Consider the following 57671-nt stretch of genomic DNA (forward strand, 5'->3'; position numbering starts at 1 on the left):
GCCTGCAGTTCGACGTCCAGACCTGGATCGGCGCCGGCGGCGGCGCCTACGCACCGAACGCCAGCCTGGCAACCAAGGCGCAGCAGATCGACATTGCCAACCGCGTCTACGCGCAGCGCGGCCTGTCGCCGTGGGGCTGCGGCTGGGCCGCCAGCCGCTGATCCGTCAGCCATGGACGCAGGTATCGCCGATGGCCGCCCCCGGTACTCCGGGGCCGGCCATCGCCGTTAAACCGGAAGGGCCCACGTGCCGCGCGGGATAGGATACCTAGGTGACTGAACCGATCCCCGCCGTTCCCGCACCGTTGTTCGGTGCTTCCGACATACGCCGGATGGCAGAGGAAATCGGAGTCAGGCCCACCAAGACCCTGGGCCAGAACTTTGTCATTGACGGCAATACCATCCGCCGGATTGTCGCCGCCGCGGCCGTGGGCCCGGATGAAACGGTGCTTGAAGTCGGTCCCGGGCTGGGCTCCCTCACGCTGGGACTGCTCGACGCAGCAGCGGCGGTCGTCGCCGTCGAAATCGATCCCGTCCTTGCCGCCAAGCTCCCCGAAACCGTGAAGGAATGGCGGCCGGCAGCCGCCAGCGCGTTCCACCTGGTGCAGGCCGATGCCATGAAGGTCACGGAACTTCCGGTGGAACCCACGGCGCTCGTAGCCAACCTGCCCTACAATGTGGCAGTTCCCGTGGTGCTGCACCTGCTGCAGCATTTCCCAAGCCTGCAGCACGGCCTGGTGATGGTGCAGGACGAGGTGGCAGACCGTTTGGCAGCAGGACCGGGGTCCAAGACCTACGGTGTCCCTTCCGTTAAAGCCGCCTGGTACAGCCAGATGCGCAAGGCCGGCGTCATCGGCATGAACGTCTTCTGGCCGGCCCCGAAAATCCATTCCGGGCTTGTGGCCTTCACCCGGCGCGAACCCCCCGCCACCACCGCCACCCGCGAACAAGTGTTTGCCGTGGTGGATGCCGCGTTTGCGCAGCGGCGCAAGACGCTCCGGGCCGCCCTTGCGGGCTGGGCCGGGGGAGCGCCGGAAGCTGAGCGCTGCCTGCTGGCGGCCGGCGTCGACCCCACCGCACGCGGTGAAGTCATTGACATTGCCGCGTTCGCCAGGATTGCCGAAGCCAGGGAAAACCGCCCGTGAGCGCAGGACTTGAGAGGGCAGGCAGAGGGCGGTTCGCGGCCCGGACAGTGCGCGTCAAGGCGCCCGGCAAAGTCAACGTGTCCCTCGCCGTGGGGCCACTGCGGCCGGATGGTTACCACTCGGTGGCCAGCGTCTACCTCGCCGTGTCCCTCTACGAGGAAGTGGCGGCCACCAGCACCGCCGCCCCCGGCATCACCATCAGCCTCAGCCCCGAAAGCACCCTGGACCTCGACGCCGTTGATATCCCCCTGGACAGCAGCAACCTGGCCTACAAGGCGGCCGCCATCATGGCCGACGTCTCTGAACACGCCACCGGCGTGCACCTCGACATCACCAAGCGGGTTCCGGTGGCCGGAGGAATGGGCGGCGGCTCCGCCGACGCAGCTGCCACGCTCCTGGCCTGCGACGCGCTCTGGAACAGCGGCCTCTCCCGCGAGGAGCTGGCACACCTGGCGGCGGAACTGGGCGCGGACGTCCCCTTCTCGCTCCTGGGTGGAACCGCCGTCGGCCTCGGCCTGGGGGACGAACTGTCTCCGGCCCTGGCCAAGGCGCAGACCCACTGGGTGCTGGTGGTGGCCGACTATGGCCTTTCCACTCCCGAGGTGTACCGGACCCTGGACCGGCTGCGCCATGCGGAGGGAATCGATGCCGGGGAACCCACCGGTGTGGACCCGAACATCCTTGCGGCGCTGCGCGGCGGCGATGCCGAATCCCTGAGCCGCGTGCTGGTCAACGACCTGCAAAGGGCCTCCATTGAACTCTCGCCCGCGCTGCGCGATACGCTGGGAATCGGCGAGTCCCATGGCGCTATCGCAGGCATGGTCTCCGGATCCGGCCCCACCGTGGCGTTGCTGGTGGAGGATTCCGTTGCGGCCGCTGCCCTTGCAGAGGACCTGCAGCACTACGGCCTGACAGCCCTGGCCGTCCACGGCCCGGTCCCGGGCGCGCGCATCATCTCCGACACCCTCCTTTAATACTTCAAGTCCGGCAGCAGAAAGCAGTTCCCTTTGGCACACCTTCTTGGCGGCGAGAACCTCACGGTTTCCTACGCAACCCGCACCGTCCTGGACGGCATCACCCTGGGACTGGAGGAGGGGGACCGGATCGGCATGGTGGGCCGCAACGGTGACGGCAAGTCCACCCTGATGCGCCTGCTCGCCCTGCGCTCCACCCCGGACTCCGGCCGCGTCACCAAGCGCGGTGACGTCAACGTGGGGTACCTGGACCAGAGCGACGTGCTCGACGGCGACCTGACAGTGGGTGCCGCGATCGTGGGGGACCAGGCGGATTACGAGTGGGCACGGAACCCGCAGATCCGGGAGATCATGGGCGGCCTGGTGTCCGACGTCGACTGGCATGCCAACGTCCACGCCCTCTCCGGCGGCCAGAAGCGGCGCGTGGCCCTGGCCAAGCTGCTCATCGAGGACCACGACGTCATCATGCTGGACGAACCCACCAACCACCTCGACGTCGAGGGCGTTGCCTGGCTGGCCCGGCACCTGAAGACGCGCTGGCGGCCCAACCAGGGCGCCTTCCTGGTGGTTACCCACGACCGCTGGTTCCTTGACGAAGTCTGCACCAAGACCTGGGAGGTGCACGACGGGATCGTGGACCCCTTCGAGGGCGGTTACGCCGCCTATGTGCTGGCCCGTGCGGAACGGGACCGGATGGCATCCGTGGTGGAAGGCAAGCGTCAGCAGCTGGTGAAGAAGGAGCTCGCCTGGCTGCGGCGGGGCGCCCCGGCCCGCACCGCAAAGCCGAAGTTCAGGATCGAGGCAGCCAACGCGCTCATCGCCGATGTACCGGCTCCGCGTGACTCCATGGCGCTGAGCAAGATGGCCACAGCGCGCCAGGGCAAGGATGTCCTGGACCTTGAAAACATATCCCTGAACTTCCAGGGCAGCGACGATGGCAGGAAGCTCTTCGACAACATCACCCTCCGCCTGGCCCCGGGGGAGCGGCTGGGCCTGGTGGGCGTCAACGGCGCCGGGAAGACTACCCTCCTCAAGCTGCTCAACGGCGAGATCACGCCCGACGCCGGCCGGCTGAAGCGGGGTAAGACCGTGGTCACCGCAGTCCTCACCCAGGAAGTCAAGGAGCTCGACGACGTCGCGGACCTCCGCGTGATCGAGGTCATCGAGCGGGAAAAGCGTTCCTTCAACGTCGGCGGCAAGGAATTCACGGCCGGCCAGCTGGTGGAACAGCTCGGGTTCACCAACCAGAAGCAGTGGACGCCGGTAAAGGACCTGTCCGGCGGTGAGCGGCGCCGCCTGCAGCTCCTCCGGCTGCTCGTGGGCGAACCCAACGTGCTGATGCTCGACGAACCCACCAACGACCTCGACACCGATACCCTCGCCGCCGTCGAGGACGTCCTGGACGGCTGGCCCGGCACCCTGGTGGTGGTCAGCCACGACCGCTACCTGCTGGAGCGCGTGACCGACCACCAGATGGCGCTGCTCGGCGACGGCAAGCTCCGCGGCCTGCCCGGCGGCGTAGACCAATACCTTGAGCTGCGCGAAGCCGCCCTGGCCGGCTCAACCGTGACCGGCGGTGGAAACCCGGTCACCAGCGCCGGGCAGGCGCAGACTGCCGGGGCGACCGGCGCAGGCCCCTCCGAGGCCGAGAAGCGCGAAGCCCGCAAGGCCCTCAACAGGATCGAGCGGCAGCTCAAGAAGCTCGACCAGCAGGAAAAGAAACTCCACGACGACATGGTGAAAACCACCGAGGTGGGGGACTTCGACAAGCTCGCCGACCAGAACAAACAGCTCAAGGACCTGGCAGACGAAAAGGACACCCTGGAACTGGAGTGGCTGGAGTCCTCAGAACTCCTGGGCGACTGACAAAGGCGACGCGGGCACAAGCGGTGCAGGAGGCCTTCGCGTAGGAGCGCATCGCGGCGCATCGGGCGCCGTAGGTCGCCCAGCGACCGCAGGTGCCCCTATGCGTTGTGTCTAAGCGACGGCGAAGGGCTCCTGTGCCGCGGACGGAACCACGCCGACGCCTAGAGTTCAGACTGCAGCTCAGGGTCCTTCTTGAGGCCGGTGAGCCCGTTCCAGGCGAGGTTGACCAGGTGCGCGGCGACGGTTTGCTTGTCGGGCTGGCGGCTGTCCTGCCACCATTGACCCGTCATGGCCACCATGCCCACGAGCATCTGGGCGTACATGGCCCCGTCCTCGCCGCTGAGGCCGCGGCGGGAGAACTCGTCGGAGAGGATGTGCTCCACGCGTGCGGTGACATGGGACAGCAAGGTGGAGAAGGCGCCCTCGGGCTGGGAGGGGGGAGCGTCGCGCATCAGGATGCGGAAGCCCTCCGTGCGTTCCTCGATGTAGGTGAGCAGGGCGAGGGCGGCGCGTTCCACGAGGACGCGGGGCTTGGCTTCCTCCGTCAGCGCGGCGTTGACGGCGTCGAGCAGGATGTGGAACTCGCAGTCCACCACCTCGGTGTACAGCCCCTCCTTGGAGCCGAAGTGCTCGTAGATGACCGGCTTGGACACTCCGGCGCAGGCGGCGATTTCCTCGATGGTGGTCCCGTCCAGCCCTCGGACGGCAAAAAGGCCCCGGCCGACGTCGATCAGCTGGCTTCGGCGCTGCAGGCCAGTCATCCGCATCCGCGGAAGGTTGTTGCTCACCTCCCCATCATGCCTCACCTCCGGCGGCGTGATTCAGGGGTACCGGAAGGGGCAGGGGGCCCTGTGTCGCGCGGCGCCCTGAACCCGTGGCAAAATAAGGACTTGTGCCCGGGCCTTGAGTCCATCGGCACGGTCCGCTCTGGTGTAACGGCAGCACCCCGGCCTTTGGAGCCGTGGAGTATAGGTTCGAATCCTATGGGCGGAACTGCTGCGCGGGGCGCGATCACGAGGATGGCACCCGGTGCCTGGCGGCCTTGACCGCCGGACGCCGCAAAACGCCAGCACAACCGAAGCAAGGAGAGCCCGTACGTGATCCCCGAGAATGCCGGCCCGGCCGCTGTAATCGTTCTGGCAGCAGGCGCCGGTACCCGGATGAAATCGCGTACCCCCAAGATCCTGCATGAAATCGGCGGCCTGTCCATGGTGGGCCACGCCCTCCGTGCAGCCCGCAGCATCAACCCCCAGCGGTTGGCCATTGTGGTCCGCCACGAGCGGGACCTGGTGGAAAGCCACGTGGCCGCCCTGGATCCGCAGGCCGTGATCGTGGACCAGGATGATGTCCCGGGCACCGGCCGCGCCGTTGAAGCTGCACTCGAGGCGCTGCACGCTGACCAGGACCTGGCAGGCACGGTTGTGGTTACCTATGGCGATGTGCCGCTGCTGTCCGGCGACCTGCTGACCGAACTTGTCGCCACCCACGAGCGCGACGGCAATGCCGTCACCGTGCTGACGGCGGTCCTGGACGACGCCTCCGGTTACGGCCGCATCCTCCGTGGTGACGACGGCTCCGTCACCGGCATCCGCGAACACAAGGACGCTTCCGAGGCCGAACGGCTGGTCCGCGAGGTCAATTCCGGGATCTACGCCTTCGATGCCGCGGTGCTTCGCGATGCGCTGGGCAAGGTCACCACCGACAACGCGCAGGGCGAAAAGTACCTCACCGACGTGCTGGGACTGGCCCGCCAGGCAGGCGGCCGGGTTGCCGCCGTCGTCACCGCCGACCGCTGGCAGGTGGAGGGCGCCAACGACCGCGTCCAGCTCGCAGCACTCGGTGCCGAGCTGAACCGCCGCACGGTGGAAGCCTGGATGCGTGCCGGCGTGACTGTCGTGGACCCCGCCACCACGTGGATCGATTCGTCCGTCACGCTGGACGAGGACGTCCGACTGCTGCCCAACACCCAGCTGCACGGCGCCACCACCGTGGCGAGGGACGCCGTCGTGGGCCCCGACACCACCCTGACCGATGTCGAGGTGGGCGAGGGTGCCACGGTGGTCCGCACCCACGGCTCCGGCTCGGTGATCGGCCCACGCGCCGCCGTCGGCCCCTTCACCTACCTGCGCCCCGGCACGGTGCTGGGCGAAAAGGGCAAGATCGGCGCCTTCTACGAAACCAAGAACGTGACCATCGGCCGTGGCTCCAAGCTGTCCCACTTGGGCTACGCCGGAGATGCCGAGATCGGCGAGGACACCAACATCGGCTGTGGCAACATCACGGCCAATTACGACGGCGAGAAGAAGCACCGCACGGTGATCGGCTCAGGCGTCCGGACAGGCTCCAACACCGTCTTTGTTGCCCCGGTCACCGTGGGGGACGGCGCCTACAGCGGCGCCGGCGCGGTGATCCGCAAAGACGTTCCGGCCGGTGCCCTTGCGCTGAGCATCGCTGCCCAGCGCAACACCGAAGGCTGGGTTTCCGCGCACCGCCCGGGAACCCGTTCCGCCGAACTGGCCCAGGCGGCCACCAATGACTCCTCCAGTACCCCGGCATCTACAGAAGAGGGCAAGTAACCATGAGCGAAATTACGGCGCACGGCGAGAAGAAGCTGGTGCTTGCCTCCGGGCGGGCCCATCCGGAGCTGGCCCGGGAAATCGCCAAGGAGCTGGGCACCGAACTCCTGCCCCTGGATGCCTACGACTTCGCGAACGGGGAGATCTATGTCCGGGCCGGTGAAAGCGTCCGCGGCACCGATGCTTTCGTGATCCAGGCACACCCCGCCCCGCTGAACAACCACCTTATGGAACAGCTGATCATGATCGATTCGCTGAAGCGGGCCTCCGCCAAGCGGATCACGGTGGTTTCGCCGTTCTACCCTTACGCGCGCCAGGACAAGAAGGGCCGCGGCCGCGAGCCTATCTCCGCCCGGCTGGTTGCCGACCTCTACAAGACCGCCGGTGCGGACCGCATCATGAGCGTGGACCTGCACACCTCCCAGATCCAGGGCTTCTTCGACGGCCCGGTTGACCACCTGATGGCCATCCCGCTGCTGGCCGACTACATCCGCACCCGGGTGGGTTCGGACAACATCACCGTTGTGTCGCCGGACACCGGCCGCGTCCGCGTTGCCGAACAGTGGGCCGAACGGCTGGGCGGCGCGCCCCTGGCCTTCGTCCACAAGAGCCGGGACCTTACCGTCCCCAACCAGGCCGTCTCCAAGACTGTGGTGGGCCAGATCGAGGGCCGCACCTGCGTCCTGATCGACGACATGATCGATACCGGCGGAACCATCTCCGGCGCCGTCACCGTCCTGAAGAACGCCGGCGCCAAGGATGTCATCATCGCGGCCACCCACGCCGTCTTCTCCGATCCCGCCGCCCGGCGCCTCTCGGAGTCCGGCGCGCGTGAAGTGGTGGTCACCAACACGCTGCCGCTGAATTCGTCCCAGCGCTTCCCGCAGCTCACGGTGCTTTCGATCGCGCCTTTGATTGCCAGGGCCATCCGTGAAGTGTTCGACGACGGTTCGGTCACCAGCCTCTTCGACGGCAAGGCCTAAGACAGTACTTGACGAAACCCCGCCGGCAGGAGCCGGCGGGGTTTGGGCCCACGGCGGCAGGGTTCCCTGGGCGAGCTTGCGAGCTCAGGGGGCCGGTGGGGATTAAAGGAAATGGTCTCCGCACTGGTAGGCTTTTAGGCGATACCTTGGCGAGGGAGAGCAAACCGGAACTCCGGCTTGCAGGTCTCCGTTATCGACTGGGTCTGCTGGCCCCTCCCGCGAGGGGCCGCCTTCTTGAAGGGCCGCCTCCGGGGTGCCCGGCGTTGAAGGTCACACCAGACCTCCGCCCTTGCTGAACACCGTTTAGTCTTCAAGGAGATTTCCATGTCTGAGCAGAAGCTCGCAGCAGAACTGCGCACCGAATTCGGCAAGGGCTACGCCCGCCGCGCCCGGATGGCCAACCTGATCCCCGCCGTCATTTACGGCCACGGCGCAGAGCCCATCCACGTCACCCTGCCGGCCAAGGCCACCACCCTGGCCGTCCGCACCGCCAACGCCCTGCTGTCCCTGGACATCAACGGCGAGGGCCACCTTGCCCTGGTCAAGGACATCCAGCGCGATCCCGTAAAGCAGATCATCGAGCACATCGACCTCCTGACCGTCCGCCAGGGCGAGAAGGTCACGGTTGACGTTCCGGTCCACGTTGAGGGTGAGACCGCTCCCGGAACCGTCCACAACCTGGAACTGACGGTTGTGTCACTCGAGGCTGAGGCCACCCACCTGCCCACCGCCGTGGTGGTCAACGTCGAGGGCCGCGCCGCAGGCGAGCACATCCACGCTTCCGACCTGGTCCTGCCCAAGGGCAGCATCCTCCTGACGGACGCCGAGTCCCTCGTGGTGAACATCTCCGAGGCCGTCGAAATCGCCGAGGAAGGCGAAGCAGCCGCCGAGGGCGCAGCAGAGCAGGCTCCCGCAGCTGAAGCAGAAGCAGCCGAGTAACCACTCCGCAGTTTCCCGCAGTGGCCGGGCCCCCGGGGGCCCGGCCACTGCCATGTCCGCGGGCCGGCGTCCTTGTGCGCCCGGTTCCATCCCTTCCCACGCCGCCCCCATAGGATTGATTCCATGACAGACACCTGGCTGATCGTTGGCCTCGGCAACCCCGGAGCGCAGTACCAAGGCAACAGGCACAACGTAGGCCAAATGGTGCTCGATGAACTCGCGGGCCGCATCGGGGCTGCTTTCAAGACCCACAAGGCACGCGCCCAGGTGCTCGAAGGCCGGCTCGGTATCGGTGGGCCCAGGGTTGTCCTCGCGAAGCCGGCGAGCTACATGAACGTTTCCGGTGGCCCGGTCTCCGCCCTCGCCAACTTCTACGGCATCCCGGCGGACCATGTGGTTGCGGTACATGACGAGATCGACATCCCGTTCAACACGGTCAAACTCAAGCTGGGCGGCGGCGAAGGCGGCCACAACGGGCTGCGGGACATCTCCAAGGCGCTCGGCACCAAGGACTACCTGAGGGTCCGGGTGGGGGTGGGTCGCCCGCCCGGCAGGATGGACACCGCCGACTATGTCCTGCGCGATTTCGGCACCGCGGAGCATAAGGAACTGCCCTTCCTGCTGGACGATGCCGCCGATGCCGTGGAGTCCCTGATCCGTGACGGGCTCACGGCCGCACAGCAGAGATTCCACCCCGCCAAAGCGGAATCACGCCAGCCGGAATCGTAAAAGTTCCTTCCGGCCCTGTTTCCCTGTCTGTGGCACAGGGTACTCTTCTTCCTATGCGGGGGAGCAAAGGGGCTACATCCCGCTAATGCAGGATGTAGGGGAAAAGTTCATGTCAATCGAGCCACTCAGCTGGGGACGTGGGTCAACGCCGCAAGGTGACGGGCTGCCCACGCCAACCTCCGGGGCGCCGGAGGGCCAGCAATGGTCCATGCCTGCACGAAGCGCCAACCTCGACGCCGTCCGCACCGCGCTGACCAGCGAAAACTCGCTGGGCGTTGTCATTACCGGTGCCAGGGGAGTGGGTAAGTCCTCCCTGGCCCGCGCAGCAGTGGCAGACCTTGGCCCTGATATTTGGTCGCTGCAGCTCCGCAGCGGTCCCGCGGGCTCCACCACCCCGTATGGTTGCCTGTCGTTCCTGCTGGCCCGGCTGCCGCAGGCCTACATGGGGTCCCCCACGGCCATCCTGCGCGGCATCACCTCGCTCATCCGCAGCGATGCGGCCGGAAGGCCGTCCATCATTACGCTGGATACCTCCACCGGCATCGACGACATGAGCGCGGGCGTCCTGCTGAACGTCCTGCTGACCGGTACGGCGAAGATTGTTGCCGTCGCCCCCAACTCAAGCGACCTGCCGGCGGATTTCCACTGGCTGCTGACGGACCGGAAGCTGACCGAAGTGCGGCTCAGCAACCTCAACGAGCTGCAAACCAGGCAGGTCCTGCTGTCCCTCCTGGGCCACCGCGTTGCTTCCTCCCTGGTCAGCACGTACCACCAGATGGTTGGTGGAAATCCGTTGCTGCTCAAAGCCCTGGTCACCGAACAGCAGCTCTCCGGAAACCTGGTCCTGTCTGATTCGGTCTGGACGCTGCGGGACAAAGTGGTGCTCGACGGCGCTGCCAGCCTTGATGACATCGTCCGCTCCCGCTGGTCACGGGAAACACCGGAAACCCGGGAAGTCGTGGAGATGCTCTCCTGTGCCCGGCGGGTGGAGCTGTCCAGCCTCACTGCCATTTACGGCGCGGAGGTGGTCGCGGACATGGAGGACGGCGGGCTGCTGGAGATCGACGACTCCGAGCACCGCTGGGTGTCGCTCCGGGAGAAATATATCGGGGACGTCGTCAGGACATGGCTGAGCATTTCCCGGCGGAGGGAGCTTCGCAACGTGCTGATGGGCGGCCTGGAGCCGGATCCGGCCACCATGACGGTGGACGAACTGATGTCCTTTGCCGCCTGGACCCACGAGTGCGAAGCCGAGCTTGCCCCGGCGTTGGCGTTGGCCGCGGCCCAGGCCGCGGTCCAGCTCTTCGACCCACGTTTTGCTTTGACTTATGCGGAGATGCTGAAGAGAACCGACGCCGGGTGGGCGTCGGCGCAACGGCAGAAGGCCGCGGCGTACCTCCAGTTGGATATGCCGGCCCAGGCCCTTTCCGCCTTGGACGATATTTCCCATCCCGAGCTTGAGGCCCTGGACCCGGAGGAGTATGCCCAGGTAGTCGCCGCCAAAGCCCGGGTCATGCGCTTCATTCCGGAGCAGGCAGGCAAAGTCCCGGAACTGCTCGCCTCGGCCCGGGAACGGCTGGACCGGACTGCCGGGCACTCCTCCTGGCCCGCGGCCGGCGCAGTGGCAGCAAACCGCATCTCTTTGAGCGAATTCGAATACCAGGCCCACACCGGCGACTACGCTGCCATGATTCCCGCGCTGCAACGGGCGGCCGATCCTGACAGTAACCCGGATACCGCGTTCCGGCTCCAGTCCGCCATCATCCTCATGAGCGCCCTCGCGCTGACCGGGCGGGAGATGGACGCACTGGGCCTTATGCGCCAACTCGGCGGCCAGCTTACCGACGCCTCGCACATTGTCGGCCTCCGTGAGCGCTACGCCAGGGAGGCCTACTTCGTCCTGCTGGTGGCGGGGCAGTGGCGGCGCTGCATCGACCTCCTCAGCCCCTTCAGTACGGGCCAGCCCCACCGGCTGCCGTACCGCAGTGCCGCCACCGAACTGGCTGCCGGGGTGGCTTTTGCTTTCTCCGGCCGCGGCGAGGCCGCCCTGGAGCCCTTGATCTCCGCCACTGCGCAGCTGGAGCTGCAGCCGGTCCAGGCAGCGCTGCGGACCGCGTACGCGGCTACGGCTTTGGCTTATGCCCAGACCGGCAACGCCGCATTCGCCCGCAAATACCTCGCCAAGCTGCAAAGGACCTCCGGCAGGGCAGGGTTTGCCACGGAGAGCATCATCGAGTTCTGTGCGCTGGTCGCCGGGCGCTGGCTGGGCGATTCGGAGGCGGTAGCCAGCCTGAAGCAGGGGGCCCGCCGGAACGTGGAGGCGGGCAGGCACACTGTCGCGGGCATGCAGCTGCTGGCAGCAACCGTAAACGGCAGCGACGCCGACTTCCGACTCCTGGAAGATATCGCCGGCCACCGGCAGGGCCCGCTGGCCGAGGTCTCACGGCTGATCGCCCTTGGAAGCAGGACAAAGGACGCCAAGGCCCTCCTTGCCGGCGGCGAACTCGCGGCAACACTTGAACTCGACGCCGTGGAAGCCCGGTGCATGGCCTTGGCGGTGGATTTCGCCCGCCAGGAGGGGGACGCCCTTTCTGCGAGGACGGCGCAGGCACGGCTGGACATCCTGGCCGCCACAGTGTCGAACCTGCCCATCGTGCCCAGCAGCGGGAGCCCGCTGCTGACCAGCCGGGAACGCCAAATTGCCCGGATGGCCGGCCGCGGTGCCTCAAACCGGGACATCGCCATGGAAATGGGGGTGTCAGTCCGCACCGTGGAGGGCCACCTGTACCAGGTCTTCACCAAGCTGGGCGTGACTTCAAGGGGTGATCTGACTGGACTCGTCTAATGGCCACAAGGCAGGGGCTGCGCACCGGCTCCTTACCGGCCGCCGGGAGCCGGTGGACCGGATTTGCAACCTGGTCCGGAACGGCACCCACCAGGCCGTCTTCATCATGGCGGGCCCGGGCATTGGAAAGTCGGCCGTGACCGATGCCGTGACGGAGCGCCTCGCCGGGAGCATGAAGATTCTGCGCATCCATGCCAGCTCGGCCTTGGCAGGGGTGCCCTTTGGGGTCCTGACTCCTTATACGGGGGAGCTCACCGCTGAGGAGTCCGTCTCGCCCGTGGCAGTGCTCCGTTCCATGTGGTCATACTTCGAGAAGCTGAAGGGCGGCCACGGCGCTGCTGTCCTGCTTGCCGTGGACGATGCCCACCACCTGGATGACGCATCCGCAGGCGTGCTGGCCGAAGTGATTTCGGCCGGGTGGGCAACAGTGTTGGCCGCGGCCCGTCCCCGGCCCGGGCTGCCGCAGCCGCTGGACCAGCTCTGGTACGACGGTCTTGCCGAGCGCGTGGACCTGCGGCCCCTCAACCGTGAACAGGTCGAGGAGGTCCTTGCCCACGTTCTTGACGGGACAGTCCCAGGGGCAACAGTGGACGCCATCTGGAATGCATCAGGAGGCAATCCCCGGATACTTGATGCCCTGCTCCACGACTCCGCTGAAACCGGCGTCCTCGCCAAGCGCAACGGCATCTGGATGCTGCTGGGCGCCCTGCCCGCCGATGGGGCACGGCTTGCAGGAGTGGTAGCCAAAGACCACCTCCGCCGGGGCCCGGAAGAACAGGAAGCCCTGAAGCTCATCGCCCTCGCCGGCCCGGTGGGCCGAAAAGTCATCGAAGACATCAGCGGCGCAGCAGTGGTCCGGTCCCTGCTGGACCAGCAGATGATCGTGGAAGCCCCCGGCGTACCATCCGAGCTTTCCATCTGGAACGGGATCTTTGCCGGTGCCATCCGCAACACCGTCTCCGTATCCCGCAGCCTCCAGCTGCTGGAGACGGTCAAGGCCCACCAGAACCCCACCCAGCTGCAGGGGGAGGGCCGGCTGCGGTCCGTTGAGTGGGCCCTGGAATGCGGCGTCCGGGTGGGTGATGACGAGATGCTGGCGGCGGCGAAAGAGGCCCTGCTCAGGTTCCGCAACCACAGTGCGCGTTCCATTGCGGCACGCATCCACCATCCCCCGCTGGTTCCGATGGCCCAGGCCATCCAGGCGCGGGCGCTGTACAACGAAGGTTCATATACGGAGGCGGCGGCACTCCTGGACGCATGCTGGCTCCCCCTGGCAGAGGACGCCGAGGGGCTGGCGGTCCTACTGCTCCGGGTCTCGGCCCACCAGGCCATCGGCCACCCGCTTGGCGTCGTAGCCGAAGACGTCGAAAAGCATGCAGCACCTGGCGGCGAAAGGAGCTGGCAGGAAGAGCTCCTGCACCTCCTGCAGCTGGGTGCGGAGGTAAACGTCCAAGCCTTGAGCGAGGCAGTGGAGGTCATGCGGAAGCGCCGTACGGGCACCGGCGGAGAACCGCTCCGTGCCTTGGCCGAGGGTCTCCAGGCCCACGCACTCGCTTCCGCTGGGCGTCCCGTCCAGGGCCTGGAGGCTGCCCTGCTGGCAGCCTCGGAACTTCCCCCGCTGGAAGGCAGCCTTTTTTTCTTCCCCGAGTTCGTGCTGGGGCGGCTGGTTTCCGACTACCTGGCCATGGGTGAATGGGAGTCGGCAGAGCGGGAGATCAACCACTATGCCACCGGAAATGCGCCCGGCGCCGCCACCTTCAACGGGAGTCTTCAGCTGCTCCATGGCTACTCGCTGCTGCGGCAGGGAAGGATGGAGCGGGCGTACCAGGTGCTGCTGCCCGCCGTCGAGGCGCTCAGCCTCAATGATCCGCTGCAGCTGTACCGTTTTGGCACTGCCCTGGGCTTCTACGCGGCAGCCAGGCTTGGGGACACGGAACAGGCAAGGCGCCTGGAACAGGACCACAAAGACGCCGACGCCGGCTGGCCGGCGCACGATCTCCTTGCCGAGGCTTACGTGGCCGCAGCCGCTGAATACCAGGCGCGCGACGGCAAGGGGCTGGCCGCCCTGCAGACGCTCATGACCACCCCGGAGGCTTCCGCCCGCACGGGAAACCTCCTTGAGATTTTCGCCATGTGCTGGGACCTGGGGGACCCGTCGGTGGTCCCCATGGTGCAGACAGCCGCGGGCGGGGTGGAGGGACGCTGGGCGGAAGCGCTGATGACCCTGGCGACGGACTGGGAAAACGCCGACGGCGATGCCCTGATGACAACGGCTGCCTCGCTGGAGGAGGCAGGCTTTGTGAATCTGGCCCGCGAAGCCTACGCCCGTGCCAGCACGGTGCTGGAACAGGCCGGCGAACGCCGCCGGTCGCGGCAGGCCGTTGCCCAGCGTGAGAAGTGCGACCACGAGCTGGGTGAACGGTTCCGTGAAGGCCGCTTTATTGCTGCTGCGCCCGCCGTCCGGCTTACCCGGCGCGAACAGGACATCGTTGAGCTGGCAGTGCAGGGCTTGACCGACCGGGAGATCGCCCAACGGCTGATGGTGTCCGTGCGGACGGTGGAAGGCCACCTGTACCGCACCTACGTCAAGCTCGGGGTCCGCAGCCGCGATGAGCTGGAGTCGGCCCTGCCCAAGTAGGTCCCGCGGGAAGCCCCGCCCGATGCCTGTTCCCCGCGCCTGTCCGTTGCCGCGCAGGTGCCCGTCCGCCGTCGGCCGCCTGGGATGGACCAGTGCTGCCCTGGTAAGCGCCGCACCTGCCCTTCCCACCCGTGCGCCCGAACCATCTGGCGGGTAGGAGCACCGCGCCCCGGTAGTACTCCCCGGGGGATTCGAGTACTCCCTACTCGTGTACAGGAGGGCGCCACGGGATTTACTTAAGGAGGCAAAGCGAAGCGGCCGGCTGGACGCCGCGGAGCACGCCGAACAGGACATTGAGGCCCTCTCAACTTCCGGTCCGCAGGGACCGGGCCTAGACGGGGCCGGCGGCGTCAGAGTCTTCTGAGACCGAGACTCTCCCCCCAGCCGTCGCCGGCCCTCTGCTCCCTCGGCTGAAGCCCGGGGCAGCTGTGGCGGCCGCCCCTCCCGGGCGGCCGCCACAGCCGTGTGTGGGACAATTGGGATGTCAGACATTGGCAGCCCCAAGGAGTTCGTTTTGGCCGTAGTATCAACGCCAGCCACACTGGAACGCGCCGTACCTGTCATGGATAACGCCGAGGTCCTGCGCATCCGCAACGACTTCCCAGTCCTCAACCAGCTGGTTAATGGACAGCCGCTGGTCTACCTCGACTCCGGGGCCACGTCGCAGAACCCCATGAGCGTCATCGAGGCCGAGCAGGAATTCTACGAACAGCGCAACGCCGCCGTTCACCGGGGCGCCCACCATCTTGCGGTGGAGGCCACCGAGGTCTTCGAAGATGCCCGGCAGACCATTGCCGACTTCATCGGTGCGGACTATGCCGAGACTATCTGGACGTCGAACGCCACGGAGGGATTGAATCTCCTGACGTACGCGCTGTCCAATGCCGGGCTGTGGGCTGCCCAGGGGCGCGGCGACCAGGCGCTCAGGGGACTGGCACTGGGCCCGGGTGACGAAATCGTGGTCACGGAAATGGAGCACCACGCCAACCTGATTCCATGGCAGGAACTGGCATTCCGCACCGGGGCCACGCTCCGCTACATCCCCATTGCCGACGATGGCAGCCTGCGCATGGAGCAGGCCGGGACGATCATCGGCCCGCGCACCAAGGTCCTTGCCTTCACCCACGCTTCCAACGTCCTGGGAATCATCAACCCTGTGCAGGAACTGGCGGCCCTGGGGCATGCTGCGGGCGCCCTGGTGGTCCTGGATGCCTGCCAGTCCGCGCCGCACCTGCCCTTGGACGTCAAGGAGCTTGACGTGGACTTCGCGGTCTTCTCCGGCCACAAGATGCTTGCCCCCACGGGAATCGGAGTGCTGTACGGGCGCCAGGAGCTCCTGGACATCCTGCCGCCGTTCCTGACGGGCGGATCGATGATCACCACGGTCACCATGGAACGGGCCGAATACCTTCCGGCGCCCCAGCGTTTCGAGGCAGGTACCCAGCGCATCTCCCAGGCGGTAGCCCTGGCCGCCGCCGCCAACTACCTGACCGAAACCGGGCTGGACCGCATCCACCGGTGGGAGGCAGACCTTGGCCAGCGCATGGTGGCGGGACTGGAGGGCATTCCCGGTATCAGGGTCCTGGGCCCGGCCGCCGGACAGGAAAGGATCGGCCTTGCCGCGTTCGACGTCGAAGGTGTCCACGCCCATGATGTGGGGCAGTTCCTGGACTCCCGGGGAATTGCCGTGCGCGTGGGGCACCACTGCGCCCAGCCGCTGCACCGCAGGCTTGGCCTGACCGCCACCACCCGCGCCAGCGCCTACCTCTACAACACCACTGACGACGTGGACCGCTTCCTCGATGCCGTCGCCGGCGTCCGGGCCTACTTCCGCGCCTAGCGGAGCAGACGAAAGCTGACATCATGAGCCTTGACCAGCTGTACCAGCAGATCATCCTGGACCATTCCAAAGCCCGCCACGGCAGCGGGCTCGCCGCCACGGAAGCCCCGGATGGCACGTCCACGGGGCAGTCGCACCAGCTGAACCCGGTGTGCGGTGACGAAGTGACGCTCCGGCTTGCGGTCCAGGAGGGAAAGGTGGCCCAGATTGCATGGGACGGTGCCGGCTGCTCCATCTCCATGGCCTCGGCGTCAGTGCTGTCCGACCTCGCCCAGGGCATGACGGTGGCCGAACTGCATGAGGTCATCGACAGCTTCCGCGAGGTGCTGCGGTCCCGGGGCAAGGTCCATGCCGATCCTGAACTGCTGGGGGACGCCGCGGCGTTCGAGGGAGTGGCCCGCTACGCAGCGCGGGTCAAATGCGCCATGATTTCCTGGGTGGCGGCCGAGGACGCGCTCAACCAGGCGGCCTGAGCCGGACAGCAAACAGCCCGGGCCTTCCCCTCCTGGAGGAGAGAAGGCCCGGGCTGTTTCGTGCGGAAAACGCCTGGCTCAGCCTGGCAGCTCAGCCAAGCAGGCCGAGGACGCCGATCACGGCGGTGGCCAGTCCCAGCACCATGGAGATGCTCACCAGCACCACGTGCACGGTCAGGAACTTCGTTGCCTTGCCGGCGGCATCACGGGCCCGTGGATCCTTCATCACCCGGCGCAGGAACTGCGGCCAGACGGCCAGTGACCAGACGCCGGCGATGATCAGGACCAGCGCGGCGAGGACGGGAAGCTGCATGGGCTAGTGGCTTTCCAGCCAGGCCTGCGCCTGGGCGGCCTGCAGGTTCAGTGCCTTGGCCACCATGGGCTCGGCGGCGTCGGCGATCTTTCCGCCGAGGAACGGTACGGAGGACTTCACGGCGCCCTCCAGTTCAACGCGGGTTCCGCCGCCGTCTGCCACCAGCCGCTGGACGGCGGTCACATCCACTGGGGCGCCGGCGATCTTCAGCGAGATGTTGCTCTGGCGGGAGCCGTCTGCCGCGGGCGCCTCCCAGTTCTCCACCTGGGTCACCTTGAGGTGCTCACCAACGAACTTACGGGCAATCTCGGGCAGCCGGGTGGTGGGAAGGGTGCGCACCGAGGTGGTGTTGAAGGCCCCTGCAATGTCGCCGTCAAGGGTGAAGGACTCCAGGCTGCCGCCCACCAGCTGGCTGACGTGGCGCTGGAAGTCCTCGTTCACCAGCACAGCGGCAACACTGTCAACGGAATGCGGAAGGGTGGTGGTTGCGCTCAGCGCCATGGGTCCTCCTGGGACGTGGGAGATGAATTAAGCCTCCAACATCCTACGGGGTCAGCTCGGCACGGTCCGCATCCGCCAGTTTCTGGGCAGCCGTGGTGATGTTGCGGGCCATGGCCGGGAAGATCAGGCTGTGGAAGGGAAGGACGGCGAGCCAGTACAGCCGGCCGCTGAGTCCTTTGGGAAAGAAAATGGCGCGCTGCCGGTAGCGGCTGCCGCCGCCGTCAGGCGCCACGGACAGCTCCAGCCAGGCCCGTCCCGGCGCCCGCATCTCCGCCCGAAGCCGCAGCAGGCTGCCGTGCTCGATCTTCTCCACGCGCCACCAGTCCACGACTTCCCCCGCAACCAGCGTGTGCGGGTGCCGGCGGCCGCGCAGCAGGCCTGCGCCGCCGGTGAGTTTGTCCAGCCAGCCCCGCACCTGCCAGGCCAGCGGCAGCGAGTACCAGCCGTTGCGGCCGCCGATGCCTTCGATAATGGTCCAGACGTGGGCGGGATCCACGTCGCCGTGGAACGTCCGCTCGTCGATGTACACCTTATGCCCGGCCCAGTCCGGGTCGCTGGGCAGCGGATCGGAGTCGGCGCCGGCATTGGCCCACGTGGTTTCCACCTGGCCGTCCCGCTCCTTGCCCAGTGCCAGGGCCACCGCCGTCCGGTAAGGGGTCAGGCCGCCGTCGGGCTGTGGAATGTACTGGTCGATATCGTGCTCGTTGGACACGGCGTCGTGCTGCAGCGACTGGACCAGGGGCACGGCCATGGAGAGCGGGATGGGGGTGGTGAGGGCCACCCACATGCCTGCCAGTTTTGGTGCGGGCACGGGCAGCGCCAGTACCACCCGGTACGGCAGCCCTGCCTCAGCCGCATACTCCTTCATCATTCCCGCGTAGGTCAGCACCTGCCGGCAGCCGACGTCGAAGGTCCGGTTGATGGCGCCTTCCAGCGACGCAGCGGCCACCAGGTAGTACAGGACATCGCGCACGGCGATGGCCTCGATCCTGTTGCGAACCCAGCTGGGCGCCGGCATCAGCGGCAGCGTTTCGGAGAGGTGCCGGATCATTTCGAAGGACGCGGAACCGGATCCAATGACCACGCCGGCCTGGAACACTACCGCGTCCACCGGGCTGTCCAGGAACACCTTGCCCACCGCCTCGCGGGAGCGCATGTGGGTGGACAGTTCCACATCCTGCGGGTGCAGGCCGCCCAGGTAGACGATCCGGTGGACTCCCGCGGCGGCAGCAGCGTCCGCGGCGGTCCTGGCCATGGCCTTTTCCTTCGCTTCAAACCCGGCCCCTGCCGCCATGGAATGGACCAGATAGTAGAAGATGTCGACGCCGGCCAGGGCTGCGCGGAGGGCTTCGCCGTCGTCAAGGCTGCTTTGCACCACGTCCACTTTGTCCCGCCACGGGACACCGGCGATCTTCTCGGGGGAGCGGACCAGCACCTTCACGGCGTGGCCGGCCTCCAGCAGCCTGGGCACCAGCCGGCCGCCGATGTAGCCGGTGGCACCGGTCACGAGGACGGTCTTCGGTGTTCGCTGGGCACTCATTGCGGTCATGCGGGCTCCTGTTCGTCCCTTGCAATTCGCAGCGGCGGCCGGTGAGGACGGTTGCCGCGGCGAAAAAAGCTTCGGAAAATGGCTCGGCGGTGCCAGCCTAGGCCTATTCCCACCGAGATAGTGCCGCGCCGCCATGTCGTTCCTGCGCGGTAGGCTGGGAGTACCCGGGATTCGCAGCGAATTTCGGGTTTTCGCGTTGCCTGCTTGTTTTCGCTGAACACCACAGGAGCTTCTGCCATGAGTCTTCCCGGCCAGTCCGCCGCCGGCACATCCAGCACGGGCAAGTCCGCCGCGCTCCCGACGCTGGACGGACTCCGCCGCGCCCTGGAACCCGACCAGACGTTCGCCCGCGTCCGGGCCGAGGCAGCCCGGGGCTTTGCCGTCCGCGGCCAGGATTACCAGATCAGTGCCCCCGCGGGCCTGCGCCCGGTGCTGCTGGCAGAGATGGCGGACGGGCTTGCCGCGGCCGCAGCAGGACAGTCCGCTGAGCCGGGCGTCGTGCTTGCCGTCACCGCCACCGGCCGCGAGGCGGAGGACCTGTCCGCAGCCCTGCGCGCTTACCTGCCCGCGGATTCGGTGGCAGAGTTTCCCAGCTGGGAGACCCTTCCGCACGAGCGGCTTTCGCCGCGTTCGGACACCGTGGGCCGCCGGCTGTCCGTGCTGCGCCGCCTGGCACATCCGGAAAGTTCGACGGCGGGCCGGCTGCGCGTCGTCGTCGCGCCCGTCCGCGCCGTGGTCCAGCCCGTCGTGGCCGGCCTTGGCGACCTGGTCCCCGTCACGCTGAAGGTGGGCCAGGACGTTCCGTTCTCCAGCGTGGTCAAGAGCCTCGCGGACGCGGCGTACGCCAGGGTGGACATGGTCACGCACCGCGGTGAGTTCGCTGTCCGCGGCGGCATTATCGACGTCTTCCCGCCCACGGAGGACCATCCCATCCGCGTGGAGTTCTTCGGGGACGAGGTGGACCAGATGCGCTGGTTCGCCGTGGCTGATCAGCGCTCGCTGTCCGCGCCGGGCATCCACCACCCGGCAGAGCTGCACGCCCCGCCCTGCCGTGAAATCCTCATTACGCCGTCCGTGATGTCCCGTGCGGCCACGTTGAAATCCCAGCTCCCGGCCGCAGCCGACATGCTGGAGAAGATCGCCGGCGGCATCGCTGTGGAAGGCATGGAATCGCTGGCCCCGGTCCTGGTGGACGCGATGGTTCCGTTCGTGGACCAGCTGCCGGCCGATTCCATCGCCGTGGTGATCGAGCCGGAGAAGGTGCGCACCCGCGCCCACGACCTCGCTGCCACCAATGAGGAGTTCCTCGAGGCGGCGTGGTCCACCGCGTCCGACGGCGGGGCGGCACCTTTGGACCTCAGCTCCCAGGCGTCCGCAGCGCTTCATTCGGCGAGCTTCCGCTCACTCGCCGAAACCCGCGGCTCCGCCCTGTCGCACGGGGCGTCCTGGTGGTCCATCACGTCACTGGCCCAGGACGCGGAACTGTTGCCCGAGATCGACGTCCTGAACCTGCACGCCCGCGAACCCCGCGGCTACCAGGGCGACGTTGCGGAGATGATGGACTTCATCGGCTCGCATGTCCGGGACCAGTGGCGGATCGTGGTGGCCACCGAAGGCCCGGGGCCCGCACAGCGCCTGGCGGAACTCTTCCACGAAAACGACATCCCCTGCGCCCGGGTGGACAGCCTGGACCACGAGCCGCAGGCGGGCATCATCGAAGTGACCACAGCCGCCGTCGGCCGCGGCTTCGTCCTGGACGGCCTCAAACTTGGCCTGCTCACCGAGGCGGACCTGCTGGGCCGTACCTCTGCCGGGTCCACCAAGGACATGCGGCGGATGCCCTCCAAACGGCGCAACGCCGTCGACCCCCTGCAGCTGGTGGCAGGCGACCATGTGGTCCACGAACAGCACGGCATCGGCCGGTTCGTGGAACTCATCCAGCGCAAGGTCGCCGGCGGCGGCGACGGCGTGCGCGAATACCTGGTGCTGGAATACGCGCCCGCCAAGCGCGGCGCCCCCGGCGACCGCCTGTTCGTGCCCACTGACCAGCTGGACCAGGTGACCCGCTACGTGGGCGGGGACACGCCGGTCCTGAGCAAGATGGGCGGCGCTGACTGGGCCAGCACCAAGTCAAAGGCGCGCAAGGCCGTCAAGGAGATCGCCGGCGAGCTGATCCGGCTGTACTCGGCCCGGATGGCCTCGCGTGGCCACGCCTTCGGCCCCGACACCCCCTGGCAGCGCGAGCTCGAGGAAGCCTTCCCCTACGTGGAGACGCCGGACCAGCTGACCACAATCAACGAGGTCAAGGCGGACATGGAACGCGAAATCCCCATGGACCGCCTGGTGTCCGGCGACGTGGGCTACGGCAAGACCGAGATCGCGGTGCGCGCTGCGTTCAAGGCCGTGCAGGACGGCAAGCAGGTGGCGGTGCTGGTGCCCACCACCCTGCTGGCCCAGCAGCACTACGAGACCTTCACCGAGCGGTTCTCCGGCTTCCCCCTGCGCGTCAAGCCGCTGTCCCGGTTCCAGTCCGCCAAGGAGTCCAAGGAAACCGCCGAGGGCGTCAAGAGCGGCGCCGTGGACGTGGTGATCGGCACCCACCGGCTGCTGTCCAAGGACTTCGAGTTCAAGGACCTCGGTTTGGTGATCGTGGATGAGGAACAGCGGTTCGGCGTGGAACACAAGGAAGCGCTCAAGAAAATGCGCACCAACGTGGACGTCCTGGCCATGAGCGCCACCCCGATCCCGCGCACCCTGGAGATGTCCCTCACCGGCATCCGGGAGACCTCCACCCTGGCCACCCCGCCGGAGGAGCGGCACCCGGTGCTGACCTATGTTGGCCCGTACACGGATAAGCAGACCTCTGCCGCCATCCGCCGCGAGCTGATGCGCGAGGGGCAGGTGTTCCTGGTCCACAACCGGGTGTCCACCATCGAACGGACCGCGGCGAAGATCCGCGAACTCGTGCCCGAGGCCCGGGTGGAGGTGGCGCACGGCAAGATGTCCGAAAGCCGCCTGGAGCAGATTATCGTGGACTTCTGGGAACGGCGCTTCGACGTCCTGGTGTGCACCACCATCATCGAGACCGGCCTGGACATCTCCAACGCCAACACCCTGATCGTGGACGGGGCGGATAAATACGGTCTGTCCCAGCTGCACCAGCTCCGCGGCCGTGTTGGCCGTGGCCGCGAACGTGCCTACGCGTACTTCCTGTACCCCTCCGAGAAACCCCTGGGTGAGGTGGCGCTGGAACGGCTCAAGGCGGTCGCTGCGCACAACGAGCTCGGTGCCGGCATGCAGCTGGCCATGAAGGACCTGGAGATCCGTGGCGCCGGCAACCTGCTGGGCGGTGAACAGTCCGGCCACATCCAGGGGGTGGGCTTCGACCTGTACATCCGCCTGGTGGGCGAGGCCGTGGCGGACTTCCGCGGCGAAGCCGAAGAGAAGGCCGCGGAGATGAAAATCGAGCTGCCGGTCAACGCCCACCTGCCGCACGACTACGTTCCCGGCGAACGGCTGCGCCTGGAGGCCTACCGCAAGCTCGCGGCCGCCCTCACCAACGAGGCCATCGATGAGGTCCAGGCCGAGCTGGTGGACCGCTACGGCGAACTGCCGCTGCCCGCCCGGAACCTGGTGGAGGTGGCACGGTTCCGTGTTTCCGCCCGCGAGGCCGGCCTGTCCGATGTGGCACTGCAGGGCAACTTCATCAAGTTCTCCCCGGCCTCGCTCCCGGAGTCCAAGACCATGCGGCTGAACCGGATGTACCCGGGATCGCAGTCCAAGCCGGCCATGGACGCCATCCTCATTCCCAAGCCCAAGACGGCACGGATCGGCGGCCGGGACCTCCAGGACGCCGAGATCCTGGAATGGGCCAACGGCGTCATCCGGAACATCTTCTCCGACGCCCCGCTGGCGGTGAGTTAGCACTTGATGGGAGGACACCACGCCGCGTCGGGAGCCGCGGCGTGGGTAGCTGTTGCGTCCACCGGCCCGTACACCCTGGGCTGGTACCCGCTGGATCCCGCCGGTATCCTCATTGGCGGCATGGCGACGGCCGGCACCGCGCTGGTGTGCGACTGGGACCACCGGTCCAGCACGGTGGCCCATTCGCTGCCGCCGCTGTCCAACGTGATCGCCCGCGGCATTGAGAATGCCAGCGGCGGCCACCGCCAGGGCACGCACTCCATCCTCGGGGCGGCGTTCTTCGTCTTCCTGGCCGGTCTGGCATCGCAGGTCCACATGGACACAGGGTGGGGCCGCCTGTCCGTCGGCGCCGGGCTGTTGTGCATGTTCCTGATCAACATCGCGGCGAAGGCACTGAAACTCTTTCCCAAGGGCGGCTTCATCTCCAACTGGATCTTCGCGCTGGTAATGGCGGGCCTGGTCACTGCCTACGCGCCGGAACAGTGGACCTGGCTGCCCACGTCGATGCTGATCGGTGTGGTGGTGCACATTGTCGGAGACCTCATCACCACCGGGGGAGTGCCGCTGCTGTGGCCGCTGGTGGTCCGGCCGCCGAAAATGCTGCGCCGCCTGCCCCTGCTGCGGAATGTGTGGCGCGCCAACGGCGCCCTGTCCGTACCCCTCCTGGGCCGGGCCGGCTCCAAGCGGGAATGGCTGGTGCTGATCCCGGTGAGTGCCTATGCCATGGTGGGCATGACCATGGCCGGCTGGGCCATCGCCCAGCACCATTGGGGCCGCGTGGCGGCAGCCGCAGGGGCATGGATCAGGCTCTGGTTCCAGCTGTGAACAGCTGATACGGCAACGGACCCCGGACGATGCGTCCGGGGTCCGTTGCTGTCTTAAGCGTTTGCGGGAAGCTTAGTGCTCGCCGGCGGAGTCCGAGCGGCCAAAGATGGTCTGCGGAAGCCAGAACGCCAGGGCGAAGAGGCCCAGGCAGACTGCCATGGGCCACGGGTTGCCCAGGGTGAGGAAGGACAGCGAGTAGATGGCACCCAGGAACAGGGCGAAGCAGATCACGAACAGGACCACGCTGGTGGCGAGGTTGTTTTCGTTCTGCGGGGTCCGGACGGATTCCTGGTTGGACGCCGTGTCCTTGCTGGACGCGTTGATCTGGCTGGACATGTGTTCCTCCTCGGCCCCGCGGGGCTTTCTCTGTGGCGGCTTCCGGCCAAGGTCAGTAAGCGGCTGAACCCTGTTCACCCTTGACGATGGCAATTCCGGAGCTGGCACCAATTCGTGTTGCACCTGCTGCAATCATAGCCTGCGCATCGGCCAGCGACCGTACGCCGCCGGAGGCCTTGACCCCCACGTCCGGGCCCACGGTCCGGCGCATCAGGGCCACGTCCTCGACGGTGGCGCCCCCGCCGTTGAATCCCGTGGAGGTCTTGACGAAGTCAGCCCCGGCCTCCACGGCGGCCTGGCATGCCAGGACCTTCTGCTCATCCGTCAGGAGGGCTGTTTCGATGATGACTTTCAGGATGGCACCGCCCGCGTGGACGGTCTCGGCCACGGCGGCGATGTCCTCCGTCAGGGCGCCCTTGTCGGCGGCCCTTGCCGCTGCAATGTTGATCACCATGTCCACCTCTTCCGCGCCGTCCAAGACTGCGCCGCGGGCTTCGAACGACTTCACGTCCGTGGGGGTCGCCCCCAGGGGGAAGCCCACCACGGAGCAGGTGAGGACGCCCGAGCCCCTCAGCGCAGTGGTGACGGTCTTGACCCAGATCGGGTTGACGCAGACCGACTTGAACCCGTACTCGGCTGCCTCGGCGCAGACCTTCAGGACGTCAGCTTCCTCGGCCTCGGGCTTGAGCAGCGTGTGGTCGATGTAGGAGGCGATGTTCGCGGGCCCGGCCGGGTGGGCGGTGCCTGCGTGAACGGTGGCTTCGTTGCTCATGATGGTCCTCTCGAAGGGCCTTGTGGGCCCGGCGTTGACTCGGTTTCGGGAACCATCTTGTCACAGGGGGCCGCGCCGCAGCAGGCCCCACGCGGAGCGCCGGGAGCGCCCCAGCGGGGCACCGCCGCTCAGGCCGCCTGCAGGGCCGGCGCTTCCGCTGCCGCGGTCAGCAGCTGGCTGGCGCAGGCGCCTGCCGCCGAAGCGGCTGCCACTAGCAGGCCCAGCCGGACGCCGTCGAACGCTGCGGCGTCCCCAATCGCCCAGATTCCCGGAACGGAGGTGCGGTAGTCCCGGCTGATCACGATGCCGCCCCCGGCTGCCGTCTCCAGGCCCGCCCCGGCGGCCAGGCCGTCGCGGGAGACCCGCTCCTCGGCCAGGACCACCAGGTCGCCAGTCATGGTGCTGCCATCCTCGAAGACCACGGCGGAAGCGGCCTGCCGGGCGGGCGCACCGGAAACGGCTGCACCGGAAGCGCCTGCACCTGAAGCGACTGCAGGGATGACGGCAGCCGGGCGGGCAGTGGTGCGGATGGGCCGCACGCCCTTGGCCCGCAGAACCGCCTCGGCCTGCCCGGCAGCGGCCCCGGTGCCCACCAGGATTCCCACGGGGCGGCGCCCCAGCTCCCGGGCCACCTTCTGCACGCCCTTGGCGATGCGCGGCGCGTCGTCGATGGTGGTATAGCTCAGGCACTGCGCGGCACCATCCACCGGGCTGGCCACGGGGGCGGAGCCGGTGGCGATGACCAGCTGGTCATAGGCGAATTCCATGCCGTCAGCCGTTGCCACCGTGCGGTTGACGGGGTCGATGTGGCTGGCAGGCTGGCCAAAGCGTACGGAAACCTGGGGCAGCATGGCCAGCTCCAGCAGTTCTCCAGGGGTGTCGTCCCGATTGCTCAGCACGGTGATGGTGCCGGTGAAACGGGCCCGGTCCAGCTGCGCCACCAGGGCCTGGGCAGCGGGGCCGGCGCCGGCAATGACAATGCGGGTTGCGGCGGAGGTGGACGGTGAGGGTGCCGGAGCGGACATGTGCTGGCCCTTTCGCTGGCGGCCGGTAAGCGGCCGGAACTTCGTGATGGAATACAGCGTAGGCCCGCGTTTTTTCCGGGGTGTTTCCCTCCAGTTGCTGGTTATCGTGCCCCTGTTCGCCAGTATTTACCGGCCGGTAACAGAACCCGTGACGCACCTCTCATTCGTCCACCCGCCGACACAAAAGCGCGGACGCTGGGCACTGTGCGGCCGGCCGACCGTAGCTAGACGCGGATCCGGTACCCGCGCTTGACCACGGTTTCAATAAGCTTGCCGTCCGGCAGCGAGGACCGGAGGCGGCTCACGGTCATGTCCAGCGCGTGCACGGAGCCGCGCAGTTCCAGCAGGTCGGACAGCGATTCGCGGGACAGGACAGCGCCGTCGGCGCCGAGCAGGGCGCGCAAGAGCAGCAGGGGGGCGGGCGCCAGCTCCACCTGCTGGCCGTCGATGCGCAGGCTGCGGCCGCGAAGCTCGATGCTGCCGGAGCGCGTCTCCAGCCGGCGCACATGGTTCAGCGCCAGGTGCTCGCACACCAGCCTGATGAGCGCGCCCATCCGGAACCGCTCCGGGATGAGGGGCGTGATCCCGGCGTCCAGCAGCGGCTGGGCCGTCACAGGGCCCACCACAGCGGTGGTGACGTTCAGTTTCAGGCTCTCCACCAGCTGCTTGTAGAGCCCCATCTCATGGGCTGTGCTCCACATAGCGTCCACGGCGGGGGCGCTGGTGAAGGTCAGGACGTCCAGGTTTCCCGTGCAGGCAGCCTCGATCAGCCGGGGGAGCTTATCCTCGCCGTCGGGCTTGACCCAGCGGTAGGGCGTCACGGTCAGGACGGTGGCGCCTGACATCCGCAGGCGCTCCAACTGGCGGACGTCGGTGTATCCGTGCAGCTGCATGGCCACGGTCTTGCCCCGGACGCCTTCCGCCAGCAGCATGTCTACCAGGGTGGAGGTGGTTTCGTCACTGCTGATTCCGACGTCGGCAAGGCCTGCCGCGCGCACGGCACCACGGGCCTTCGGTCCCCGGACGAACATGCGGCAATTGCCCAGCGTTTCCAGCAGTTCGTCACCGATCCCGAACGAATCCGCTGCCTCGCACCACCGGCGCATGCCGTAGGCGGTGGTGGCGATGCAGAGGTCCGGTTTGGCGGCGATGATGGCCCGCGTGTCCTCGATGAGGCGCATGTCCTCCTGGACGGGGGCAATCTTCAGCGCGGGGGCGTGCAGCACTTCGGCGCCACGCCGTTCCAGTGCTTCGATCAGGTCGCGGGACCGCCGGTCCGAAGTGACGCCGATGCGGAATCCCTCCAGCGGCGACCCCGCAGCGTCGGTGGATTCTTCAGCCTGGGTTGGTTCGGCCGGTGCAAGTGCGGTCATGGGGGTTAATCCTTTCATGATCCCAGCAGCGAGGCCGCCAGCCTGTCCAGGTCGGCGGCGGCCCCGGCGTGCTGCTGGTTGGCTTCAGCCACCCGGACCACCTCGCCGATAACCAGCACGGCCGGGTTGCTGCAGCCGGCCGCGGCGGAGGTGATGGTGCCCAGGTCGGCGATCGTGGTGCGCTGGCCGGGCCGGTAGCCGCGTTCCACCACGGCCATGGGCATGTCCGGGCGCATCCCGGCGCGGCGGAGGCCGGCAGCGAGCTGGTGAAGGGTGCCGATCCCCATAAGCACCACAATGGTGCCGCCCAGGCCGGCCAGGTGGTGGTGCTCCTTCTCGGTGAGCGGTGCATGCCCGGAGACCACGGTGAACATGTGGCTGACTTCCCGGTGGGTGACCGGGATGCCTGCAGCGGCGGGCACCGAGATGGCGCTGGTCACGCCGGACACCACCTGGACCTTGATGCCTGCGGCCACGCACGCGGCTACTTCCTCGCCGCCGCGGCCAAAGACGTAGGGGTCCCCGCCCTTGAGGCGGACCACGTTGTTGCCGGCGAGGGCGCTTTCCACCATCAGCTTCTCGATGTCCGACTGGCTGACCTTGTGGTGCCCGGGCTTCTTTCCAACGTCCACGAGCTCCGCGGACGTCAGCAGCGGCAGTTCCTGGTACGGCGCCAGGCGGTCATAAAACACGACGTCGGCATCCCGCAGCGCCTTGACGGCCGCCACGGTGAGCAGGTCGCCGGTGCCCGGGCCGCCACCCACCAGGGTGACATGCCCGGCGGGGCCGGCGGCAGGCTCGGCGGCGACCGGGATTCCTGCCTCCCGGCAGCGGTCCAGGAAAGGGGCCCAGCCAGGCTGGCCGTCGTCGACGGCGGCAACCAGGAAAGGCTGCTCCGGCACCCGGGCGCCTTCGCTGCCATGGCGGAGGCCGCCGTCGTGGGGGCTGGTGCGGCGGTGGACGACGGCGCCCGCGGCCTGGTACCGCCGCACTGCCTGCCGTGCGGCAGTGTCGGTGCCGGTGACCAGGATGTCCCGGCCAGTGAGGTCGATGCTGAGCTGCATGGCTATGCCTCGTTCCCGTTGGGTGCCTGCGTGGTGGAGCGGACCGGGATGGAGGAACCGATCAGGACCTTTCCCTTTTCTTCCGGTGTGGCGGGGCGCATCTGGCCGCGCTCGTCCGGGACGAAGGTGATGGAGTCATCCTTCTGGTCCGGGGCGTTGACGAAGGAGCGGAACCGGCGCAGCCGCTCGGGGTCCTTCAGGGTGTCGGCCCACTCGTCGATATAGGTGTCCACGTGCTTGGCCATGGCGGCCTCAAGGTCGGCCGCGATGCCCAGGGTGTCCTTGACCACCACGTCCTCCACATGCTTGATGCCGCCGACGAGCTCTTCCTGCCAGCGGGCCGTGCGCTGCAGGCGGTCGGCGGTGCGGATGTAGTACATGAAGTAGCGGTCGATGTACTTGATCAGCGTCTCGTCGTCCAGGTCCTTGGCCAGCAGCTGGGCGTGGGCCGGGGTGGCTCCGCCGTTGCCGCCCACGTAGAGGTTCCAGCCGTCCGCCGTGGCGATCACGCCGACGTCCTTGCCGCGGGCCTCGGCGCACTCGCGGGCGCAGCCGGAGACGCCCATCTTGAGCTTGTGCGGGCTCCGCAGGCCGCGGTACCGCAGCTCGAGCTGGATGGCCATGGCGACGGAGTCCTGGACACCGAACCGGCACCAGGTGGACCCGACGCAGGACTTCACGGTGCGCAGGCTCTTGCCGTACGCCTGCCCGGACTCGAAGCCGGCGTCCACCAGTTCCTTCCAGATTTCGGGGAGCTGTTCCAGCCGGGCACCGAACATGTCGATCCGCTGGCCGCCGGTGATCTTGGTGTAGAGGTTGTACTTCTCGGCGACGGCCGCGATCACGCCGAGCTTCCTGGGGGTGATTTCACCGCCGGCGATGCGCGGGACAACCGAGTAGGTGCCGTCCTTCTGCATGTTGGCCAGGGCGCGGTCGTTGGTGTCCTGCAGCGTGCCGCGGCCCGCATCCAGGACGTAGGCGCTGTTCTGGCTGGCCAGGATGTTGGCGATGGTGGGCTTGCAGATGTCGCAGCCAGCGCCAGTGCCGTACTTGGCCATGATCTCCTCGAAGGAGGCCAATTCCAGGACGCGGATGGCGTCGAACAGTTCCTGGCGGGACAGCTCGATGTGCTCGCACAGGGCCTTGGAGACCTCGACGCCGGACTTGGTGAGTTCGGTTTCCAGCAGTTTCTTCAGCATGGGCACGCAGGAACCGCACTGGGTGCCGGCCCGGGTGCAGCCCTTCAGCTCGCCCAGCTCCTGGACGGGTGCGTTGCCCTCGCAGGCGCCGCAGCCGTTAATGGTGTCCCGGATGGTTCCCGCGGTGACGTTGTTGCAGGAGCACAGGGTGGCGTCGTCGGGGAGCTCGGTTTCCGGAGCGTCGCCGCCGCCCGCCGCGCTGAGGAACGCGCCGGGCTCGGCCGGCAGTTCCCGGCCCAGGAGCGGACGCAGGCTCATGTAGGGGGAGGCGTCGCCCACGAAGATGCCGCCGAGGAGCGTCTTGGCGTCGTCGGTGGTCACGATCTTCTGGTACACGCCCCGCGCGGGGTCGGCGTAGACGATCTCCAGGGCATGTTCGGTCCTGGCGAAGGCGTCGCCGAAACTGGCAACGTCCACGCCGGAGAGTTTCAGCTTGGTGGCGGTGTCGAAGCCGGGGAAGGTGGCGTCCCCGCCGTGCAGCCGGTCGGCCACGATCTCGGCCATGGTGTTGGCGGGGGCCACCAGGCCCAGGCACATGCCGCCGAAGTTGGCTACTTCGCCGATGGCCCAGATGCCAGGTACTTCGGTGGCGCAGTAGTCGTTGATGACCACGCCGCCGCGGGGGCCCAGGCTGAAGACCTGCTCTTCGCCCTCGGCGGCCCGGAAAAGTTCATCGCGGGGCTTGACGCCGATGGCGACAATCACCAGGTCGGCCGGAATGATGCGTTCGTCGGCCATGAGCACCCCGGTGACCTGGCCGTCGTCGTCCGCCAAAATCTCTGAAGGGAACACGCCGCCGTGGACTTCGAAGCCCTTCGCCTCGATGAGGCGGCCCAGGGCCTGGCCGGCGCCCTCGTCCAGCTGGGTGTTCATCAGCCAGGGTGCCCCGTTGATGACGACCGGCGTGGCGCCGAGCTGCTCGGTGCCCGCTGCAGACTCCAGGCCCAGGAGTCCGCCGCCGATGGTCACGGCGTTGACCTTGCGGCCAAGCTTTTCCGTGAGCTCCGCAATGGCCTTGTTGATGGCCCACACGTCCTCGAGGGTGCGGTACACGTGGGCGTGCTGTGCGCCGGGAATGGGCAGTCGCATGGCATCGGAGCCTGTGGCCACCACCAGCTGGTCATATTCATAGCTGTGGCCGGCGGCGGTTTCCACACTCTTTGCTTCCGCATTGATCCGGAGCACGCGTTCACCGGTCTTCAGGACCAGTGAACCGTGGTCCCACATTGACGCCGTGCCCAGGGTAAGGTCCACGCCGGTATCGGTGAGGGCCTTGGAGAGCGCCACCCGGTCGTAGGGGAGGTGTGCCTCCTCGGTGAGGACCGTGACATGCCAGCCATCGAGGCCGCGGGCATGCATGGCGTCCGCAAAACGGTGGGCCGCGGGGCCGCCGCCGGCGACGACGATGCGGCGCGGAGTCTCTGTGCTTGAAGTCTGTTCGGTCACTGTGGGCCTTTCGCATGGGCCGCAGACGGTGCTCTGCAGCTTGTGCTTCCAGCCTAGGGAGGGGCAGTTTCGCCTCAGTTTCCCAATTGTTTCGTCAACTTAACTTCTGCATCACGAACGCATTTCCGGCTGCGTTAGGTCTCTTTTACGCGCCGGACACATTGACCGCACCCGGTTGAAACACCCGGACCATAGCGTGGGACACGGCTGCAAAAGCTGCCATTGCAAGGGACAACAGGCAACGGGAAAGGAGCCGGACATGACGGCAACACTGGAACTTGGGGCGCTCGCCGCCGAATCAGACATCGCCGGGTTCGGGACCGGCTGGCACCGTGTCTGCACCGTGGATGACCTCGAACCCGCGTGGGGTGAGGCAGCCCTGGTGGCAGGCCGCCAGGTGGCGCTTTTCCGCACCGGCCCCAGCGAAGTCTTCGCCGTGGCGCACGAGGATCCGGCCACCGGAGCCCACGTCATGGCCCGCGGCATCCTCGGTTCCAAGGGAATCCGCCCGACTATCGCCTCACCGCTGCACAAGGAGGTCTATGACCTCGAGACCGGTGAGTGCTTCACCACCCCTGGCCTGCGGCTGGCCGCGTTCAGCACCCGCGTCAGGGACGGCTTCGTCGAGGTGGAGCTCTAAGACCTTCCACACCTTCAAAGGGGCGCCTGCCGGCGCCCCTTTGCGGGTTTAAAGTCCCAGCGCCTCACTCACGTCGTGGAGGACTTCGTCCAGGGAGGCGCGCGCAGCCTGGCGTGCCGCCGGCAGCTCAGCGGCGGAGCCCACCTGGTGGATGACCTCCAGGTAGCACTTGAGCTTGGGCTCGGTGCCGCTGGGCCGGATGATCACGCGGGTCAAATTACGGGTGACGTAGAGCAGGCCCTCCGTGGGCGGCAGCTGCGCGCTGCCTTCGGCCAGGTCCGTGAATACCTCCACCGCTGACTGCAAGAACGATTCCGGCGGCGAAACCCGGAGGCGGTTCATCATGGCATCCAGCAGTCCCAGGTCCGCAACCCTGATGCTGAGCTGGTCACTGGCATGCAGGCCGTGCTGAAGGTACAGCTCGTCCAGGGTGTCAAAGACCGTCTTGCCGGCGGCTTTGGCGGTGGCCGCAAGTTCGGCGATCAGGAGCGCGGCGGAAATGCCGTCCTTGTCTTTCACCTGGTCCGGTGCGACGCAGTATCCCAGCGCCTCCTCGTAGCCGTAGACCAGCCCGGGGACCCGGGAGATCCACTTGAATCCGGTCAGCGTTTCTTCGTGGCCCAGTCCTGCGGCGGCGGCGATGCGCGCCAGCAGGCGGGAGGACACAATCGAATTGGCGAACACGCGCCGGCCGTCCGCCTCCGCAACGGAGTCGCCGTCCGCGAGCCGGGCCACCATGTGGGCTCCCAGCAGGGACCCCACTTCGTCGCCCCGGAGCATGCGCCAAGCGCCGGTGTCGGGGTCCTTGGCCGCCACGGCGGCCCTGTCGGCGTCGGGGTCGTTGGCGATGACGAGGTCCGCGTCCAGCCGCGCCGCTGCTTCCAAGGCAAGGTCCAGTGCCCCGGGTTCCTCCGGGTTGGGGAAACTGACGGTGGGGAAATCGGGGTCCGGATCGGCCTGCTCTGCCACCACGGTGACATCCGTGAAACCTGCCGCCTTCAGCACTTCCAAGGCGGTTCCGCCGCCGACGCCGTGCAGCGGGGTCAGGACAATCCGAAGGTCGCGTGCCGGAAACCGCTCCGGCATGGCGAGGGCCGCCGTCGCCTGCTGGTAACCGTCGGCAATGGAGCTGTCCAGGACGGTCCAGCCGCCCTCCGCGAGTGCTATCGATTCCAGTGGCCCCACGGCACTAATGCGCGCGGCGATTTCGGCATCGTACGGCGCCACGATCTGGGCGCCGTCGCCGTCCGCCGTTACGGCGTGCCGCCCCAGGTACACCTTGTAGCCGTTGTCCTGCGGCGGATTGTGGCTGGCAGTGACCATGACGCCGCCGTCGCACTCCAGGGCGCGGACAGCGTAGGCCAGCACGGGAGTAGGGAGGGCTGCCGGCAGCAGGAACGTCTCGATGCCGGCCGCGGTGAAGATCGCGGCGGTTTCCGCCGCGAAGACGTCCGAGTTGTGCCGGGCGTCATAGCCGACGACGGCGCGCGGCCGGCCGCCGTCTCCCGCCTTGCTCACGGCGTCCACGAGAAAGGCTGCGAGTCCCGCGGCGGCGCGGCGGACCACCACCCGGTTCATCCGGTTTGGCCCGGGACCCAGCGCGGCCCGCAGGCCCGCCGTGCCGAACTGCAGCGTGCCGCGAAAGCTGTCTTCCAGTTCCTGCCGGGCCACGGGGTCGCCATCCCCAACGAGGCGGACAAGCTCAAGGAGCGACGCCTTCGTTACGGGATCGGGGTCCTGGGCAGCCCATTCGCGGGCCTCGGTGAGCAGGCGAAGATCGGCATCGGAAGACGTCATGGGCCTAACGCTATCGTCATTGCCCATCCACGTGGCGCACCCCGGACGCCTTACCCGCTAGAGCCGGGCAATGATGTCAGCCAGCAGCCTGGAAATGCGCGGGCCCGCTGCCTGGCCGGATTCGATGACTTCCTGGTGGCTGAGGGGCTGTGGGCTGATCCCCGCCGCAAGGTTGGTGACCAGCGAAATGCCAAACACTTCCATGCCGGCATGCCGCCCTGCGATGGCCTCCAGCGCCGTCGACATGCCAATGAGGTCTGCGCCGATCCGCTTGGCGTACTGCACCTCTGCCGGCGTTTCGTAGTGGGGGCCGGGGAACTGTGCGTAAACGCCCTCGTCCAGGGTGGGGTCCACTTCCCGGGCCAGCCCGCGGATCCGCGGCGAGTACAGGTCGGTCAGGTCCACGAAGGTGGCGCCTTCCAGCGGCGACGCGGCGGTGAGGTTGATGTGGTCCCGGATCAGTACGGGTGTGCCCGGGGCCCAGTCCTCGTTGAGGCCGCCGCAGCCGTTGGTCAGGACCAGCGTGCTGCACCCGGCGGCCGCAGCGGTCCGGATGCCGTGCACCACGGCGCGGACGCCCTTGCCCTCGTAGTAGTGCGTGCGGGCGCCCAGGACGAGGGCGCGTTTGCCCCCTTTGGTGAGCACGGAGCGGATGGTGCCGACGTGGCCCTCCACGGCGGGGGCGTGGAAGCCGGGAACCTCCTCGGCGGACAGGGTGGCCGTGGTCTCGCCGATCAGGTCTGCAGCCTCGCCCCACCCGGAGCCGAGAACCAGTGCGGTGTCATGGCGGTCCACCCCGGTTTCTTCCGCAATGTAGTCCGCGGCGGCGCGGGCGGCGGCGAACGGGTCCGTGTTCAGGAAGTCTGTTGTACTCACCAGTACAAGTTATCCTGCCACCCATGTTGGCCCGGTCACGGCAGGCCCGGAAAGCACCCTGGTTTCTTGGTGGTCGGGCCCTGGATGGGAGAGAATGGATGACTGTGACTACGCATCCAGATTTCAGTTCCCCCCGGATCGCAATCCTGGGAGGTGGTCCCGGCGGATACGAAGCTGCCATGGTGGCCGCCTCGCTGGGCGCGACGGTTACCGTCATCGAACGTGCCGGGCTCGGTGGATCCGCGGTGCTGACCGACGTAGTCCCGTCCAAGACCCTCATTGCCACGGCTGACCTGATGACCCGTGTTGCGGAGGCCGGCGAGCTGGGAGTGAAGTTCGACGTCGACGGCGGTGACTTCCTGCCGGTCATGCGCGCCGACCTCAAGCACATCAACGACCGTCTCCTTAACCTGGCCCGCAACCAGTCCCGTGACATCCGGGACGGCCTGGAAAAGCAGGGCGTCCGCATCATCGAAGGCTCCGGCCGGCTCCTGGACAGCCACACCATTGAGGTCGTGACGGTGGACGGCGCCGAAACTGTCGAGGCGGACACCATCCTGCTGGCTGTAGGCGCGCACCCCCGCGAGCTGGAAACGGCCCGCCCCGACGGTGAGCGCATCCTGAACTGGACCCAGATCTACAACCTGGACGAACTGCCCGAGGAACTCATCGTGGTGGGCTCCGGCGTCACCGGTGCAGAGTTCGCGTCGGCCTACAACGGCCTGGGTTCCAAGGTCACCCTGGTCTCCAGCCGTGACCGCGTGCTGCCGGGTTCTGACGTTGACGCCGCTGTGGTCCTGGAAGAAGTCTTTGAACGCCGCGGCGTCCGGGTCCTGTCCCGCTCCCGTGCCCAGACCGTGGAACGCACCGACGACGGCGTGGTGGTGACGCTCTCTGACGGCACCAAGGTGACCGGCAGCCATTGCCTCCTGTGCCTTGGCTCCATCCCCAACACCGCCGGCGTCGGCCTGGAGGAAGCCGGCGTGGCAGTCAGTGACAGCGGGCACATTAAGGTCGACGGCGTCTCCCGCACCACCGCCCCGAACATCTACGCCGCCGGAGACTGCACGGGTGTGCTGCCGCTGGCTTCCGTCGCTGCCATGCAGGGCCGCATCGCAGTGGCGCACTTCATGGGCGACGGTGTCACCCCGCTCAAGCTCCACCAGGTGGCGTCCAACATTTTCACTTCGCCCGAAATCGCGAATGTCGGCGTCTCCGAGGCCGAGATCGAGTCCGGCAAGTACCAGGCGGATGTCATTAAGCTCTCCCTGCGCAGCAATGCCCGGGCCAAGATGCGCAACGCCAAGGACGGGTTCGTGAAGATCTTCGCCCGGAAGGGCTCCGGGACCGTCATCGGTGGCGTGGTGGTGGGGCCCAACGCCTCGGAGCTGATCTTCCCCATCTCCATCGCTGTCAAGCAGAAGCTGCACGTGGACGACGTCGCCAGCACCTTCACGGTGTACCCGTCGCTCACCGGATCGATCTCCGAGGCAGCCCGCCGCCTGCACGTCCACATGTAAGGGCCGAAGGGCCCGCATCGGGTGGGCAATCCGTTGTTACACTCTGCCCATGATTGGGCTTCCCCTGGCGGGAAACGCGCTGGTGCATGCCGGCATGGTGGGGCTGGGCATTTGCGCAGCTCTCCTGTTTTACGCCTATGAGAAGCGCCGCCGAGGCCTCACAGACCCGCGCTTGTGGCCCATCGCCGGGTTCGCGGTGGCTTTTGGCGCCATCGGTTCCCGAGTGCTCACGTGGGACATCTCCCGGCAGGTTTCCCTGGCCGACTGGTGGGGCAACGGCGACCGGAGCATCCTTGCCGGCCTGGTGGGGGCCTGGTTCGGCGTCCACCTTGGCAAACGGCTGACCGGTTACAAGGAATCGACGGGAGACCTGCTGGCCCCTGCGGTGGCCCTTGCGATGGTCATCGGGCGCGTGGGCTGCCTGCTCACCGAGCTCCCGGGCACCCCCACCGGTGGTAGCTGGGGGATCGTCCTCACCTCTGCCCAGGCTGCGGTGACGGGCGCCCCGGCGGGTATGGCCCTCCATCCGTCCTTCGCCTACGAGATCGTCTTCCACCTGGCCGCTTTTGCCCTGATGTGGCGTTACCGGGACGCCCTGCCCCACCCAGGCGACCTCTTCATCTGCTTCGTCAGCGCGTACGCCGTCTTCAGGTTCTTCGTCGAGTTCGTCCGGGGAAACGAGGTCCTCTGGCTGGGCCTGAGCCGCCCCCAGCTGTTCCTCTTGGCGGTCCTTCCCCTGCTGGCCTGGCGCGTCCGGCGCGTGTTCAGGAAGCCCGTCCGCCCTGCACTGGAAGGAACCGTGGCATGAGCGGAGGTCCGTCCGGCGTTCCAGAGGTTCCGCCCCCACGGCGGCAGGAGAACGCTGAGGACAACGAACCACGGGGCGGGTCCCTGGGGCTGGGGGCCGTGTTTGGCGCCGTGGCGCTGTACGCGGTCTACGTCCTGGGAACCATAGCCCAGGGGCCTTATGCCTGGTCTGCAAGCTTCCTCGCCGTGCCGGCCCCCTTCATCCCCATCGTCCTGTACCTGGCTGTGGCGATCGTGCTCGCAGTACGGCGCCGGACGTCGTTCTGGGGGGCAGGGCTGCTTATCGGCCTGGGCGCTTTTGTCTTGCTCGGCGGCGGCCTCTGCATCAGCTTCCTTGTCCAGGTCCGGGCCTGACATGGACGACGACCAGGAGGTTCCGTCCCCTCCGCTGGAGCCGCACCGGCCGGGGCAGCAGCGGGAACCGCGGCGCGGCTACTTGGGTCCGGGGCTCTCTTTTGGCGCTTTGGCGTTGTACATCCTCTACCTTTGGGCCACGGTCGGCATCGGTGCGCCGAATTCCTGGCCAAACAGCATTTTGGCGGGCCCCGCAGCCTTCGTCCCCATCGCCGTCTATCTGGGACTGGCCATTTTTCTTGCCGTCCGCCCCGGCACCGCGCGGACAGGGGCGGGGATGCTGATTGGGCTGGGCATCTTCTTGTTGCTTGGCGGGGGACTGTGCGTGGGTGCCCTCGCACAGACCGGATTCTAAGAGGGGAGCACTGATCAATGAGGTCGCGAGAGTTGCCAGGTCCCGGCCAGCCGCTTCGCGGTGACCGGATCCACCGCTATGTAACGGCATTCTGCCCGCGTTGCCACGGGACCAACCCTCCACTGAGCCAAGTCCGGCGACTGTCCGGGGCGCTGCTGATCCGCGACGGGCGGGTGTGGCTTGAACGCGGCTGCCCGGACCACGGTTTGGTCCGCACGCTCTACGACGAATCAGCGGAGATCCTGCGCTACCTGGAGAAATGGCAGGCGCCTCCCAAACAGCACGTTCCGGACCGGCCGGACAACTTCCGTCCCATACCGGAGGCGTACGCCTACGGGCTTCCCGCAATGCAGACCCAGCACACGTGCATCCTGCTCCAGGACATTATCGAGCACTGCAACCTGCGGTGCCCCACGTGTTTCACGGCCTCCGGACCGCAACTGCAGGGGGTGGCACCGCTGGAGGAGGTGCTGGCCAACATTGATACCCGCCTGGCACGCGAGAACAACCGCCTTGACGTGCTGATGCTCTCCGGCGGTGAACCGACGCTGTACCCGTACCTGGCCGAACTGCTGGACGAACTCGTTGCCCGGCCGATCGTAAGGATCATGGTCAACAGCAACGGCATGCTGATAGCCACCGACGACGACCTGCTTGCCCTGCTGGCCCGGCACCGGGACCGGGTGGAGGTGTACCTCCAATACGATGGCTCTTCCAGGGCATCATCGGTTTACCACCGCGGCGGCGACCTGACCCGCTACAAGGATGCGGCCATCTCCCGCCTGTCAGGAGCCGGCATTTTCACCACGCTGACCATGACCGCATCCCTTGGCGTCAACGACGGTGAGATCGGCGATGTGGTGATGCGGGCACTGGAGACCCCGTTTGTGGGCGGCGTGGCGTTGCAGCCCGTTTTCGGCTCCGGCCGTGGCCACGGCATCGATCCTATGGACCGCCTGACGCATACCGGCGTCCTGGACAGGCTGGAATCACAAACCGGTGGCGTGGTCTCCTGGCACGACCTCACGGCACTGCCCTGCTCCCATCCACACTGCGCATCGGTGGGCTACATGCTCAAGGACGACGCCGGCACCTGGCGTTCCCTGACAGCGCTTATCGGCCATGACCAGTTGCTCGCCTGGCTGGAACTCAACCCTGGGAGCATCGCCAACCGGATCGCTGACAGCGCTGTCCCGCTGGAGCTGCGGAACCTGATGAAGACCTCGCTCCTGGACCTGTTGAGTGAGCAGTCATCCCAGTCGCACCCGCGGACCATGGACCTTTGGAAGAACATCTGCACGCAGTGTGACCTTGGCATCGGGACGCTGACCACCCTGGCCGCCGGCAAGCTTCCAGGCCAGCAGGAGCGCCTGCGCCGCCTTCTCGCCGAACGGGTCACCCGGATCATGGTCAAGCCGTTTATGGATGTCTCCACCATGATCGAGGAACGGCTTACGCAATGCTGCGTCCACGTTGGAACCAAGGGCGACGACGGCGAGCACCAGTGTGCGCCGTTCTGCGCTGTCCAGGCGTGGCCTTCCCTGGCCCGGCAGCGGATGAGCACGGCAACCGGTGCACGGCTGCTTCCGGTGCGCCAGGTCTAGGGAGGATCCATGGACCCAGCTTCTGATGCCCGGCGCATTGCCGCAGGGCCGACGCCGTCCCAGCTGGCGGGCAAGCACGCGGCAGCACCAGCACCACATTCAACCCCGCAGGATCCCGGCACCACGGCACCCATGGACGAGCCACCTTTTGATCCACTCCGGCTCTGCATTTTCGCCACGATCGCCCTGCTCGGCTGGCTCGCGGGACCGGTTGCCCTGGCCGTCTTCGCCGGGCTCGGGTTCGTGGGTTACTGGAAGGCACGGCGGCGGGGCCTCACGAGGTCTAAATGTTTCCTGCGCGACACGAGGCTTGTACTCGCTTATTTAGGTGCCCTCCTCGCCGCGGGCACTTACGGAATCTACGTGATGGCAGGACAAATTTTCGGGGTGTGACACGTCTTCGGAGTGCAGCCCGGTCCTGGAGCGGGAACGAGCCTAGAACGGATACGGGGCGATGTCCGGGCGCATGGTGAGCCACTGGATCTCGGTGAACGACTCCATGTTGGCGTGGTGGCCGCCGATCCGCGAGCCGTTGCCTGAGTTCTTCATGCCGCCGAATGGGGAGTTCGCCTCGTCGGAGACGGTCTGTTCGTTGATGTGGACTTTCCCGGAATCGAGGCGGTCGGCGATGGTCATGGCCAGCCCGACGTCGCCCAGGATCCCGATGGACAGGCCGTACTCATTGTCGTTGGCCAGCGCCACAGCCTCATCCACGGTGGAGAACTTCACCACCGGGGCCACCGGGCCGAAGATTTCGTCCTTCCAGGCAGGACTGTCCGTGTCCAGGTCAACCAGCACGGCGGGCTGGTAGAACCGGCCATCGTGGGTTCCCCCGGCGGCAAGCCGCGCGCCCGCCTGGACCGCGTCCTGGACGATCCCGTCCACCCGCTGCAGCTGGCGCTCATCAATGACCGGCCCCAGGGCTACGGTGCCGCTTTTCGGATCGCCCACAGGCAGGTGGGCCGCCTTTTCCGACAGGGCGGCGACGTAGTCGTCGTAGATGTCCTCATGCACGATATGGCGTCCGGCGGCCATGCAGATCTGGCCCTGGTGCATGAAGGAGCCGAACGCCGCTGCGGAGGCCGCCTTGGCCAGGTCTGCGCCGGGGAGCACGATGAGCGCGTTGTTGCCGCCCAGTTCAAGGTGCGCGCGCTTGAGCAGCCGGCCGGCCGTCTCGCCGATCTTGCGGCCGGCCGCCGTCGAGCCAGTGAAGGCGATCACGCGGACCTCCGGGGCTTCGACGACGGCGGCTCCGATGTCCGCGCCGCCCGGCAGGAGGGAGAGCAGGCCTTGCGGAAGCCCGGCCTCCTCGAAGATGCGCATCACCGTCACGCCGCCGCAGACCGCTGTCCTCGGGTCCGGCTTGAGCAGCACGGCGTTACCCAATGCCAGGGCGGGTGCCACGGCGCGGATGGAGAGGATCAGCGGGAAGTTGAACGGCGCGATGACGGAGACGACGCCTACCGGACGGCGCCGGGCAAAGGACCACCGGTTTTCATTGGAGGTGAGGACGTCCCCGGCAGGGAGTGAGGGCAGCGCCGAGGCGTCGTAGCATTCGTTTGCTGCGATATGCGTTTCCAGCCCGGCTTTGGGTGGAATCCCGCCTGATTCGCGCACAATCCAGTCCTGGACCTCGGCAGCGTGCTCCTCCCAGAGCTGCCCGGCCCGGCGCAGCACCGCGGCCCGGTCCTCCGGGTTGCGGGCAGCCCATTCCTTTTGCGCCTTCGCGGCGGCGGTTGCGGCTTCGCGGACGTCCGCCACGGAAGCGACGCCATAGCTTCCCAGCTGCCCACCGGTAGCCGGTTCCATGCTGGGGGCGGTCCCACCGCCGCCCGCCCGCCAGCCGTTGAGGTAGATCTTGCCTTCCCAGAGGGCGGAGTCGAGCAGGGACATTGGGGTAGTCCTTTCGTTGTTCCGAACGGCAGGCGTCCGGCCCGGAAAATGGGCGCGCGGGTCAGTTCCGTCCATCACATGCTGTGCGGACGCCGTCGTCAAGGGCATGAACGGGAAATGAGGGCAGCGGTATCCGTGCGGAAGCTTATGCCGCGGCCGGGAGCGTATTCCGGGAGGCCGGGTCCCGCCCGGCCAGCCGTGCGGCCACCAGGTAGGCAACGCCGGCTATCAACGGAACCACGCTGGCGGCGGCAAGCGAGGCCGCGGGCCCCGACCGGCCAAGAACCGTGATCAGCAGCGGCAGCGTGCCAATGGCCAACAGCAGCCAGCCGGCCGGGCTTGACCGTTTCAGTCCCAGGACAGCGGCCGGGAACGCCAGGGCGACGACGCCGATGGCCACCACCGGTCCGTTCGAATCCTGGAGGCTGCGGGCCGTCGCGGGATCGAGGGTGAACCACACGCAGACCGCGACGAGAAGCACGGCCAGCGCCCCCAGGAGGGGAGAGGCCCCGGCCGGCCGGAACCAGGCGAAGGCCGCAAGGACCACCATGGGAGCAAACCAGGACAGGATCATCATCAGCCCGGCCATGCCGCCGGGCTGATCCATGGCGTAGCCGCCGATGAAAGCCACAGCGGCCACGGTGAAGACCGTCGTGGCCACCGCGCCCATCTTCACCAGTGCACGGGCCCGGCGCTGCGGATCCTTCTCCCGGACCAGGAGTACTCCGGCCACTGCGGCGAGCACCACCGCGGCGAACGCCAGAATGAGAGGGAAGGACATGGGTGCCTCCTGCAGCCGGTGGGATCCTGTGACCATTCAAGCCCTGTGGAATCCCGCTGCCAAGGGAACAAAGCCCCGCAGGCCGCTATGCCGCTGCCGCCTGGAAGTGCCGTTCAATGAGGCCTTTGATGTCCTCGTGGCAGCCGCCGCATCCGGTGCCCGCCCGGGTGGCCTTGGAAACATCCGCCACCGTGGAGCAGCCATCCGCCACGGCGGCGGAGATGGCTGTCCCGCTGACGCCCGCACACCGGCACACGGTGCCCGCGGGGTCAGCAGCCCCGCCTCCGGGCAGCTGGTCCGGTCCATCCAGGCGCAGGAGCAGTGACCGGTCCGCGGGCAGCTCGGCGCCCCGTTCAAAAAGCCCCACGAGTTCTGCGGCGGTCCGGGGCATGCCCACCGCCACCAGGCCTTCCAGCACACCGCCCCGGGTGGTCATCTTGACGTACCGGCCATGCTCCGGATCTGCCCACTGCGACACCTGCAGGCGCGGCCTGCCGTTGACCGCACCGGCGGTGAGGGCTTCCTCGTCCCACGGCTCCGCGGCGTTGTCTCCGGCCACGGCCAGATTCATGCCCCGGGCTTTTAGGACAACGACGCCGGGCTGTTCCGGTGGCAGCGCGGGCAGCAGTTCGGCGTCCGCGCCGGCGCCACCGGCCAGCAGGGTGAGGTAGCCGGCCAGCCATTCGGCCTGCCGCCAGCCGGGGCCGACCAGCCCGGAGGGTCCTTTGGCATTGCGGCAGTCGGCGCAGTCGGCGTCCGGGCAGCGGACTTCGGCGCAGTCGCCAATGGCAAAGATGTGCGGCTCGTGGTGCGCCCGCAGCCGGTGGTCCACCAGGATCCCGGTGCCGGTGGAGAGGCCGCAGCCTTCGGCCAGTTCCGTCCGGGGACGCACACCGCACGAGATGACCAGGAGGTCGCCGTCGATCGCGGATCCGTCGTCGAGCAGCAAAGCCGAGAACCCGCCGTCGGGCGCGTTGTGCTCAACACCGGTGGAACGGGCATTCCCGGCCACCCGGACACCGCAGCGGCGCAGCCCCGCAGCAAGGACCGCCCCGCCGCCGCGGTCGATGCTGCGGCCCAGCGGGTGCGGGCCGTTGTGGACCACGGTGACCGTGGCGCCTTCCTCAGCGGCGGCCAGCGCGGTTTCCAGGCCCAGGACGCCGCCGCCCAGGACCACCACGCGCTTGCCTCCGGCCACGGCCTGCCGCAGCACCTGGGCATCGCGGAGGTCCCGCAGTGCCGTGACTCCGGCGGGCAGCACAGGGGAGGACGGGTCCGGGTTGATGCCGGTGAGGTTGGGGATCACCGGGCGGGAGCCGGTGGCAAACACCAGCCTGTCGTAGTGCACGGACGTGCCGTCGGTGAGCACCACCTGCTGCCGCGCCCGGTCCACCCGCCGGACCCTGACTCGCAGCCGGACGTCCACGCCCTCGGCAACCAGCTCAGCGGTGTCGGCGAGGGCAAGGGCGCCGGCGGTGGTTCGGCCAACGCCGAGATCGGCAACCAGGACGCGGTTGTAGGCGGCCTCGGCTTCCTCGCCCACCACCGTGAGCCTGGCGTGTCCGCTGCGCACGGCGGGCAGGAGTTCGTCCACCAGCCGGGCGGCCACGGGACCAAATCCCACAATGACAATCTGCTCGCTCATGAGGCCTCCGTTGTTTGAAGCATGCGGGCGGAACCGGGTGCGGCCACGGGCCGGACCCAAACAGTGTTGAACTTGAACTCGGGCATCCCCGAGACCGGATCGGTGGCGGCTTCGGTCAGCCGGTTGGCGCTCTCGGCCCCCGGAAAGTGGAAGGGCAGGAAGACCGTCTCGGGGCGGATGCCGGTGCTGAGCTCGGCCCGGCACACCACTTCGCCGCGCCCGTTCGACACCGACACCAGGGTTCCGGCGGCGATGCCCAGGGCGTGGGCCGCCCCCGGGTGGATCTGCATCCGGGCCTCGGGCTGGGCGGCGGCCAACTCGGCGACCCGGCGGGTCTGGGCCCCGGACTGGTAGTGCTCCAGGAGGCGGCCGGTGATGAGGGTCATGGCTTTGCCGGCTGGGTCTATTGCGTGCCCGGCGGCTTCAGCCTCGGGGGTACGACGGCGGCGCGGCGCCACCGGGACCATGACTGCATTGCCGTCGGGGTGGGCGAAGCCGTCCCGGAACAGCCGCGGCGTTCCGGTGCTGCCGGCCGGGTACGGCCAGTAGGCGGCCTCACCGCGGTCCAGCATGGCGTAGTCGATGCCGGAGTAGTCGGCCAGGCCGCCCGCGGAAGCCAGCCGGAGCTCCTCGAAGACAGTCTCCGGATCCTCGCTGTAGGTGGAGGGGGCATCCAGCCGCTCCGCGAGGCGCGCCATGATCCAGAGCTCGCTGCGGGCGCCGGCGGGAGGGGAAATGGCGCGGCGTCGGCGCAGCACCCGGCCTTCCAGGTTGGTCAGGGTGCCTTCCTCCTCGGCCCACTGGAGCACCGGAAGGATCAGGTCCGCCTCCGCGGCGGTTTCGGACAGGAAGAAGTCGCAGACCACCAGGAAGTCCAGGCTCCGCAGCCCCTCGATCACGGCGTTGGCATCAGGTGCCGCCACCGCGATGTTGGAGGCGTGCACGAAAAGGCACCGGACGCCGTCGGGCTTTCCCAATGACTTCAGCAGCTGGACGGCGGGCAGGCCGGGGCCGGGGATCAGGTCTTCGGGGACGCCCCAGACCGCGGCGACGTGCGCGCGGGCGGCGGGGTCGGTGATCTTGCGGTAACCGGGCAGCTGGTCGGCCTTCTGGCCGTGCTCGCGGCCGCCCTGGCCGTTGCCTTGTCCGGTGAGGGTGCCGTAGCCGCTGCGGGCGGAGCCGGGCAGGCCCAGCAGGAGGCTGAGGTTGATGGCCGCGGTGGCGGTGTCCGTGCCGTCCACGTGCTGCTCCACGCCGCGGCCGGTGAGGATGTAGCTGCCGCCCTTGCGGGCGCCGGCGGCGAGCAGGCGTGCGGTTTCACGGATCAGCTCCGCGGGGACGCCGGTCAGGGACTGGACGCGTTCGGGCCAGAAGGCGTTCACGCTGCGGACGACGCCGCTGTAGCCCGAGGTGCGCTCTTGGAGGTAGGCGGTGTCCACCAGGTCCTCGTGGATGACCACGTGCGAAAGGCCCAGCAGCAGGGTGAGGTCGGTGCCGGGAAGGGGCTGGAGGTGGAGGCCGGCGCCGTCGGCCGTGAAGGCCGCGGTGGCGGAGCGGCGGGGATCGACCACAACCAGCCCGCCGGCGTCGCGGGCGCCCTGCAGGTGCTGGACGAACGGCGGCATGGTCTCGGCAACGTTGGAGCCAAGCATCAGGATGGTGCTGGCGGTGTCCAGGGCCTCGAGCGGGAACGGCAGCCCGCGGTCCACGCCGAAGGCGCGCATTCCCGCGGCGGCCGCTGAGGACATGCAAAACCTGCCGTTGTAGTCGATCCGGGAGGTGCCCAGCGCCAGCCGGGCGAACTTGCCCAGCTGGTAGGCCTTTTCATTCGTGAGCCCGCCGCCACCGAAAACGCCGACGGCGTCCGCACCGTACCGGGCGCGGGCGTCCTTCACTGCCGCAACAGCGAGGTCGAGGGCCTGGTCCCAGGCGATGGGCCGGTGGATGCCGTCGGCACCTTTGAGCAGGGGCTCGGTGATCCTGCCGGCGTGGTTCAGGAGCGTGGCCGAGGTCCAGCCCTTGCGGCACAGGCCGCCGCGGTTGGTGGGGAAGTCCCGGCCGGCAACGTCCAGTTCGGGGGATGCCTTGGGGCTGGCAGGTGTGGGGGCTGGGCCCGGCCCCGGCTGCGAAGCCGGGGCCAGGTCCGCCGGGGACGTGAGCGTCATGGCGCACTGCAGGGCGCAGTAAGGGCAGTGCGTGTCGGCGCTTGTGGTCATGTTAGACGTGTCCCATCGCGTTCCGGCCGGCGTTGCGGATGTAGCAGGTCCAGCAGACCACCAGCATCAGGACGTACGCGCCGACGAATCCGTAGAAGGCCGGAGTGTAGGAGCCGCTGGCGGTGCTGGAGGCATTGAGCACCTGGGGAATCACGAAGCCCCCGTAAGCGCCGATCGCGGAGATCAGGCCGAGGGCCGAGGACGCGAGCCGCTGGGTGGCCACGGAGCTTGCACCGTTGCGGGCAGCCCGGCTTGAGGTGGCAAAGATGACCGGAATCATCCGGTACGTGGCCCCGTTGCCGAAGCCGCTGGCGGTGAAGAGCATCAGGAAGAGGACCAGGAAGAGCAGGAAGTTCTTCAGCGGCAGGGTCCAGACCATGGTCAGCGTGATCACGGCCATCGCGGCGAAGGCGGACACTGTCATCCGGGCTCCGCCCATCCGGTCTGCCATGCGGCCGCCGTAGGGGCGCGCCAGGGATCCCACCAGGGGGCCGAGGAACGCCAGGGACAGGGCCACGCTTCCCACGGCGATGGAGGAGAACTCCGGGAAGTAGTCCTTGATCAGCTTGGGAAACACGCCGGCGAAGCCGATGAAGGAGCCGAAGGTGCCGATGTACAGCAGCGCCATGATCCACAGGTGCGGTTCCTTGAGAGCTGCGACCGAGCCGGCCACGTCACCCTTGGCGCTGGTGAGGTTGTTCATGTACTTGAAGGCGCCGAAGGCGGCCAGCAGGATGAACGGGACCCACATCCAGCCCGCCATGGGAAGGTTGACGGTGCCCGCGGCAAGCAGGGTAATGACGATCGGAACGGCAAGCTGTGCGACGGCGGCGCCAAGGTTCCCGCCGGCGGCGTTCAGGCCCAGCGCCCAGCCTTTTTCCCGGGCCGGGTAGAAGAACGTGATGTTGGCCATCGAGCTGGCGAAGTTGCCGCCACCGAAGCCGGCCAGGGCAGCGACCAGGAGCATGACGCCGAATGGGGTGTCCGGATTGGAGACGCAGAGGGCCAGCCCGGTGGAGGGGATCAGGAGCAGCAGGGCGGAGACGATGGTCCAGTTGCGGCCGCCGAAGCGGGGGACCATGAAGGTGTAGGGGATGCGGAGGGTGGCGCCCACCAGGCTTGGCATGGAGATGAGCCAGAAGATTTCCGAGGTGGAGAAGGTGAAGCCTGCGGCGGGAAGCTGGACCACAACGATGGACCACAGCTGCCAGACGACGAAGCCGAGGAACTCGGCGAAGATGGACCAGTTCAGGTTGCGGCGGGCGATGGCCCGGCCTGCGGCCTCCCACTGCTCCTTGTTCTCGGCATCCCAGTTGGCGATCCAGCGGCCGGGACGGAATTCAAGGGCAGGGGCGTCAGTGGTGCGGGTAGGGCCGGGCTGTGCGCTGGCGGATACGGCATCGACGGTGCGGTCAACAGTCACGGGTTACCTCCTTCAGGGGATGTTGTTCCTCCAAGGTAGGGACGGCGCGTTTCGCGGACGGTCGATGTTTGTTAACGCGCTGTGACTTTTGCCTATCCGGCGCGGCGGGCCGGCGTGAGGCGGTCCGGGGCCCGGAATGTGAGACGCACAACACAGGTCCGCATAATGGACGTTTCGTCCATTGACTGGACGTGGCGAAGTAAGATCGAACTCTAACTATTCGCGCCGGGAGGCAGCACCCGCCTGCGCCCGGCCGGTCTCACGAAAGCGTTTACCCATGTCATCCACCGATACCACCAAGGTGCCTGGTTCGCACCAGCCGGTGAACTCCCGCGGCCGCGTCATCGTCGCCAGCCTGATCGGCACCACTGTGGAGTTCTACGACTTCTACGTCTATGCCACGGCCGCCGTGCTCGTGTTCCCCAAGCTGTTCTTCCCGGGTGCGAACGAAACCACCCAGCTGCTGAGCTCCTTTGCCGTCTTCGGCGTGGCCTTCATTGCCCGCCCCCTCGGCTCCATTATTTTCGGGCACTTCGGCGATAAGTTCGGCCGCAAGGGAACCCTTGTTGCGTCGCTGCTGACCATGGGCATCGCCACTTTCCTTATCGGCTGCCTCCCCACCGCGCTGGTTCCGGGCTGGGAGTTCCTGGCGCCGGCATTGCTGGTGGTCATGCGCTTCGCCCAGGGTCTGGCCCTCGGCGGCGAGTGGAGCGGGGCCGCGCTGCTGGCCACGGAGAACGCGCCCGCCAACAAGCGCGCCATCTACGGCACCTTCCCCCAGCTCGGTGCCCCCATTGGCTTCATCATCGCCAACGTCATCTTCCTGGTGGCCAGCTACACCCTGACGCCGGAGGCCTTCGCAGCATGGGGCTGGCGCGTGCCGTTCCTGCTCAGCGCCGTCATGGTGATCCTGGGCCTCTACGTCCGGCTCAAGCTGATCGAAACCCCCGCCTTCACCAAGGTGGTGGAATCCAACGAGGTGGCCAAGCTGCCGCTGGGCCGCGTCTTCAAGTCCAGCTGGCGCCAGCTGATCCTGGGCACCTTCATCATGCTGGCCACGTACGTGCTCTTCTACCTGATGACCACGTTCACGCTGACCTACGGCACCAAGCCCACCCTGGAGGGTGCCAAGGCAGCAGCCGAAAAGGCCGGTAAGCCCATGTCCGAGGCCGCAGCAGCCGCGTTCGTTCCGGGCCTTGGCTTCAGCCGGAACGATTTCCTCTGGATGCTGATTGCCGGCGTCGTCTTCTTTGGCATCTTCACCCTGGTCTCCGGGCCGCTCGCTGAAAAGTACGGCCGCCGCAAGATGCTCATGGCCGTCACCGCCGGCATCTTCGTCTTCGGCCTGCTGTTCGTCCCGCTGTTCAGCGGCGGCTTCGTGGGCACCATGGGCCTGCTGATCCTTGGGTTCTCCCTCATGGGCCTCACCTTCGGCCCCATGGGAGCGCTGCTGCCGGAACTGTTCCCCACCAACGTCCGCTACACCGGCTCGGCCATCAGCTACAACTTCTCCAGCATCCTGGGTGCCGCCGTGGCCCCGTTCATCGCCGTCGCCCTGTGGGAAGCCGCCAAGGGCAGCCCGGTGCTGGTGGGCATCTACCTGACCTCCATGGCCGTGCTGACTTTGATCGCGCTGTTCCTCACCCGCGAAACCCGGGACGTGGACTACGAGAACAACGTCGCCTGACGGCCCTCAGAAATGCCCGGCGGCCCCTGGTGGCCTGCCGGGCATCTTCGTGTCTGGACAGTCACAGCGTTCACCGCGCGTAGCGGGCCACGAAGTTCTTCAGTACGGCCATGGGTTCGGTGACGGTGAAGCGGCGTGCGGCGGCCATGAGCTCCCCGGCCGAATCCGGCGGGAAGTACCCGGCGTGCCGGTAGATGTCGATCCGCGTCACCAGCCCCTCGGCGTCCAGCTCGGGGTGGAACTGGGTGGCATAGAGGTTCGTCCTGATGCGGAACATGTGGACGGGGCAGGTGGCGGCACGTGCCAGCAGGACCGCATGCGGGGGGAGTACGCTGACGGCTTCCTTGTGCCCGGTGAAGGCGGTAAACGTCCGGGGCATTCCCTGCAGGATAGGGTCCTGCAGCCCCTCATCAGTCAGTTCCACCTCCACGGCGCCGAGCGGCTCACCGTAGGTCCGGTCGATCACCGCACCTTGGTGGCTTCCCAGGGTGCCGACTCCGTAGCAGGCGCCAAGGAACGGGAAATCAAGGTCCACCAGCTGGTCCAGGAGCGCTGCGAGCTCCTGCTCCACCCGGCGCTGGACCGGGCTCTTGTGCTCCGGCGGGTCGCTGGAGGTAAACGGGCTGCCGCCGACGATGACGCCGGAGTACGTGGAAAGGTCCAGTGGGGGCAGGGGAGCTGCTTCGAGCCGGATCCGGTGCAGCTCCCGTTCCTCCAGCCCGCCGTACCTCAGGTACGCGGCGTACTCGTCCTCAGCGGCGGCCTCTTCCGCGCGGGAGGCCAGGAGCAGGAAAGGCAGCATGTGCTAAGTCTGCATCCTGCCGGGCGCCCCTGCCAGCATCCCGGCTGCGAGGACAATGCCGGCAGCGGACCACCGCCGGAAGCCAGTGGCCACTCCAGGGTCAGGCCGGGGGCTGCGTGAGTGACCGGCGGGACTGCGGCCGGGCCGCGGGGTCCGCGTGGCGGTGCACCAGCTTCCAGTAGCCCTCCTCGCGGCGGAAGATGCTGGTCACGCGCAGCGCGAACTCCTCCGTGGTGGCGGCGCTGTCCAGCCGGGCCCGGAAGTGTTCGGTCTCCAGCAGGTACGCGGTGTCGCGGGCCGTGTAGGAGGTGACGGTGTCGAAGCCCAGCATCTCGCCGTCGCGGAACTGCCGCGCCGCCTGGTCCAGCCGGGCCTCCACCTGGGCCCAGCCGCGGGCTATCCCGCCGAACGGGTTGGCCAGGGTAACGTCATCCAGCCGGGAGTACAGTTCCTTGATCGGCGCAGGGTTGCCCCGGGTGATCTCGGGGACCGCCTGGTGGTAGCGGTCCACTTCTTCCTGGAAACTTGGTGCGAGCATGGCTGCGTGTGCCGCTTTCTAGTCTTCGATGGTGGCGATGATGGCGCCCGCGGACACCGTCTCGCCCGCCGTTGCCGTCAGGCCCGTGATGGTGCCGGACCGGTGCGCGGTCAGGGGCTGCTCCATCTTCATGGCCTCGAGGACCACCACCAGGTCGCCTTCGGACACCACGTCGCCGTGGGTCACGGCCACCTTCACGATGGTGCCCTGCATGGGGGAGGTCAGCGCGTTGCCGGTGGCGGCTGTGGGGCCGGCGGAGCGGGAGCGCTTCTTGGACTTGCCGGGCTTGCCGGCGGCGGCAGCTGCCGTCCCCGGGGTTCCCAGGGAAGCGGGAAGGACCACCTCGAGCCGCTTGCCGCCCACCTCCACCACCACGCGCTGGCGGTCCTCGGCGGAGCCCTCGGCGTCAGCAGCGGAGTCCGGGGTCCAGGCCGGCAGGTTGTTGGTGAATTCGGTTTCGATCCAGCGCGTGTGGACCTTGAAGGGCCCTTCGGCGGGTGCGAAGGCGGGATCGGAGACCACCGCGAGGTCGAACGGGATGACGGTGGGGATGCCCTCCACCACCATTTCCTCCAGGGCGCGGCGGGCGCGCTGCAGCGCCTGCGGGCGGCTGGCTCCGGTGACGATGAGCTTGGACAGCATGGAGTCGAAGTTGCCGCTGATGACGTCGCCCTGTTCCACGCCGGAGTCTACGCGGACACCGGGACCGGTGGGGTTCTTCAGGACGCGGAGGGTGCCGGGGGCGGGCAGGAAGTTGCGGCCGGGGTCCTCGCCGGTGATGCGGAATTCGATGGAGTGCCCGCGGACCTCGGGATCGCCGTAGCCCAGTTCCTCGCCGCGGGCCAGCCGGAACTGCTCGCGGACCAGGTCGATGCCGGTGACTTCCTCGGAGACGCAGTGCTCCACCTGCAGGCGGGTGTTGACCTCGAGGAAGGAGATGGTCCCGTCCTGGCCCACCAGGAATTCGCAGGTTCCGGCGCCCAGGTAGCCGGCCTCTTTCAGGATCGCCTTGGAGGATTCGTAGAGACGGCGGTTCTGGTCCTCGGTGAGGAACGGTGCCGGTGCTTCTTCCACGAGTTTTTGGTTGCGCCGCTGGAGGGAGCAGTCGCGGGTGGAGACCACTACCACGTTGCCGTGGGCGTCGGCCAGGCACTGGGTTTCCACGTGCCGGGGAGCGTCCAGGAAGCGCTCGATGAAGCATTCGCCGCGGCCGAAGGCGGCCGTCGCCTCGCGGACTGCGGATTCGTAGAGTTCGGGAATTTCTTCCCGCGTGCGTGCCACCTTGATGCCGCGCCCACCGCCGCCGAACGCGGCCTTGATGGCTACCGGCAGGCCGTGCTGGTCGACGAACTCCAGGACTTCGTCAGCGGATTCGACGGGGTCGGCGGTGCCGGGGACCAGGGGGGCGCCCACCTTTTCGGCGATGTGCCGGGCCCGGACCTTGTCGCCCAGGGCGGAGATGGCGTCAGGGGAGGGCCCGATCCAGGTGATGCCGGCGTCGATGACGCGGGCAGCGAACTGGGCGTTCTCGGCCAGGAAGCCGTAGCCGGGGTGGATGGCGTCGGCGCCGGACTGGCGCGCGGCGTCAATGATTTTGTCCATCACCAGGTAGGACTCCGCGGCGGTGGTGCCACCGAGGGCGTAGGCCTCGTCAGCGAGCCGGACGTGCAGCGCGTCGCGGTCCGGGTCAGCGTAGACAGCCACGGAGGCAATGCCCTCGTCGCGGGCCGCCCGGATGATCCGCACGGCGATTTCGCCGCGGTTGGCGATCAGCACCTTTGTGAGGCTGGGCTGCGTGGTTCCTGCGGACTGCTCCAAATTTGCTGACAAGGCGTCTCCTTCTTTCCTTCAGGGAGCCTAGCGCGGTTCTGAGGGTTCCGCCGATATTACTTGCGGAATCCGCGTGTAAAGGAGCCTTCCTTTGTAGGGAAGCTACAAGCAGCGCAGAAAAGCGGGTACTTTACCGCCGCGGCCAGAGGTCCGTGATGCGCACGTTGGCGGCAGCGAGCAGGCCGCGCAGCGTGGAGACGGAAAGGCCGACGACGGCGTGCGGGTCGCCGTCAACCTTCCTGATGAAGGCCCCGCCCAGGCCGTCGATGGTGAAGGAACCGGCACAGTGCAGTGGTTCACCTGTGGCGATGTAGGCGTCGATCTCCTCCGGGGCCATGTCCAGGAAGGAGACCTCGGCGGAGGCGACCGCCCCGAGCGTGGCGCCCGAGCCGCGTCCGCCGGCGCCGTCGTCGTCCGTGTCCCTGCAGTCAACCAGCCAGTGCCCCGTGTGCAGCACCCCCGCACTGCCGCTCATCCGCAGCATCCGTTCGCGCGCGACGTCGGCGGTGTAGGGCTTGCCGTGCGCCTCGCCGTCGAACTCGAAGACGGAATCGCAGCCCAGCACCAGGGCGCCTTCTGCTTCCGGCAGCGCAGCTACTGCCTCGGCTTTGGCGCGGGCCAGCAGCAGCGCGGTGTCGTGCGGGTCCGTGACGCCGTACCGTTCCTGGACGGCCGCTTCGTCGACGTCGGAGACCAGCACGGTGTGCCGGATGCCGGCCTCGGCCAGGAGCTTGGTGCGGGCGGGGGACTGGGAGGCAAGGATCAGATGGTGCACGGTTTCAGCCTAGTGGACCAGTTCGGCGGACACGGGCGCGGCCTGGCCGCGGTTGAGCTTGGCGCCCTCCACGTCCACGTCCGGCAGGATCCGGTCCAGCCAGCGGGGCAGCCACCAGGACTTGGCGCCCAACAGGTACATGACGGCGGGCACGATGGTCATGCGGACCACGAACGCGTCGAACAGCACGCCGAAGGCCATCGCGAAGCCCAGCGGCCGGACCATGGTGAGGTGGCTGAAGATGAAGCCAGAGAACACGCTCACCATGATGATCGCGGCGGCGGTGACCACCGCGGCTGCGTGCCGGAAGCCGACGCGCACCGCTTCCTTGGCTGATGAGCCGTGCATGTAGGCCTCACGCATGCCCGAGGCAATAAACACCTGGTAGTCCATGGCCAGGCCGAACAACACACCGATCAGGATAATGGGCAGGAAACTCAGCACCGCGCCCGGGTTGGCCACGTCGAAGACGTTCCCCAGCCAGCCCCACTGGTACACCGCCACCACGGCGCCGAAGGCGGCCGACAGGGACAGCAGGAAGCCGCCCGTGGCCAGCAGCGGGACCACGATGGAGCGGAACACCAGCAGCAGCAGGACCAGGGAAAGTCCGACGACGATCGCCAGGTAGGGCGGCAGGGCGTCGCCGAGCTTGGTGGAGACGTCCACGTTGCCGGCGGTCTGCCCGGTCAGGCCCATGGCGACGTCGTAGTCGGCCTTGATCCCGCCGTTCAGGCCCCGCAGTTCGGAGACCACCTTGACCGTGCTGGCGCTGGCCGGGCCTTCCTCGGGGATGACCTGGAACACGGCGGTCCGGCGGTCCTCGCTGAGTGCCACCGGCACGGCGGCCACCACGTTGTCAACGGCGCGGAGCTTGTCCGCGATGTCGTACTGCAGCTTCTGCGCCTGGGCTGCGTCAAGGTTCGCGGGGAACTCGCCCACGGCCACGATGGGGCCGGTGACGCCCTCGCCGAAGCTGCGGGCGGTCAGGTCGTAGGCCTGGTAGGCCTCGGACTCCACGGGCTCGGAGCCGCCGTCCGGCAGTGCCAGCTGGAGCTGGGTGGCGGGCAGGGCCAGGGTGCCCAGCAGGAGGATGCCGGCGGTCAGTGCGACCCAGGGGTGCTTGGTGACCAGGCCGCCCCACCCGTGGGTGCTGCGTTCGCGGTCGGTGGCGAGATCGGCTGCCTCGTGGTCCGGTTCGGCGTTATGCGCCTTGGACTTGGCCCAGGCCCGCCTCGAGATGATGCGGCGGCCAATCAGGGACAGCATGGCGGGGGTCAGGGTGATGGCAACGAGCACCGCCACGGCCACGGTTCCCGCGGCGGCGAGGCCCATGACGGTGAGGAACGGCAGCCCGGGGACCACCAGGGCGGCAAGGGCGATGATCACGGTCAGGCCGGCGAAGACCACGGCGTTGCCGGAGGTGCCGTTGGCCCGGGCCACGGACTCTTCAGGGTCCATGCCGGCCAGGAGCTGCGTCCGGTGCCGGTTGACGATGAACAGGGAGTAGTCGATGCCGACGGCGAGCCCCAGCATGAGGGCCAGCATGGGGGAGATGGAGCTCATGTCGAAGAGGCCGGAGAGTGCAAAGGTGATGCCGACGCCCACGCCAACGCCGATGATGGCCATCAGCAGCGGCAGGCCGGCGGCGATCAGCGTGCCCAGCATGAGGATGAGGACCAGTGCGGCGACGGCGATGCCGACGATTTCAGCGGTGCCGAACAAGGCCGAGATGTCCTCGGTGATTTCCTTGCTGGCCAGGGCCGTGACGCCGACCGAGGAAGTCCCGTGGGCGATCTCCTGCACCTGCTTCCGCACCGCCGGGGCCAGCCCGTTGATGGAGGTGTTGAACTGCACCTGGGCCACCGCGGCCTTGTTGTCCTCGGACACGAAGCGGATGGCTGAGGCCGCCTGGGCCTGGCGCTTGCCAAGCTCCAGCTTGGCCTTGTTGGCCTCCAATTCCTGGGCGCCGGCGTCGAGCTTGGCCTGGCCGGCTGCCAGCGTTGCTTTCTGCTGGCCCAACTGGGCTTCAACCAGCGCCGCCGGGGCTCCCGCGGCAGTGAGCTGCTGCTCCGCCGCTGCCAGCTGTGCCTTGCCTGCCTCAAGCTGCGCCCGGGAGGCGTCCAGCTGTGCCTGGCCGGCTGCGAGCTGCTGTTCGCCGTCGGTGATGGCCTTGCCCGCCTGGTCCACCTGGGCCTGGGTGGCGAAGGGGTCCACGGTACCGCGGACCTCGGGGATGGTCTGGAGTTTCTTCAGCGCATCCGTCACGGCTGCCCGGCTCCCAGCCGTGAAGCCGCCGTCGGGCGCTTCGAAAACGATCGTTGCGCTGCCGCCCGACGCTGAGGGCAGCTCCTGCTTGAGCTTGTCCGCGATCCGCTGGGTCTCGGTGCCCGGAATCTGGAAGTTGTTGGACAAGGTGCCGTGGAATGCGGCGGCAGAACCGCCCACGGCCACCAGCACGGCAAGCCAGAGGGAGATGACAAGCCAGCGCCGGCGGTAGGAGAACTTGCCGAGGCGGTAGAGGAGGAGTGCCATGCGGGAGAACCGATCTGATCAGGAGGAACGGGAGGCGGACGGGAAAGCGGTGGTGTTGAAGCCGGCGCCCAGCAGGGCCATGGCGTCGATGAGCAGTTGGCGGAGTTCTGCCAGGGAAGCGGGTGACAGGTCGGGGCCGCGCCGGTTGAACCAAACCTCCATGGCGGCCTTTCCACAGGAAATGATGGAGCCCGCCAGCGCGTGGATATACAGCTCGTCCTGCCCGCCGTGGGTGCCGGCAAGGCGTTCCCGGGCAACGGTGAAAACCTGGGCCCGGCAGTGGTCCCACGCCTCAAGCTCGGTATGGGACATCAGCGGGCTCTGCTGGGTCAGCGTGAACAGTTCTGCAAGCGGTGCTATGGCTTTTGGATCCGCCAGGGCCACCAAGGCGGCCTGGGCCGACTCCAGCATGGGTTCGTCGGACGGCCGGAGGCGCAGTTGCTGGATGGCGTTGTCCAGGAAGCCGTGGACGATGGACGCAAGCGCCGCGTCAGTGCTGCTGAAGTAGTTGAAGAAGGTGCGGCGCGAAATCCCTGCGGCGTCGGCGATATCCTCCGCCGTGAAGTTCCCCGGCCCCTTGCCGCGCAGGAGCTCCAGTGCGGCGTCCGTGATGGCTTGTCGGGTGGCGGCCTTGTTCAGCTCGCGCCGTGACGGGGCGGCGGATCCGGCGTCCTGCGATGCGTCGGGCGGGGAAAAGGGGCTGGGCACGTACTTACACTATGTGCAAGTTTGCACTGAATGCAAGTTATCTGCGCGGGGGGCTCGGGCGCGCGGTGCTTACGGATTCACAGGAGAACGAAAGGTTCCCAACAGCCTCTGCTGAACCTGGTCGCGGATGCTTGGAATGTCCCGCCACGAGGCGTATCACCAGCAGCCGTCAGGCGACGGCGAATCAGGAGACAAGAAATGACACGCACGAAGAAGATGACCCTGGGCCTGTCAGCCGCGGCGCTGGCGCTCGGTGCAGGAATCGGCGTAGCCGGCATGGCCTCTGCCACCACCACAACTCCCGCTCCGACGCCGAGTGCAAGTTCCAGCGCCTCCGCTGACGGCGGCACCGGCACCGGCCACGACGGCATGGGCAGGCACGGCGGCCGCGGCGGCCACGGCATGGAGCAGGCCTCCGCGCTGGCAGCGAAACTCGGTGTGGACGAAGCCAAGGTGACTGACGCGCTGAAGGCCTTCCGCGACGCCAACAAGCCCGCCACTCCGCCCGCCGACGGCCAGAAGCCGGACCCAGCCGCGCGCGAGGCCGCGCTCGCCAAGTCCCTGGCTGAGTCGTTGGGCATCGATGAGGCGAAGGTGACGGCAGCCCTTCAGGAGATCCGCACCGAGGAGCAGTCAGAACACGCTGCGGCACTCAAGACCCGCCTGGACCAGGCGGTCACGGACGGCAAGCTGACCCAGGCCGAGGCGGACGCCGTCACCAAGGCCGTCCAGAATGGCGTGATCGGGGGCGGCGGCCGCTGACCAGTGCCGGCGGGGCAGATAGTCCTTAAAGCAGACAGTCCTTAAAGATGAAGAACGTCCCCGGGAGCAATTCCCGGGGACGTTCTTCCCCGTGCGACGGGGCTGTTACGCCTTTGCATCCTGCAGTTCGCGGGGTGCGGTGTCGGCGCTGGTGCCGTCCGTGGCGGTTTCGCCGGCCACGGCATCGCTGCCGGTCTCTTCCTCAACAAAGGGCGTGCCGTTGCGGGGTGCGTTGTACAGCGACTCGTCCAGGATGCCCTGGCGCTTGGCCACGATGGTGGGGACCAGGGCCTGGCCCGCGACGTTGACCGCGGTGCGGCCCATGTCCAGGATGGGGTCGATGGCAAGCAGGAGCCCGACGCCGGCAAGGGGCAGTCCCAGCGTGGAGAGCGTCAGGGTGAGCATCACCACGGCGCCGGTGGTGCCGGCGGTTGCGGCGGAGCCGAGGACGGAGACCAGGGCGATCAGCAGGTACTGGCTGAAGTCCAGGTGGATGCCGAAGAACTGGGCCACGAAGATCGCGGAGATGGCCGGGTAGATGGCAGCGCAGCCGTCCATCTTGGTGGTGGCGCCCAGCGGTACTGCGAAGGAGGCATAGGCGCGGGGGACACCCAGGCTGCGCTCAGTGACGCGCTGGGTCAGCGGAAGGGTGCCCACGGAGGAGCGGGAGACGAAGGCCAGCTGGACGGCAGGCCATACGCCGGAGAAGTACTGCTTGATGGACAGGCCGTGGCTGCGGACCAGGACGGGGTAGACCACGAACAGCACCAGGACCAGGCCCGCGTAGATGGC

The 57671-nt window shown here is 67.8% G+C and carries 47 protein-coding genes and 1 tRNA gene (2 of these 48 cut by a window edge); 24 read left to right on the forward strand and 24 right to left on the reverse strand.

The genetic code is table 11. From position 1 onward, the window contains the following. The 4 genes from ACR65J_RS01460 to ACR65J_RS01475 form a co-directional block, all read left to right on the forward strand. A protein-coding gene (locus ACR65J_RS01460; RefSeq protein ID WP_440165422.1) for a resuscitation-promoting factor crosses the window boundary here: on the forward strand, positions 1 to 161 show its 3' portion. The gene continues 1006 nt to the left of window position 1, outside the view; 161 of the gene's 1167 nt are visible here — the last part of the coding sequence; the start codon falls outside the window, past its left edge; it ends in the stop codon at positions 159 to 161. A 110-nt stretch (positions 162 to 271) separates the two neighbouring features. Beyond that, positions 272 to 1144 (forward strand): 16S rRNA (adenine(1518)-N(6)/adenine(1519)-N(6))-dimethyltransferase RsmA, encoded by an 873-nt coding sequence (rsmA, locus tag ACR65J_RS01465; protein ID WP_440165424.1) that lies wholly within the window; start codon positions 272 to 274, stop codon positions 1142 to 1144. Next, positions 1141 to 2118 carry a 4-(cytidine 5'-diphospho)-2-C-methyl-D-erythritol kinase gene (locus ACR65J_RS01470; RefSeq protein WP_440165426.1) on the forward strand — a complete coding sequence of 326 codons (978 nt, stop codon included), beginning with the start codon at positions 1141 to 1143 and terminating at the stop codon, positions 2116 to 2118. The genes rsmA and ACR65J_RS01470 overlap by 4 nt, the downstream gene beginning before the upstream one ends. Positions 2119 to 2151: 33 nt before the next feature. Further along, positions 2152 to 3984, forward strand: coding sequence for an ABC-F family ATP-binding cassette domain-containing protein (locus ACR65J_RS01475; RefSeq protein WP_440165428.1), 1833 nt, complete (start codon positions 2152 to 2154; stop codon positions 3982 to 3984). A gap of 161 nt (positions 3985 to 4145) precedes the next feature. Here the strand turns inward: ACR65J_RS01475 and ACR65J_RS01480 are convergent, their stop codons facing one another. Then, complete coding sequence (locus ACR65J_RS01480) at positions 4146 to 4772, reverse strand: TetR/AcrR family transcriptional regulator (protein WP_440165430.1); 627 nt, start codon at positions 4770 to 4772, stop codon at positions 4146 to 4148. A gap of 133 nt (positions 4773 to 4905) precedes the next feature. Between ACR65J_RS01480 and ACR65J_RS01485 the strand changes: the two genes are divergently transcribed. The 9 genes from ACR65J_RS01485 (at position 4906) to sufU (ending at position 17007) form a co-directional block, all read left to right on the forward strand. Beyond that, positions 4906 to 4977, forward strand: a tRNA-Gln gene (locus tag ACR65J_RS01485). A 104-nt stretch (positions 4978 to 5081) separates the two neighbouring features. Next, positions 5082 to 6560, forward strand: a complete 1479-nt coding sequence (glmU, locus tag ACR65J_RS01490; protein ID WP_440165431.1) for a bifunctional UDP-N-acetylglucosamine diphosphorylase/glucosamine-1-phosphate N-acetyltransferase GlmU — start codon at positions 5082 to 5084, stop codon at positions 6558 to 6560. A gap of 2 nt (positions 6561 to 6562) precedes the next feature. Next, entirely contained in the window at positions 6563 to 7543 is a 981-nt protein-coding gene (locus ACR65J_RS01495) for a ribose-phosphate diphosphokinase (RefSeq protein ID WP_188569849.1), read from the forward strand. Positions 7544 to 7867: 324 nt separating this feature from the next. Beyond that, the gene (locus ACR65J_RS01500; RefSeq protein WP_440165433.1) at positions 7868 to 8482 is read left to right on the forward strand and encodes a 50S ribosomal protein L25/general stress protein Ctc; all 615 of its coding nucleotides are present in this window, start codon (positions 7868 to 7870) and stop codon (positions 8480 to 8482) included. Between the two features lie 123 nt (positions 8483 to 8605). After that, complete coding sequence (gene pth / locus ACR65J_RS01505; RefSeq protein WP_440165435.1) at positions 8606 to 9211, forward strand: aminoacyl-tRNA hydrolase; 606 nt, start codon at positions 8606 to 8608, stop codon at positions 9209 to 9211. A gap of 109 nt (positions 9212 to 9320) precedes the next feature. Beyond that, a complete protein-coding gene (locus ACR65J_RS01510) occupies positions 9321 to 12056 on the forward strand; it encodes a helix-turn-helix transcriptional regulator (RefSeq protein WP_440165437.1) in 2736 nt (911 codons plus the stop codon). A 52-nt stretch (positions 12057 to 12108) separates the two neighbouring features. Continuing rightward, positions 12109 to 14694, forward strand: a complete 2586-nt coding sequence (locus ACR65J_RS01515) for a LuxR C-terminal-related transcriptional regulator (protein ID WP_440165439.1) — start codon at positions 12109 to 12111, stop codon at positions 14692 to 14694. 514 nt (positions 14695 to 15208) lie between these two features. Continuing rightward, the gene (locus tag ACR65J_RS01520) at positions 15209 to 16534 is read left to right on the forward strand and encodes a SufS family cysteine desulfurase (RefSeq protein ID WP_440165441.1); all 1326 of its coding nucleotides are present in this window, start codon (positions 15209 to 15211) and stop codon (positions 16532 to 16534) included. A 23-nt stretch (positions 16535 to 16557) separates the two neighbouring features. After that, positions 16558 to 17007: a Fe-S cluster assembly sulfur transfer protein SufU gene (gene sufU, locus ACR65J_RS01525; RefSeq protein WP_440165443.1), complete on the forward strand. Its 450-nt coding sequence runs from the start codon at positions 16558 to 16560 to the stop codon at positions 17005 to 17007. A 91-nt stretch (positions 17008 to 17098) separates the two neighbouring features. On the opposite strand, the gene ACR65J_RS01530 is transcribed toward sufU, so the two are convergent. The 3 genes from ACR65J_RS01530 to ACR65J_RS01540 are packed head-to-tail and all read right to left on the reverse strand — an operon-like array spanning position 17099 to position 19361. Next, complete coding sequence (locus ACR65J_RS01530) at positions 17099 to 17320, reverse strand: SCO4848 family membrane protein (RefSeq protein ID WP_440165444.1); 222 nt, start codon at positions 17318 to 17320, stop codon at positions 17099 to 17101. A gap of 3 nt (positions 17321 to 17323) precedes the next feature. Further along, positions 17324 to 17821 carry a DUF2505 domain-containing protein gene (locus ACR65J_RS01535; protein ID WP_440165447.1) on the reverse strand — a complete coding sequence of 166 codons (498 nt, stop codon included), beginning with the start codon at positions 17819 to 17821 and terminating at the stop codon, positions 17324 to 17326. A 43-nt stretch (positions 17822 to 17864) separates the two neighbouring features. Further along, complete coding sequence (locus ACR65J_RS01540) at positions 17865 to 19361, reverse strand: SDR family oxidoreductase (RefSeq protein WP_440165842.1); 1497 nt, start codon at positions 19359 to 19361, stop codon at positions 17865 to 17867. Positions 19362 to 19607: 246 nt separating this feature from the next. Between ACR65J_RS01540 and mfd the strand changes: the two genes are divergently transcribed. Together mfd and ACR65J_RS01550 are read left to right on the forward strand one after the other, a co-directional pair. Then, positions 19608 to 23294 (forward strand): transcription-repair coupling factor, encoded by a 3687-nt coding sequence (gene mfd / locus ACR65J_RS01545; RefSeq protein ID WP_440165449.1) that lies wholly within the window; start codon positions 19608 to 19610, stop codon positions 23292 to 23294. Between the two features lie 6 nt (positions 23295 to 23300). After that, a complete protein-coding gene (locus ACR65J_RS01550) occupies positions 23301 to 24119 on the forward strand; it encodes a metal-dependent hydrolase (protein WP_440165450.1) in 819 nt (272 codons plus the stop codon). A 72-nt stretch (positions 24120 to 24191) separates the two neighbouring features. Here the strand turns inward: ACR65J_RS01550 and ACR65J_RS01555 are convergent, their stop codons facing one another. The 6 genes from ACR65J_RS01555 to nirB form a co-directional block, all read right to left on the reverse strand. After that, positions 24192 to 24455 carry a hypothetical protein gene (locus tag ACR65J_RS01555; RefSeq protein ID WP_440165452.1) on the reverse strand — a complete coding sequence of 88 codons (264 nt, stop codon included), beginning with the start codon at positions 24453 to 24455 and terminating at the stop codon, positions 24192 to 24194. 52 nt (positions 24456 to 24507) lie between these two features. Further along, positions 24508 to 25227 (reverse strand): deoxyribose-phosphate aldolase, encoded by a 720-nt coding sequence (gene deoC, locus ACR65J_RS01560; protein WP_440165453.1) that lies wholly within the window; start codon positions 25225 to 25227, stop codon positions 24508 to 24510. 128 nt (positions 25228 to 25355) lie between these two features. Further along, positions 25356 to 26252 carry an FAD-dependent oxidoreductase gene (locus ACR65J_RS01565; protein WP_440165455.1) on the reverse strand — a complete coding sequence of 299 codons (897 nt, stop codon included), beginning with the start codon at positions 26250 to 26252 and terminating at the stop codon, positions 25356 to 25358. Between the two features lie 224 nt (positions 26253 to 26476). Then, positions 26477 to 27625, reverse strand: a complete 1149-nt coding sequence (locus ACR65J_RS01570; protein ID WP_440165456.1) for a uroporphyrinogen-III synthase — start codon at positions 27623 to 27625, stop codon at positions 26477 to 26479. 14 nt (positions 27626 to 27639) lie between these two features. Then, positions 27640 to 28689 (reverse strand): uroporphyrinogen-III C-methyltransferase, encoded by a 1050-nt coding sequence (gene cobA / locus ACR65J_RS01575; protein WP_440165457.1) that lies wholly within the window; start codon positions 28687 to 28689, stop codon positions 27640 to 27642. Positions 28690 to 28691: 2 nt separating this feature from the next. Beyond that, positions 28692 to 31334 (reverse strand): nitrite reductase large subunit NirB, encoded by a 2643-nt coding sequence (nirB, locus tag ACR65J_RS01580; protein ID WP_440165458.1) that lies wholly within the window; start codon positions 31332 to 31334, stop codon positions 28692 to 28694. 259 nt (positions 31335 to 31593) lie between these two features. Here nirB and nirD point away from each other — a divergent pair, with 259 nt between their 5' ends. Next, positions 31594 to 31974, forward strand: coding sequence for a nitrite reductase small subunit NirD (gene nirD / locus ACR65J_RS01585; protein ID WP_440165460.1), 381 nt, complete (start codon positions 31594 to 31596; stop codon positions 31972 to 31974). 48 nt (positions 31975 to 32022) lie between these two features. Here the strand turns inward: nirD and ACR65J_RS01590 are convergent, their stop codons facing one another. After that, complete coding sequence (locus ACR65J_RS01590) at positions 32023 to 33771, reverse strand: phospho-sugar mutase (protein ID WP_440165461.1); 1749 nt, start codon at positions 33769 to 33771, stop codon at positions 32023 to 32025. 57 nt (positions 33772 to 33828) lie between these two features. Continuing rightward, positions 33829 to 34647, reverse strand: coding sequence for a purine-nucleoside phosphorylase (locus tag ACR65J_RS01595; RefSeq protein ID WP_440165464.1), 819 nt, complete (start codon positions 34645 to 34647; stop codon positions 33829 to 33831). A gap of 104 nt (positions 34648 to 34751) precedes the next feature. Here ACR65J_RS01595 and ACR65J_RS01600 point away from each other — a divergent pair, with 104 nt between their 5' ends. The 6 genes from ACR65J_RS01600 to ACR65J_RS01625 are packed head-to-tail and all read left to right on the forward strand — an operon-like array spanning position 34752 to position 39680. Continuing rightward, positions 34752 to 36167 carry an NAD(P)H-quinone dehydrogenase gene (locus ACR65J_RS01600; RefSeq protein WP_440165466.1) on the forward strand — a complete coding sequence of 472 codons (1416 nt, stop codon included), beginning with the start codon at positions 34752 to 34754 and terminating at the stop codon, positions 36165 to 36167. Between the two features lie 49 nt (positions 36168 to 36216). Continuing rightward, positions 36217 to 36975: a prolipoprotein diacylglyceryl transferase gene (locus ACR65J_RS01605; protein ID WP_440165469.1), complete on the forward strand. Its 759-nt coding sequence runs from the start codon at positions 36217 to 36219 to the stop codon at positions 36973 to 36975. Further along, positions 36972 to 37328 (forward strand): hypothetical protein, encoded by a 357-nt coding sequence (locus ACR65J_RS01610; RefSeq protein ID WP_440165470.1) that lies wholly within the window; start codon positions 36972 to 36974, stop codon positions 37326 to 37328. The genes ACR65J_RS01605 and ACR65J_RS01610 overlap by 4 nt, the downstream gene beginning before the upstream one ends. A 1-nt stretch (position 37329) precedes the next feature. Continuing rightward, positions 37330 to 37683 carry a hypothetical protein gene (locus tag ACR65J_RS01615; protein WP_440165471.1) on the forward strand — a complete coding sequence of 118 codons (354 nt, stop codon included), beginning with the start codon at positions 37330 to 37332 and terminating at the stop codon, positions 37681 to 37683. 17 nt (positions 37684 to 37700) lie between these two features. Beyond that, positions 37701 to 39287, forward strand: a complete 1587-nt coding sequence (locus ACR65J_RS01620; protein WP_440165472.1) for a radical SAM protein — start codon at positions 37701 to 37703, stop codon at positions 39285 to 39287. Between the two features lie 9 nt (positions 39288 to 39296). Continuing rightward, positions 39297 to 39680, forward strand: a complete 384-nt coding sequence (locus ACR65J_RS01625; protein WP_440165473.1) for a hypothetical protein — start codon at positions 39297 to 39299, stop codon at positions 39678 to 39680. Between the two features lie 42 nt (positions 39681 to 39722). Here ACR65J_RS01625 and ACR65J_RS01630 read toward each other — a convergent pair whose 3' ends face one another. The 5 genes from ACR65J_RS01630 to ACR65J_RS01650 all read right to left on the reverse strand — a co-directional run bounded on the left by ACR65J_RS01630 (position 39723) and on the right by ACR65J_RS01650 (position 47245). Further along, a complete protein-coding gene (locus ACR65J_RS01630) occupies positions 39723 to 41180 on the reverse strand; it encodes a benzaldehyde dehydrogenase (protein WP_440165474.1) in 1458 nt (485 codons plus the stop codon). A gap of 145 nt (positions 41181 to 41325) precedes the next feature. Continuing rightward, positions 41326 to 41961, reverse strand: coding sequence for a hypothetical protein (locus ACR65J_RS01635; protein ID WP_440165476.1), 636 nt, complete (start codon positions 41959 to 41961; stop codon positions 41326 to 41328). A gap of 85 nt (positions 41962 to 42046) precedes the next feature. Beyond that, the gene (locus ACR65J_RS01640) at positions 42047 to 43606 is read right to left on the reverse strand and encodes an FAD-dependent oxidoreductase (RefSeq protein ID WP_440165479.1); all 1560 of its coding nucleotides are present in this window, start codon (positions 43604 to 43606) and stop codon (positions 42047 to 42049) included. Next, complete coding sequence (locus ACR65J_RS01645) at positions 43603 to 45822, reverse strand: molybdopterin oxidoreductase family protein (RefSeq protein ID WP_440165481.1); 2220 nt, start codon at positions 45820 to 45822, stop codon at positions 43603 to 43605. Before ACR65J_RS01645 ends, ACR65J_RS01640 begins: the two co-directional genes overlap by 4 nt. A gap of 1 nt (position 45823) precedes the next feature. Next, positions 45824 to 47245 carry an MFS transporter gene (locus tag ACR65J_RS01650; RefSeq protein WP_440165483.1) on the reverse strand — a complete coding sequence of 474 codons (1422 nt, stop codon included), beginning with the start codon at positions 47243 to 47245 and terminating at the stop codon, positions 45824 to 45826. Between the two features lie 277 nt (positions 47246 to 47522). On the opposite strand from ACR65J_RS01650, the gene ACR65J_RS01655 reads away from it, so the two are divergent. Beyond that, positions 47523 to 48932 (forward strand): MFS transporter, encoded by a 1410-nt coding sequence (locus tag ACR65J_RS01655; protein WP_440165484.1) that lies wholly within the window; start codon positions 47523 to 47525, stop codon positions 48930 to 48932. A gap of 70 nt (positions 48933 to 49002) precedes the next feature. Here the strand turns inward: ACR65J_RS01655 and ACR65J_RS01660 are convergent, their stop codons facing one another. The 6 genes from ACR65J_RS01660 to ACR65J_RS01685 all read right to left on the reverse strand — a co-directional run bounded on the left by ACR65J_RS01660 (position 49003) and on the right by ACR65J_RS01685 (position 56117). After that, a complete protein-coding gene (locus ACR65J_RS01660; protein ID WP_440165485.1) occupies positions 49003 to 49734 on the reverse strand; it encodes a glutamine amidotransferase in 732 nt (243 codons plus the stop codon). Positions 49735 to 49834: 100 nt separating this feature from the next. After that, positions 49835 to 50272, reverse strand: a complete 438-nt coding sequence (locus ACR65J_RS01665) for a YybH family protein (RefSeq protein ID WP_440165487.1) — start codon at positions 50270 to 50272, stop codon at positions 49835 to 49837. Between the two features lie 18 nt (positions 50273 to 50290). Continuing rightward, positions 50291 to 52102 carry an acetyl/propionyl/methylcrotonyl-CoA carboxylase subunit alpha gene (locus tag ACR65J_RS01670; protein ID WP_440165489.1) on the reverse strand — a complete coding sequence of 604 codons (1812 nt, stop codon included), beginning with the start codon at positions 52100 to 52102 and terminating at the stop codon, positions 50291 to 50293. 130 nt (positions 52103 to 52232) lie between these two features. Further along, complete coding sequence (locus ACR65J_RS01675; RefSeq protein ID WP_440165491.1) at positions 52233 to 52877, reverse strand: Maf family protein; 645 nt, start codon at positions 52875 to 52877, stop codon at positions 52233 to 52235. Between the two features lie 9 nt (positions 52878 to 52886). Further along, the gene (locus tag ACR65J_RS01680) at positions 52887 to 55409 is read right to left on the reverse strand and encodes an MMPL family transporter (protein ID WP_440165492.1); all 2523 of its coding nucleotides are present in this window, start codon (positions 55407 to 55409) and stop codon (positions 52887 to 52889) included. Positions 55410 to 55427: 18 nt separating this feature from the next. Next, entirely contained in the window at positions 55428 to 56117 is a 690-nt protein-coding gene (locus ACR65J_RS01685; RefSeq protein WP_440165494.1) for a TetR/AcrR family transcriptional regulator, read from the reverse strand. 198 nt (positions 56118 to 56315) lie between these two features. On the opposite strand from ACR65J_RS01685, the gene ACR65J_RS01690 reads away from it, so the two are divergent. After that, positions 56316 to 56879 (forward strand): hypothetical protein, encoded by a 564-nt coding sequence (locus ACR65J_RS01690; RefSeq protein WP_440165495.1) that lies wholly within the window; start codon positions 56316 to 56318, stop codon positions 56877 to 56879. 105 nt (positions 56880 to 56984) lie between these two features. Here the strand turns inward: ACR65J_RS01690 and ACR65J_RS01695 are convergent, their stop codons facing one another. Beyond that, positions 56985 to 57671 carry the 3' end of a dicarboxylate/amino acid:cation symporter gene (locus ACR65J_RS01695; RefSeq protein ID WP_440165497.1) on the reverse strand. The gene runs 765 nt beyond the window's last position, so 687 of the gene's 1452 nt are visible here — the last part of the coding sequence; its start codon lies off the right edge, out of view — the gene reads right to left on this strand; it ends in the stop codon at positions 56985 to 56987.

Source organism: Arthrobacter sp. SAFR-044 (assembly GCF_059414985.1).

Bases quoted from the DNA above. Each gene is read 5' to 3' on its own strand.
- ACR65J_RS01495 (WP_188569849.1), top strand. From the start codon at position 6,563: ATGAGCGAAATTACGGCGCACGGCGAGAAGAAGCTGGTGCTTGCCTCC.
- ACR65J_RS01500 (WP_440165433.1), top strand. From the start codon at position 7,868: ATGTCTGAGCAGAAGCTCGCAGCAGAACTGCGCACCGAATTCGGCAAG.
- pth (WP_440165435.1), top strand. From the start codon at position 8,606: ATGACAGACACCTGGCTGATCGTTGGCCTCGGCAACCCCGGAGCGCAG.
- ACR65J_RS01510 (WP_440165437.1), top strand. From the start codon at position 9,321: ATGTCAATCGAGCCACTCAGCTGGGGACGTGGGTCAACGCCGCAAGGT.
- sufU (WP_440165443.1), top strand. From the start codon at position 16,558: ATGAGCCTTGACCAGCTGTACCAGCAGATCATCCTGGACCATTCCAAA.
- ACR65J_RS01530 (WP_440165444.1), bottom strand. From the start codon at position 17,320: ATGCAGCTTCCCGTCCTCGCCGCGCTGGTCCTGATCATCGCCGGCGTC.
- ACR65J_RS01535 (WP_440165447.1), bottom strand. From the start codon at position 17,821: ATGGCGCTGAGCGCAACCACCACCCTTCCGCATTCCGTTGACAGTGTT.
- ACR65J_RS01540 (WP_440165842.1), bottom strand. From the start codon at position 19,361: ATGAGTGCCCAGCGAACACCGAAGACCGTCCTCGTGACCGGTGCCACC.
- mfd (WP_440165449.1), top strand. From the start codon at position 19,608: ATGAGTCTTCCCGGCCAGTCCGCCGCCGGCACATCCAGCACGGGCAAG.
- ACR65J_RS01550 (WP_440165450.1), top strand. From the start codon at position 23,301: ATGGGAGGACACCACGCCGCGTCGGGAGCCGCGGCGTGGGTAGCTGTT.
- ACR65J_RS01555 (WP_440165452.1), bottom strand. From the start codon at position 24,455: ATGTCCAGCCAGATCAACGCGTCCAGCAAGGACACGGCGTCCAACCAG.
- deoC (WP_440165453.1), bottom strand. From the start codon at position 25,227: ATGAGCAACGAAGCCACCGTTCACGCAGGCACCGCCCACCCGGCCGGG.
- ACR65J_RS01565 (WP_440165455.1), bottom strand. From the start codon at position 26,252: ATGTCCGCTCCGGCACCCTCACCGTCCACCTCCGCCGCAACCCGCATT.
- ACR65J_RS01570 (WP_440165456.1), bottom strand. From the start codon at position 27,625: ATGACCGCACTTGCACCGGCCGAACCAACCCAGGCTGAAGAATCCACC.
- cobA (WP_440165457.1), bottom strand. From the start codon at position 28,689: ATGCAGCTCAGCATCGACCTCACTGGCCGGGACATCCTGGTCACCGGC.
- nirD (WP_440165460.1), top strand. From the start codon at position 31,594: ATGACGGCAACACTGGAACTTGGGGCGCTCGCCGCCGAATCAGACATC.
- ACR65J_RS01590 (WP_440165461.1), bottom strand. From the start codon at position 33,771: ATGACGTCTTCCGATGCCGATCTTCGCCTGCTCACCGAGGCCCGCGAA.
- ACR65J_RS01605 (WP_440165469.1), top strand. From the start codon at position 36,217: ATGATTGGGCTTCCCCTGGCGGGAAACGCGCTGGTGCATGCCGGCATG.
- ACR65J_RS01610 (WP_440165470.1), top strand. From the start codon at position 36,972: ATGAGCGGAGGTCCGTCCGGCGTTCCAGAGGTTCCGCCCCCACGGCGG.
- ACR65J_RS01615 (WP_440165471.1), top strand. From the start codon at position 37,330: ATGGACGACGACCAGGAGGTTCCGTCCCCTCCGCTGGAGCCGCACCGG.
- ACR65J_RS01620 (WP_440165472.1), top strand. From the start codon at position 37,701: ATGAGGTCGCGAGAGTTGCCAGGTCCCGGCCAGCCGCTTCGCGGTGAC.
- ACR65J_RS01625 (WP_440165473.1), top strand. From the start codon at position 39,297: ATGGACCCAGCTTCTGATGCCCGGCGCATTGCCGCAGGGCCGACGCCG.
- ACR65J_RS01630 (WP_440165474.1), bottom strand. From the start codon at position 41,180: ATGTCCCTGCTCGACTCCGCCCTCTGGGAAGGCAAGATCTACCTCAAC.
- ACR65J_RS01635 (WP_440165476.1), bottom strand. From the start codon at position 41,961: ATGTCCTTCCCTCTCATTCTGGCGTTCGCCGCGGTGGTGCTCGCCGCA.
- ACR65J_RS01640 (WP_440165479.1), bottom strand. From the start codon at position 43,606: ATGAGCGAGCAGATTGTCATTGTGGGATTTGGTCCCGTGGCCGCCCGG.
- ACR65J_RS01645 (WP_440165481.1), bottom strand. From the start codon at position 45,822: ATGACCACAAGCGCCGACACGCACTGCCCTTACTGCGCCCTGCAGTGC.
- ACR65J_RS01655 (WP_440165484.1), top strand. From the start codon at position 47,523: ATGTCATCCACCGATACCACCAAGGTGCCTGGTTCGCACCAGCCGGTG.
- ACR65J_RS01660 (WP_440165485.1), bottom strand. From the start codon at position 49,734: ATGCTGCCTTTCCTGCTCCTGGCCTCCCGCGCGGAAGAGGCCGCCGCT.
- ACR65J_RS01665 (WP_440165487.1), bottom strand. From the start codon at position 50,272: ATGCTCGCACCAAGTTTCCAGGAAGAAGTGGACCGCTACCACCAGGCG.
- ACR65J_RS01680 (WP_440165492.1), bottom strand. From the start codon at position 55,409: ATGGCACTCCTCCTCTACCGCCTCGGCAAGTTCTCCTACCGCCGGCGC.
- ACR65J_RS01690 (WP_440165495.1), top strand. From the start codon at position 56,316: ATGACACGCACGAAGAAGATGACCCTGGGCCTGTCAGCCGCGGCGCTG.